Source organism: Candidatus Nitrospira neomarina, from assembly GCF_032051675.1.
Classification (GTDB): domain Bacteria; phylum Nitrospirota; class Nitrospiria; order Nitrospirales; family UBA8639; genus Nitrospira_E; species Nitrospira_E neomarina.
On the sequence record NZ_CP116968.1, the window covers coordinates 115,343 to 173,013 of the forward strand.

Here is a 57,671-nt window from a genome sequence, read left to right on the forward strand (position 1 = left end):
GCAAAACCTCCTCCAGGCCGACATCAACCAGGAGGCGGTTGAAAAAGCCTACATCAGCTACCTGGATCAATTTGCTGAACTGGCCAAGCTCAAAATCGTGGGCAGTTATTTGCATCGCGAATTAGAGGGTGATCCCAATTCGGGCGATGAAACCCTGTACCTGATTGGGCGGACCGATACCCAGCCACGCATGTACTATCTGCGCAAACACATGAAAACCGGGCAAGGAGAACGCTGGCTCCCCTGGGAAAAAATTGACGTGGCGATCAACTCGGACTTTGCCACGCCCGTCTACGCCTTTGGCAAGCTGCTGCTCTTTTGGACCGAATTCTCCAAATTAAAGGAATCTCAGGATTTAAGACTCAGCGATCCTTATCTTCTTTCATTTCCTGTGGATTATCTGCTGGAAAGAAGTCTTAAGGAGCCAGGCCTTTACTCCGCCAAAAAATTGGAAAAGGAACTTTCAACAGAACAAATAACCAAGTTAAAGGGACCTGGACCTGATTGGACCATCGATAGTGAGTACTATCTGTTCGATAATCGCATTGTGGGGCGGGTGCAGAAAAATGTGGATGTCTATAAAACGGTCGTGAAATACTCGTATTACAACTTTGGAAAAACCTGGATCTCGCCCCAGACCCATCTGGAAACCCAACTGTCCGAGGAGGAGCGCAAGCAAATCAAGTGGCAAAAGCTCTATGTGCAACGAGCATTCAAGTTTAATCTTCCCTCGACCACGGTTGAGCCGGAACCGATACCAGAACCGATACCGGATCCTAATCAAAAGTTTTTGCAGATTGATGAAAATACAAAACTGTTCCTTACTCTACCCCCCTTTGATATGAAACAGCTCACCTGGTCGTTCTGGGTAAAATTTGTCAAGGAAGAGAAAGAGGTGAAATATAAAGGGTCTATTGCCAAAGATCCGAAGGAACCCCTAAAAGAGCGCACACCCATCTCTCAGGAGAATATCAATGATCCAGCTTTCCGAGAGACGCACAATCTAGATGCTCAAGCCCAATTGCTGACCCTGCTGAATTATGACAATGGCAGCTTCCAGATGACGGCAACCAACTATTACACTGCGATTCCAGGTGCCCAAATCCGAGAAAATGATGTCAGTACTGCTGTGAACCTTACCGAGAAAGCGCTTAAGCTGAGTCAGGAGAATAAGTTTAGAGAGGCTGCTAAAGAATTAGCCAAGATTCCAAAAACACCGATTGCAGAGATCCCCACCGATGCAATCGGTAAAATAGCCTCTGCGATTAAGGCACAGGAGGATGCCATTGCCTCCCGGACCGAAGCGATGACTGCTCGGAACGAAGCCACTAATGCACGGGCAGCCGCAGAGGCTGCAGATGCTGACAAGAAAAAACTTCTGGAGGCCACGGCGACCCAAAAGGAAAACCAGGCGGCCAAAAAAGAAGCTGAAGCGACTCAAAAGGAGCAAGATGTTTCGACCCGACAGAGAGATGCCGTGGCGGCAATTCAAGCTGCCCATACAGCCTCGACTAATCAGCTCCGGATTGAGGTGGAAGAACCTAAATGGGAGTCGAAGACCCTGAAGTTGAGTGTGCGATTTGGCGATGCCAATGAAGAACTCACCACAACCGCGGCCTGGAATGTCTGGCGACACGTAGCCGTAACCCTGGAAAAAACGGTTGATGGATATCAGGTCAAACTGATTCAGCATGGGCAAGATGGCGCAGAAGTTGTAGAGAAGACTACACATCTAAAGAGTAAGCAATTGGCTCAGGGGGAACTTCTGGAAATTGGAAGACAAACCGTTGCCAGCGAGATCTTCACCACCCATATGGCTGAATTTCGACTGTGGAATCAGCTCAAAGACACAGCAACGATTCAAGAAGAGTTGTTTCTGCGCAAAGCCGAGGAAGATGGGTTGTTCAGTCTGCCCCTGAATTCCCAGGTCCCAGAGTCTCACATGACGCTCGTCGAATCCGAGGAGTTAACGTTTACGATTCCCATTGCCTTCCAGGGCGCATTATCAGAGCATCTTTCAGAGCGGGAGCGCATAATTATTTTCTATGGCGATACCATCAAGAGCATCCGCAATAATCTTCTGGAAGAACAAGGCTTTAAACTAGAATTAAAGCAACCTACGAGCAAAAACTATGATGTTGGCCTCCGAAGTCATCAGCCAACCAACGCTCCTCGCGAAGCTAATCTGAGTTTGATGACGACCGATGGCCTGTTTGTGAATGATTTTGCCACCCTAGATCACAGTGCCATCCTTAAGTCCACTAATACCGGTCGCTTGATTATCCAGAAATTACAAAGTCAGGAGGTCTCTTTTCTTGACGTCCACAATCGCCCGGGTTGGTACATTCTGGATACCGGGGATGAACAATTTTTGATCAAGGCCATCTTTTTAGATAAAAAAAACAAAGAACTACCGGTGCTTACCGCTGCAGAACTGATGCAGGTCCGGTATGACAATGCCAAGAACACGTCAAATATTAAAGCCCAAAATATTTCGGTTTCCTTTGACTTACAAGAGACCCAGGCCCCGGTTGTGTCTGCTGTCAACAAAGTCGAATTTCAGTTTGAGCGGTTGAGTACGTATGCGATTCATCAACTCAGTCAGAACCTGTTTACGGGTGGAATCGATAAATTCCTCAGTCCGGCTTCGCAACGGGCGAAAGAGCTTGATTTCTGGCAGATCTATCGCCCCGATCCAGATCTTGTTCCTGAAGAACGCAATCAGATTCCGGCTGTGATTGATTTCCAGGGCAGTTACCGACTCTACTATGAAGAGATGTTTTTCCATATCCCCTTCCTGATTGCCAACCAACTCAATGCCAATCAGCAATTTGCGGACGCGCAAAAATGGTATCACTACATTTTCAATCCCACAATCGCTACCCCCAACGACTCACCCCCTAATCCGAACGATCGGTACTGGCAGTACCTGCCGTATCGGAACCGGACGTCCAAGAGCTTGCAGGCGGTGTTGACCCAGGAGGAATCTCTGACGGTCTATCGGGAAGATCCATTTGACCCCCATGCGATTGCAGCCCTGCGCCTCACCTCCTATCAGAAATCGATCGTCATGAAATATATCGATAATCTCCTGGATTGGGGCGATTCGCTATTCACCCAGGATACCCGCGAGTCGATCAACGAAGCCACGATGCTCTACATCTTGGCGTTTAATCTGCTGGGCCCTAGACCCAAAGCTAAGACCGTGAAGCGCATGGATGCAATCGGCACCTACAACGATTTTGTCCAAGACCGCAACGCGGCGATCGAATTTTTAACTGACGTGGAAAAAATACCGGTGCCGACGGACAGCGACGATGCCATTGGCCGCAGTCCCCACAGTCAACTGATTACCCACTTCTGTGTTCCTGAAAATGAGAAATTTATAGGGTATTGGGATCAGGTCGAAGATCGCCTTTACAAAATCCGCCATAGTTTGAATATTGAAGGCATCTTCCGGCAACTGGCCCTGTTCCAGCCGCCCATTAACCCCGCGGCTCTAGTGCAGGCCGTTGCTGGCGGTGGAGGGATAGCCGGTGCCTTGGCCGATCTCAGTGTTGCTGTCCCCCACTACCGGTACGCTCAGGTGTTGCAACAGGCCAAGGAGGTCACCTCAATGGTCAGCGACTTCGGTTCAGCCCTACTCTCGGCGCTTGAAGCCAAAGAAGAAGGACAACTCACCCTGTTGCAACACATCCATGAGCGCAATCTGCTCAACCTCATGACCACCGTCAAGGAATATGAACTCAGTGAGGCGAAGGAAGAGATAGAGGCGCTAAACATTACCCGCCAAAATATTGAGGGCCGTCAAGAGCGCTATCGAGCTTTGGTGGAAGATGGGACCGCAGGGCTCTCCCTCAATGCTGCAGAAGGGTTTGCAATGACCTCTAAGAATATTGTCAAAGCACTGAAGGTTGGTAAGGGCATTACTGACGTATTGGCAAAAATGGTGAAGGTCACTCCTGATATTCAACTTGGAGCTAGTGGTTTCGGGGGAAGCCCTCTTGCTACTACCACCCTGACAGGAGATAACCTGGCTGCTGTGTTGGAAGCCCAGGGAGCCATTGTGGATGTAGTCGCCGATGGTTTGGACATTGCGGCTGAAATGTCTCAGGACATCGGGGCGTACCAGCGCCGATTGGCGGAGTGGAAACAGGAGGGGAAAACAGCCGAGTTTGATTTGCAGGCAATTGAGAAACAAATGGCCATTGCCGGCATTCGCTTGCAGCGGATGGAATTTGAGCAGACCATTCACGAAAAAGAACTCCAGCAAAAACAGGAGGTGGCTGACTTTTTCCGCATTAAGTTCACCAATGGCGAGCTGCGCAACTGGATGGTGGGCAGATTGTCCGGGCTATACTTTCAGGCTTACAAACTCGCCTACGACCTGGCCAAAGGTGCCGAGAAAGCCCTCCAATTTGAGCTGCCCTCCACCCAGACCTTCATTACCCCGGGTCACTGGGACAGCCTCAAGAAGGGGTTACTGGCGGGAGAATCCTTGACGCTGGAACTCAACCGGATGGATAAGGTCCGTCTAGATCAAGACAGCCGCTTCCAGGAAATCGAGAAAACCATTTCGATGAAGCGGACCTTCCCTGAAGCCTTTGGAGTTCTCAAACAGACGGGGGGGTGTGAACTTTCCCTGAGCGAGCGATTGTTCAACCTCGACTTTCCAGGACACTATTGTCGCCTGATCAAAACCATGGCCATCTCCGTCAAGACCGCTGGCGAGATTGATGCCTTCGATGGCGTGCATGCCTCGCTAAGTCAGACCAGTAACAGAACCCTGTTGGTCCCCGACAGCAATGCTGTCAGCTATCTGATGGGCATTAGTGATGACCCGCAGGACACCAGCACCCTGCGGGTCAACTGGCGCACCAACCAGCAGATTGCCATCTCCAAACCATCGGAAGACCTGGGTATGTTCAATCTGAACTTCTTTTTGGATGACCGCTACTTCCCCTTCGAGGGCACGGGCGCTGTCTCCACATGGCGGTTTGATATGCCGCTGGAGAATAATCCTTCGCTGGTTAAAGACGGCAAGCCCCCCCAGTTGCGAATCACCGATGTGATTATCCACCTGCGATACACTTCAAAGGTTGATCAGGGCACCTTCAAACAAGCGGTGCAGGACTTGTTATAGGAGTGAACCCTAATCAGTGAGGGGCGGGGTAAAGACTGGAACCGCTGCGAGATCAAGTAACGTGACAAAGTAGTGACAGTGGCATGCGTAGCGATGGCACGGTTATGGAAAGTTTTCCATAACCGTGCTTATTTCTCACGTCTGTGGTCTGAGTGTCCGGAACGGACACGCGCTGCAGGTATTTCAATCTGTTCTGGCCGCAGGTTACGGGGTGAACCCTGGAGCGAGACGACTGTACAGCGTGCCACAAAATACCTATGAAATCCTTATCGGGCGTTGAGGCGAGATGAATACAGCTCACAAAAGTAAAGTAAGGTGATGATGGGATTTATCCTCCGAGCCGCCGCCGTGTGTCTTGTGCTGGCCGGCAGCGCCCAAGCGGCCGACTTGGCCGCCATCGATGCCGACGCCATGTCGGGCGATCCGGAGCGCATCCGCAAGTCTATCCACGCCTACGAGTTGCTTGAATCGGATGATGCCGACGTGCTCTGGCGCTTGATCCGCGCCTATTACAACTACTACGACGAGTTCACCGAACGTGACCGCTCCACGCAGGAGTGGGCCGCTAACCGAGGCTATGCATTGGCGGAGAGGGCCCTACCCAAGTTTCCCCATAAGGCTGAAGTCGTGTATTACGGCGCTACCATCGGCTTGGCCTACGCCGAAGTTCACCGTTTCAAGGCCCCTTTCCTCATCGGCGATCTGTTCAAGACGCTCGAAGAAGCGTGGCGTTTGGATCCCGCCATCGACGGCGGTGGACCCGACCGAAGGCTCGCTTTCCTGTACGCCTTACCCTGGCCACTCGGCAAATGGGACAAAGAAAAAGTCGTAGAGCATCTGCAGAAAGCCGTGGTGTTTGCGCCGGAAAGGGCATCGAATCGGCTCGGTTTGGCCAAGGCGCTTGCAGACCTCAAACGCTACGACGAGGGGTGGCCCCATGTGCAATTCATGCGCGCGGGCAACTTCTGGGCGGCCTCCGATCATTGGAAGACGATTTACTTGCGACGCACCGAAGAGGTCGCCGCCGAATATCCCCAGAACCGGAAGTAGACAGACCGCTTGGGCAGGCGAATCGCGACCTGTTTGTGTATGCACTGTGCGGAGGCCAAGGGCAATGATTGATGAGTTAGTGGCGGATCGTATGAACTATCCGGAGAGGGACGAATGTCGAGGAGCACACCAAAATGATCTATGAACGCCTACGCGTATTCGTCAGCTCAAGAATGCAGGAGCTGGCGCTGGAACGCGCGGCTATAAAGGCCGCACTTGATGAGCTCAATATAGACGGGTGGGTGTTCGAGGAGGACGCCGGGGCGCGGGCGCAGGCGATTCAGCAGAGCTACAAGGAAGAAATCGACAGCGCTGACCTGTACATCGGACTTTTCTGGCGGGACTACGGTGACTACACCATCGACGAATTCGAGTACGCCGCCCAACGCAACAAAGACCGTCTGATTTACGAAAAGCGTGCGGGCATCGATAATCAGCGCGATCCGAAATTACAAGCGTTTCTGGATCAAATCGGCAAGGTCGAGACGGGACTCACTGCCCGGTGGTTCAACACGCCTGAGGAATTGCAGGAGGGGGTCAAACAAGATGCCGCGCGTTGGCAGACCCGAAAGATCCGGGAGCTGAGAGAGCTCAACGTCAGTTACCAACCCAGCCCTCTGGATGCAGGCGAACAACGGGATTTAAAGATCCTGCTGGGCAAGGTCAAGCACTTTTGGGTTGAAGGAGTCCTGGAACAGACGATCCGACGTGCCGGCCTGCTCGAACTCGGCAAAGACACCCAACCGCAGGCGGTGGGAAATCCCTGGGAGGCCGTGCTCGAGTTTCCCTTCGAAGGCACCCGGGCCGTCGCTCCGGGAAAAAGCATTTCGGATGTATTTGACGACGTGGAGCGCTCCGTCCTCATTCTGGGTCAGCCGGGTTCTGGCAAGACGACGACCCTGCTCACGTTGGTCCGTGAACTCGTGACACGCGCCGAAAGAAATCCCGCCCAGCCCATTCCGGTGGTGTTTCATCTGTCCTCATGGGTCGACCCGAAGCAGTTGTTGGATACCTGGTTGGTGGATGAACTGAGCGACAAGTATCAGATCCCCAAGAAAATCGGCAAAGATTGGCTGGAGCACCAGCGGTTGCTCCTGCTTCTGGACGGTTTGGATGAGGTCATGGGTGAGCATCGTGCCGCGTGTGTTGAAGCCATCAACCGGTATGGCAAGGAGACCGGGCTGCCCGGCATGGTCGTGTGCTGTCGCCTGGAACAGTACGAAGAGTTGACGGTCAAGCTGACGCTGAACGGGGCCATTTGCCTGCGGCCGCTGACCGACGCACAAATCGACACGTACGTCGAGGAAGCGGGCGCCGAGCTGGCCGGACTGCGAAACGCAATCCGACAAGACAGCGTCCTCCAGGAACTCGCCCGCTCCCCGCTGATGCTCAACGTGATGTGTCTGGCCTATCGGGGCTACGGGGTGGAGAACCTGGCAGGGCGTGAGACCCCAGAGGATCGGACCAAGCATCTCTTTACAACCTACATCGATCTGATGTTCAAAAAACGGGGTAAGGCCGCGCTTGCCTATCCACAGGAGCGGACCCTCGGCTGGTTATCCTGGATCGCCAGGAAATTGTCAGAACGTAACCAGGCAATGTTTCTGATCGAAGATCTGCAACCGGGCTGGCTGACAAACGGCGCCCAGCGCTGGATGTACCTCGCGGGGTTCAGCCTCGTGGTGGGTCTTCTGTTGGGCTTCGTAAACATTGCGTATTACGGAGCCGGGTACTACGGCCGCTTCGACGCTTCGACACAAAAGTTATTCCTTCAGCCCGGGGAGTGGATTGCCTGGTTGACGGCGCTGCCGCTTTGGTTGCTGTTTTTCGGATGGATCGAAGGCCTTGGCTCCAGTTCGGGCCGCCCTCTTCTGGAACGTGTGGCGCCCGGCATCCAGCGCGCCGGGGTGAAGGGCCTCATAAGCGCGGGCCTTTGGTCGCTGGTCGCCTGGGCAGCAGTAGCGATCCTATGTTTTTTGAGGGAGCTCCCATTCGACTTGGTGTTGCTACAACATCTGCTCTGGAATGGTGTGGCATTGGCCTTGCTGGCAGGTGCCATGGGGCGCAATCGAAGCATCTACTACAGCATCAACACAGTTGAATCTCTTCGTTGGTCACTCGGGAATGCTTGGCAGGGCGCGCTACTCGGGCTCCTTGGTGGCTTACTCGTCGGATCCGCTTTGCCTTTCATTTCATCATTGGGGGATCGGTGGTGGATCCCCTTTCTTGGCTTCGCGATCGTAGGCCTAGGAATCGGGGGAATTCTGGGCGGTCTCAAGCCCCATGTCCTACAGACAAAGACGGTGCCGAACCAGGGAATCAGGCTCTCACTCAGAATGGCCGTCCTCGTGGCCCTGAACGCCGTGTGGCTCGTTGCGATCGCGGTGGGAATCGCGGCGGCTGGCGGTTTTGTCTATCATCCCGCGTTTCGTGTGGGTGACTACTACGTGCCAGGTTTGGGTTATTTCACGGCCACGGTTACGACCCTCTTCCTCTGGTTCGGCGGACTGGATGTGATCAAGCACTATGTCCTGAGGGCCGTCCTGAGCGCGAGCGGGCAGACACCATGGAATCTTGCGCGCTTTCTCGAGCAAGCCCGCGGCCTCAACTTGATGCAAAGGGTTGGCAGCGCCTACATCTTCGTGCACCGGCGATTGCTCGAGCACCTGGCGGCCTCCGGGCAAGCCAGGTAACGGCGCGAGAGAGAGGGACGAGGCAGCTGTAGTAGACTGGAGAGCCAAGCTTGAGTCGATTCCCGAATGTTCTGGGGCATGTTGTTAGCCTTCGACGAAATGTGGATCGCTGAAGGGAGCATGGTGTAACCCAATCGCCCCAGAGAGACCCCGCGATGCCAACCAGATATGCGCCGTGCTCAGCAAGCCGGGACCCGTTCTCGGCGCACCGTTCTCCCGTCTTCCGGGTGATTGCCAACCCCAATGGCGAAACCGAGCACCTCAGTAAATCACACCCCCGCGAGCTGAGTCACTGCCACTCAGGTTTTTTGAACCCAAAAATCAGCATTTGCCTGATTGTCAGCCCTCGGCCAAGGCGCTAGCCTGATCCGCGTCCTATTGATCAATTCCAGCAGTAGCCTCCGAGATGATCCCCAGGATTGGTTTCCTGGCGGCGATAACCCTTTCTGGCAGAAAGGCCGTATGCCGACGTTTAACAAAGACCTCTTCATCAGCTATGCGCACATCGACAACCAGCCACTGACACCCGGGGATAAGGGCTGGATCACGCGGTTCCATGCGTCGCTGGAGGCTCTCCTGAGCATGAAACTCGGCCAGACTGCCAGGATCTGGAGAGACGACCATCTGCAAACCAACGATGTGTTTGCCGATGAGATCGTCGATCAATTCGCACAGACCGCTGTGCTCGTTTCTGTGCTGACGCCCCGCTATCTCAATTCGGAATGGTGCACCAGGGAGGTCGCTGAATTCTGCAAAAGGGCGGAACAGCGTGGCGGAGTTACGGTCGAGAACAAATCGAGGATTTTCAAGGTGCTGAAGACGCCGGTCGACACGCAGGAGTCGTTGCCGTCTGCGATGAAAGGTGCCCTCGGGATTGAGTTCTACACCACTAAAGACGAGGTACCGTTGGAACTGGACGCGGCCTTCGGTGAGGAGTACGCACAGGCTTATAACCTGAAGGTCAACAAGTTGGCCTATGAGGTCGCACAACTGCTGAAGAAATTGGCGACCGACACTGGCGACAACGCTCAAGATGCACAGGTCTCGGCCAAGGCGACCGTGTATTTAGCCGAATGCAGTTATGACCGCAAGGAAATCAGGGAAATCCTGGAAGGCGATTTACAATGCCATGGTTATACGGTCCTGCCGGACCGGCAATTGCCGCGGGATGAGGCCGATTATATCGCAGCCGTGCAAAGTTTGCTGGAGCGCTGCACGCTTTCCATCCATCTCATCGGCGATAACTATGGTGCCGTGCCCGATGGTCCCCGCCAGAAGTCGGTGGGTGTACTGCAAAATGAGTTCGCTGTTGAGCGCAGCAAGAGCGATGCTTTGCAGCGCGTGATCTGGCTGCCCGAAGGAACAACCTCAGAGCAGGCGCAACAACAGGCATTTATCAAGGCGCTGCATGACGACGCCGATGTCCAGTTCGGGGCGGACCTGATTATCGGGGACGTCGAGACCCTGAAAACCTCGATTCACGCCACCTTGAAAAAACTCGAAAAGCCTGAACCTAAACAACTTGAGGCGCAGACCGCCAGCGGGGACGGCACCAAGCTGATCTACCTGATCTGTAGCGAAAAGGATCGCAAGGCTACAGTGCCCGTGCGCAAATTTCTCCGGGAGCAGGGTTTCGAAGTCGCCACCCCGGTTTTCCAGGGCGACGCGAGCGTGGTGCGCGAAGCCAACCGGCAGTCCATGAGCCACTGTGACGCCGTCATGCTCTTTTACGGTACCGGCGACGAGGGATGGAAGCACACTCAAGACAATGAGTTAAAAAAAATGCCGGGCTACCGCGACGAAAAACCCTTGCTGGCCAGCTACACCTACCTGGCCGAGCCGAAGACGGCGGATAAAGAAGACCTCATCGAGATGGAAGATATGAAAAAGCCCACCATTGATGGCCTCGAGGGCTTCTCGCCGGTGGCGATGGCCGAATTCATGCAGGTCATGAACGCAGCCGGCAAAACCTCATGAGCGCCTCGACGACTACTCTGCATACCAATCCCTTCCCGGGCCTGCGGCCGTTCCACGAAGACGAGGTCCACCTGTTCTTCGGCCGGGAAAGCCAAGTCGACGCCATGGTCGACAAGCTGGCAGCTACCCGTTTTCTCGCCGTGGTCGGCACCTCTGGCAGCGGCAAATCCTCGCTCGTCAACTGCGGGCTGCGCCCGGCCCTGCACGGGGGCTTGATGGCCCGCGCCGGCACGGCCTGGCGCATGGCACAGTTCCGGCCCGGCAGTGACCCGCTGCGTGAGATGTCCCGCGCGCTGGCCAAGGACGGCGTCTTGTTTCGCGACTATCAGGCCGGCGGCTTATCGCTGGCCGACATCGTCGACACCACCTTGCGCATGAGCAAGCTGGGGCTGATAGACATTGTCGAGCAGGCGCGGTTGGGAGAGGGCGTCAACCTCCTGGTGGTGGTGGACCAGTTTGAAGAGCTCTTTCGTTACCGGCAACTGGGGGCTGGCGGCGATGAGAAGGACTCTGACATCAGCGAACAAGCCACCGCGTTTGTGAACCTGCTGCTGGAGGCAGGGAATCAAACACAGCACCCGATCTACGTCGTCCTGACCATGCGTTCGGACTTTTTGGGCGACTGCGCGCAGTTTCCCGGCCTGGCCGAGGCCATCAACGCCGGGCAATATCTGGTGCCGCGCATGACCCGGGACGAACGCCGTGCAGCGATCAGCGGGCCGGTCGGCGTGGGCGGGGCAAAGATCTCGCCGGTGTTGCTGACGCGCCTGGTCAACGACGTTGGCGACAACCCCGATCAGCTCTCGATCCTGCAGCACGCCCTAAACCGAACTTGGGCCCACCGGGAAAACGGGGGCAGTGGCGACGGGCCGCTAGATCTGACGCATTATGAAGCCATCGGCAGCATGGCCCATGCGTTGGATCAGCATGCGGAAAAGGCCTATGCCGAACTGGGCACCGAACGACAGCAGCAAATCTGCGAAAAACTCTTCAAAGCGCTGACCGATACAGCGACGGACCCGCGAGGAGTCCGGCGTCCGACGACCCTGGCCACTCTATGCGCCCTGGCCGAGGCGACGGAAGCGGAGGTCACAGCGGTGATCGACGTGTATCGCAAGCCGAGCCGGTCCTTCCTGATGCCGCCGGCCGGGGACGCGCTTGAGGCGCATACGGTGATCGACATCTCGCACGAGAGCTTGATGCGGGTGTGGCAGCGGCTCATTAGGTGGGCGGATGAGGAAGCCCAATCGGCCGCCACTTATCGCCGCTTGGAAGATACCGCCAAGCGATGGCAGGTCAACGATGAAGCTTACTTGCAGTCTCCGGGACTGGACTACGTTCTCAAGTGGCGCGACGACGAACAGCCGACAGCCACCTGGACCCGGCGATACGGCACGGATTTCGAATTGTCCATGCGGTATCTCGAAAAAAGCTGTGATGAGAAAAAAAGATTGGATGCCGAGGCGGAAGCCCAGCGCAACGAATTGATTGGCGAGCGAGCGCGGGCGGATGCACAAGCGCAGACGGTCGCGCGTTTTCGAAAGTTATTTGCCGTGATCAGAGTTTTAGCGTTGCTCTTTGCTTCTGTCGCGGTGGGCGCGATCATCTTGGCTCTTTATTTGCGTGATGCGACGGAAAAAACGGTTAAGGCACAGACCCGTGTGGAAGCAAACGCCCTTCTACTCGAAGATGCGAAGCAGCAAACGGCGGAGGCGGAGACCCGCGCGGAAGCAAAAGCCCTCCTACTTGAAGATGCGAAGCAGCAAATAGCAGATACCCGTGTAGAGCTGGAAAAAAGCTGAGCATCAGCAGCGCAGGCCGAAAAAAGCTTTAGAAAAAGCTATGAACAATACGAAAATGGAAGACAACTAGAATCACAATCGCGACATCAGTTGCGGCTTTTCGATCAAAGCAAAAGGCAATTGGTTTTTCGTCCACATTGTAACGGGAGATGGTTACATGAAAATTCTTAGCGCTTTCACCATGATATTAGTTCTGACCATTCCTGGAATCATGCACGCGCAACAGAAAGATAAGACGCCCGTGTCCTTTCAGTTGATGGACTTCGAGGGGAATAAAACAACCCTGAAGGAACTGCTCGAGATCAAGGATTTTTCAAAACCGGGCGTTTTGGTTTTGATGACCGAGGAGCCTGATGACCAAGTGTTATCTCTTGTCAGGACGCTTGCTCGCGTTGTCAACAAGAACAAAGAGGAAAAAGGAACGCGTGGTGCGGCCATTTTTCTTTGGAAGGACGAGAAAGCGATCGCAGTTGTAAAAAAGAAGCTGACAGGCGTTAAAGGTATTCTGAAGAGCGGCAATGCTGGCGAAGTCCCTGATATTTACAAAATCTCGGATGCTGATCCGGTGAATGTGGTGAAGGTGGTGGGGTGGAAGAATTCGGAAGTTAAATTTGACGAAGAGAAGACGGCTACAGAACTCAGTAGCGAGGATACCTTAACAGACATTCTTGTACTGTTTCTTGATCTACTTAAATGATTGACGTCTGGCTGCCGTGGTGGCCGCTACAGCTAACACTTGTCCTGGCAAAGAAAAGGGGACTTCAAGCTGCTACGGTGATCCACAGGGTGGCTCTCACGTTTGGTGCGTTTTTTCATAGCTTAAGGCAGAACCGAGTTCAGCCCAGGCGTGTAGGCTGGGAAGTACTCTAAATGGAACCGCAAACGACTCGCGCCCAGCGCGCATAAAAAAGAAAGGTGGAAGAAATGAAGAAAAAAGATCTGAAGGCGCATTTGTTCGGACCTGGACCGAAGCGGATTCTCGCCCTCGATGGCGGAGGCATCCGGGGCATTCTGACCCTGCAGCTCCTCAAGGAGATCGAGGCACTCGTCCGCAAGCGCACGGGTGACGACTCGGCGGTGCTCGCCGACTACTTCGATCTAATCGGCGGAACCTCGACCGGTGCCATCATCGCCGCCGCTCTCGCCCTCGGCTGGAAAGTCGAGCGCCTCGAGAAGCTCTATCGCGAGCTCGGGAACTCGATCTTCGAGTCGAGCTTCTTTCGCAAGGGTTTGATGCGGCCCAAGTTCTCGGCCAAGCCGGTGAAGGAGGCCCTGGAGCGCGAGTACGGCGATATCCGGCTCGGCGGACCCGAGCTTAAGACGGGTCTTGCCGTGGTGGCCAAGCGTCTCGACACCGGAAGCCCCTGGGTGATGCACAACAACCCCAAGGGGCGCTTTTTCAATCCAATGCCTGGCAGCAACTCTACGCCGAACAAAGACTACCTGCTGCGCGACGTGGTGCGGTCGAGCACGGCGGCGCCCACCTACTTCGAGCCCGAGAAGATTCGGGTGGCCGACGACGTGGAAGGCGCCTTTGTCGACGGCGGGGTCAGTCCGCACAACAACCCCGCGCTACAGCTCCTGATGCTCGCCACGCTCAAGGGCCATGGGCTGTGCTGGCCCACCGGCGCCGACCAGCTCCTGCTCGTCTCGCTCGGAACGGGCTCGAAGACGCTCGCGCTCGATCCAAAGGTGGTCATGGACATGAAGGCGGCGGAACTCGGTGTACGCGGGCTCGCCTCGCTGATGGAAGACGCCTGCGCGCTCAACGAGCTGTTGTTGCAATGGATGTCGTCGAGCCAGACCGCGCGAGAGATCGACGGCGAGATCGGGGATCTGAGCGGCGATATTCTCGGCGGAGGCCAGCCGCTGCTGACCTACCTGCGCTACGACGTTCGATTCGACGATGAATGGCTCAAGGACAAGCTGAACCCCGAGCAGCTCATGACGATCGCAGACATGGACCGCCCCGAGAACATGGACAAGCTGGTGGAGATCGGCGAGGCCGCCGCGGATCGAATCAAGGACGAGCACTTCGGGCGAGGCTTCGACCTCGCATAGCTCGCGGTCGCCTCACTAAGAGATGTCGTTTCATCAGGAAATCGTTATGACGAAAATCTCAAGAACGTCGACAGCGCCCAAGTTGCCCGCACAAGCCGGCAAGGGCGGGGAACGGCAGCTCACCTGCTTCGTCGTCACCGGCTTCGGCAACAAGACCGACTACTCGACGGGGCGCGTCCTGAGCCTCGACAAGACCTACGAGCAGCTCATCCATCCGGCTTGCGACGCGGTCAATGTGAACTGTTTTCGGGCGATCGACGCCAACCTCACGGGCAGCATCGATTCGATCATGTACCGCTGGATCTACGAGGCGGATATCGTCATCGCCGATCTCTCGACCTTGAACGCCAATGTGTTCTACGAACTCGGGGTGCGGCATGCTCAGCGGCCGAATACCACGATCATCATCGCCGAATCGGTGCTGATGCAGAGAATTCCCTTCGATCTGAGTTCGTTCGTCATCCACCAATATGAACACGGTGGTGAGGAGATCAGCCCTAAAGAACAGGAGCGGTTCGTCAACCATCTGTCCGACGTCCTGAAAAAGATCATCGCGGTCGAGCAACGCAGGCGGGAGGCGGCGCCGCAAGCCAGGCGTGAGTCCGACAGTCCGGTTTTCAAGTTCCTCATCGGCATGACGCCACCGGCCTACGACGCAGAGTCCTACGTGGAGCCGCCCGCCTTCATACCTCCGGCGCAGCGCGAAAAGAAAAAGGTCAAAGAAGGGGAGTCCCTGGCCAGTGTCATCGATGCGGCAGAAGCGGCCAAGAAGAAGAACAACTTCCCGGAGGCGGTCCGCCTGTTCGGGAGGGCCATTGCGATGCAGACCGAGGGTCAGCCTGACAAGAAACCGGATGTGTTCCTCGCGCAGCGGCTGGCGCTGGTGACCTACAAGGCAGGCGAGAATCGGGATGCGGATGGCCATATTGACAAGAACACGGCCATCGCGGCGTTGAACGAAGCCGAAGACATTCTGGCGAAATATTGCGCGCCGAAGATCTCTACGGATCCGGAGACGTTGGGACTGTCGGGGGCGATTAGCAAACGTCTCTTCGAGGTGACTGGCGATCTGGAGTACCTGGATCGGTCGATTTGTTTTTACGAGCGCGGCTTTTACGTGAAGCAGGATTACTATAACGGCATCAACGTGGCCTACATGTATACCCAACGGGCGAATCTGCTGTCAGACAGGTTCGACGCGATTGTCAGCTACGGCCACGCCAACATGATCCGTCAACACGTGGTCGAGATCTGTCAGGCGCTGATCGAAGACGAGAAGGCCTTCGCGAGCCGCGGCGATAAGCAGTGGGTCTACACGACCCTCGCCGAAGCCTATCAGGGATTAGGTCGGACTGCGGACGAGCAACGACTCGAGCCCAAGATCGACCGCGAGGCGAGCAAATTCGCCAAAGCCACCTATCAGGAACAACAAGCCAAGCTCTCGGCGGCGATGGACGAGTTCGAGCGCCGGGTGCGTCCCGCCGAGCTCAACACAAAATCTGCCACAGGCGGCGCGCAGCCGATGACCCAGGCCGTCCAGGCGGAGCCGTCCGGAGGGCAAGTTACGACGAGGCAGCAATTCCGCCCTCCCGTCTCGTCAGCCCGCAACCCCATCATGGTCGATGCCGACATCGTGCGAGGAAAACCGATCAAGTCGATCGAGGTCAATTGCAAGATTGAATACCAGTAAACGGGGCGCGAAGGGAATTCGCTATGGCCATGGCAGAAGCCGAATACCTCGAGCAGCGGCTCGACGATCAGATCAATTGGTATGGCAGGAAAAGCGCCGCCAACCAGACGGCATACAAGGGTCTTAGATTGATCGAGATCATCGCGGCCGCCGCCATTCCGTTGCTTGCGGGGTATAGCCAAACATCAGGGTATGTCGGTATGACCATCGGAGTTCTCGGCCTGATCGTCGCCGTCCTCGCGGGCATCGTGAGCCTGTACCGCTTTCAGGAAAACTGGAACGAATATCGCGCGGTCGCCGAGTCGCTCAAACAGGAGAAGTTCTTATACCTCGCCCGGGCCGAGCCATACCGCGGCGATCAGCCCTTTGAATTGTTGGTGCAACGCGTCGAGACAATCCTCAAAAGTGAAACAACAGGTTGGGCACAGGCCATGCGGGCTGCCGGCGCAGCGGACAAAGCCGCACGTGAGCGCCAAACCAACCTGACAGAGTAACCTGTGGGCGAACGCTGTCAGGCGACTAGGGTGAACGCCGTGTAAAGCCCGCGTTCGGGACCGTACCGGTTTTGAGTCGGATTTCATGGAAACCCCCGCCGCATTTTGAATAACTGTACCGCGGCGCGCGGGATGAGTTGGGAACCGCGGACGGCGAATCTACATTTTAAGGGGGAAGATCATGAACGCAGCGCTGATTATGTTCGGGATCGAGGCGGGGGTAAAACTGGGCACCAAACTGAACGACGTCCTCGTGGACGCGACGGTCGAGAAACCCATGCTGTTGCCCGTCGGCGAGCTCTTCGGAAGCGTGAGAGAGAATGATGCGATCGAATTTTTTGACGAGCACACCGAACTCACCGAACGCGGGCAGCCATACCACGGGCTCTCCCGCGCGGACAAGCTCAAGGCCTACCTAACGCTGAAGCAGATCGACGACCGGGCCGTGGGATCGGGCAGCGTCTCCAAGGAGGCGATAGAGATTGTCTCCAACCTGCAGAAGCTTCAGCAGTACAAGCAGGGCCTCGGTTCCAAGCCGGCCCTGCAGCGGGTGGTCGGCACACTCGTCGAAATCGGAATCGACTATTTCGTCACGCATCCCGAGGCGATCGGCGCGAAGTCCAATGAGCGCAAGATTCTCCAGGCTTTCATTAAGAGTCTCGACGAGGTCAATTTCGCCGAGGGTACGCACACCGAGATTGTCGCTGACGTGGTGGTGTTCGCGCTCGACACGCTGAAGGTGAACACATCTTTGATCATGGATGACGCACGGCTACAGGCGCTCGTCGGGGGTGTCACGAACTCCCTTCTCATGGACATCCAGGCTGCAGGATCCAGGGGAGCGATAACGCGACGGGAGAATTTCGTGCGCCGGATCGGCTCCAGCATCTTGAAAGGCGGGGCTCTGGCTTTCAGCCAGAACATTGACCTGTTCCTCCCGAAGGAAAACTCGGAAGCCAAGCAGCTGGTCAGCTCCACCCTCACACAACTACTCGACGGGACACATGGCAAGGAAGACCTCTTTACCAACGAGTCCCTGGAGCTTCTTTTCCACAGCGCCCTAAGGGCCGTGGCGGAAAACCCCAAGGTATTCTCGGATGATGCGGTTTTGCAGGAACTGATCAGCCGCACCGTCACGGCCATGACGGATACGACGGGCAGGAAGGTGTTTTCCTCGGAAACGGTCACAGCGGTGCTGAACCAAGCGCTATTGGTCGGCGCCGAGAACATCGAGACGCTCATCGATCCGGCCAATCCTCAGAAGCAGCTGCTGGCGAACGCCACCCGGGCTGTCGCGCAGAGTTTGAGCGGCTCGCTTGCCGGGGGAGGGACGGTGAAGGACCTGCTCTCGCATCAGCAGCTTGTCTCGCTCATGGGTGTCGTGTTCAAGGAGATCGCAAAAAATCCTGAGCAGCTCCTCGGAAACGCGTCACTCGGGGACCGCAAGGCCGCTCTCGCACAGATCATCGGCTCGGTGGCGCGCGCGCTCGGCGACGAACCCCGACGATTTGTGAACGGCAAAGGCTTCGTGCTGCTCGTCGAGACCGTGATGCAGACGGCTGCGAAGAACGCCGACAAGCTACTGAACCTCGATACCACGAGCACCCGCGACAATGTGCTCTTCGCGGTTATCCAGCAAACGGTCGACGCGATACTTGATAAGGGAGATCCCCGGGAGCTCCTGAACCGGGAGGTGTTCCTCCACTTGGCCGGGCAGATCCTTCCCGTCGTGTCCGCGAACCTCGCCGGACTCGAGGAGGCGCCTGAGGCCGTCCGTGACGCGGTCGGCACCGCGCTCGGCCTCGCGCAGGGTGACTTGAAAGGGCGCATCAACGGAGAGAACCTTCCAACCTTGGTTGTCGGGCTCCTCACTGAGGTTCTATGGAACGAGCTCGATCTCACCGAGGCCACCGCCGTGCTTCAGTCCGCCACCCGCGCCCTCAAGGCCGCTTAACCTTACAAAGGAGCCGGATATGCAACACAAGATCTTTCAAGCGGTCTTTCACGCTGCATTATTGGTGACGCTCGCATTCGCATCTGCCTGCACCACGCTCGATTACCGGAGCGTTCAGGGTGAATTCGCCGATGCCGTCGCGGCCGACAACGCCTGGTCGGTCTCGCCTCTGGGGGGCAACGCGGCGGATGGGCTCTACGGGAGCATTCATACCGAGCTGACCGACATGTACATCGCAGGACTCGACGCCCGGCTGCGGCCGAACGCCTGGTTGCTGCGTGCGGTGTCCGCCTGGCGTCTTGGAGACTTCTCCGACGCCCGGACCTCGGCGGTCGCGGGCATCGACAAGCTGTCAGAAGTGCAGCGAGGGTCGCGCGACCACGTGATGCTGGCCATGCTCGACGGGCTCATCATCGACTCCGATTTGCTCATCAAGTTTCGGGACCGCGGCAATCGCGTCACAATAAATGACTACCAGTCAATTTTCTCGCCGGACTTTGACACGGGTTTGAAGGCGCTGGACGATGGCTTTGCGCAAGCGGGGCCGGCGACCCCTCCAGAGATGGGCTGGTACTACCACTATCACCGCTGGAGGTTGTTACAAAACTGGCGCACCGTCGTCAATAGCATCAACGACCAGGACCGGGCGACTGCTAGAGCGGACTCCGAAGGCAAGGTCGGCCAGGATCTGCGCCAGGCCATGGAGGAGGAGAAGGGAAAGATCCCCGACAACCATCCCTTGCATCTGCTGATCTTCGCACACGAGAAGAGCTGATCGGGTCACGATCATGTCGAGAGACAATGCTGCGCACGGTGCTCCTGGTGAAGATCGCCAGGGCGCCCGATTGCGGATGCCTGAGAGAACAGGAGAATGCACCCGATGACAGAACGAGAGACGCTGAAGTACTTGATCGACGACGGCACGGTCGCCACGACCCTGCGCAAAGGCTCCTCGGCACGGCACGCCATTGCCGCGCTCCAGACCCTTCTCCACTGGCTGGGGTTCGACCGCCAGCTGAAATGGGAGAAATTCGGCGCCGACGGCGACTACGGCAAGGCGACCACCGCCGCCGTCGCCGAGTTCGCCAAGCGTAATGGTAGCAGGGCGAACGGTGCGCGGGTTACAAGCGCTCTCGCCGAGAAGATTCTGGTCCGCTATGACTCGCTGGAAGAGCTGAAGCAGCTTGCCGAGGACGTCGAGAAAAACAGGATCGAGAGGTACTACAAGAAAGGAGGAAGGGATCGGGTCCGGATCGCCACCCTCCAGACCCTACTGCAGGAGCTGGGCTTCGCCGGGGAGTTGAACTGGAAGAGGTTCGGCGCCGATGGAGATTATGGGGTCTCAACCGCCGCCGCAGTAGCCGCCTTCGGAAAACAGGAAGGCGTCGAAGGGGACGGGAAGGTGCTGCCGATGCCCCTGGCCGAGCGCATCGTAGCCAGGTTCAACCCATTGTACGGCGAGAGCTGGCATGACCCGGCGCACAAGGCGACCCCGGCGCCGGGATCTCTCAGTGTCAAATCCATTAAAAGGAACAACAACCGCCAGTACCTCATGGTCTCCGACGGCGTTCACCAGAAGCAGTTCAGCAAGTTCCGGCTCGGCCTGTTTACGACCGGCAATCAGACGCCCGCCGCCTTCGTGGAGACGCACGCGAACAAACTGCTTGCTCTCAAGGTGACTCAGTCGGAGATCAACGTGATGATTGCGGTGGCCGAGAACGAAGGGAACCTGGACGCCATCAACACCTGGGATAACGCGTTCCTGTCATTCGGCCTGTTCCAGTGGACCGCAGGACAGGGCAGCGCCAAGGGGGAACTACCGGCGCTGCTGGCGCGTATCAAGGACGAGGACCGCGACCTGTTCGACAAGTACTGCGGCCAGCACGGCCTCGATGTGGTGGGGGTCACACCCGGGCCGGTGTACGGCTACTTCTCGCTCCGTGGAACCACGATCAAGACGCCGGAGACCAAGGAGCAGCTACGGCAAGCGCCCTGGGCGTTCTATTTTTGGCTCGCAGGGCAGGACGCGGCCGTCCAGGCAATGGAGATCAAGCACGCCCTGGGCAGGCTAGACCAATTTTATAGCACCGAAGGCTACACGGTCGACGACAAGTACCTGGTGTCCGAACTGGTGACCTCGGAATACGGCGTTGGCCTGATCCTCGACAACCACGTCAACCGGCCGGCCTACGTCAAAGCTTGCCTGGCGAAGTCACTCGCGCAGACCGGGCTGCGCAATCCCGGGGGATGGGGCACCGAGGAGGAGCGCACGCTCATTGACGCCTACCTCCAGATCCGGTTGACCCACGGCCGGTCCCCGATGACCGACGCCGAGAAACGCGCCCGGGTGACGAAGAAGTATTTGACGGCTGGCATCATCTCCGACCGCCGAGGTTCCTTCAAGCGCTCTTCCTCCTCCGGATCAATTCCTTGAGTGTGCAACTACAGATGCCCCTTAATCCTGACCGATTGCAGTGCGATGCGCCTGGCTTGGATTGACGTTTCCACCTGGTTAAGATTGGGAGCGCGGCGCTCCTACAAAACTCTCGCACCGTCGTCAACAGCACCAACCAACAAGACCAAGCGATCGCTAGCGAGGACGCCGAAGGCAAGGTCGGGTAGGGTCTGCGCCAAGCCATGGACCAGGAGAAAAAAGAGATCCCCGATAACAACCCCCTGCATCAATTGATTCTCGCACTCGAGAAGAGCTGATCGGGCGATATTGTCTACTTAAGCCGAATTGGGGAATTAATCTACGTGTGTAGCAAAGAACCTCATTCCTGATAAATCAGTGGTTTATTGTCCGGTGCGTTGTCTGCTCAGCGTTGGATTTTCATTAATTTGACATTGCCGATCCTTTTTGCACTGATGTCCCGTCGGCCGGGATTTCACCCTGAGTGTCCTTCAACTGCAATCAAATATTTCCCATTGGACAAGAACGTGACTGAGCTCCCTCCCAAGCAGACAGACTCCCCGAAAAGGTCCCGTCGGATTAGCGGGTTTACGGCCACGTGTGTGCTGGTCAGCAGTGTGATCGGAACCGGGATTTTTACCACGACGGGTTTTATGGCCCGGGACCTTGGAGATCCGTGGATGATTCTTCTGGTATGGGGAGCGGGCGCGTTGCTGGCTCTCATGGGGGCGATGTGTTACAGCGAGTTGGGTGCCGCATTCCCTTTTGTCGGGGGAGACTATGTGTATCTTCGGGAAGCCTACCATCCCTTTTTCGCATTCCTGAGTGGGTGGGCTTCATTTACCGTGGGCTTTGGAGCCGCCATTGCCGCAGGCGCCATGGGATTTGCCTCCTATGTGGTCCAACTCGCCCCGACTGAACCGTATTCCATTTTCCTGATCAAGGGATTTGCCCTGGCCTTGATTTGGAGTCTGACTGCGGTTCATGTGGCAGGCGTTGGCCCGGGCGGTGTGCTTCAGCAGCTCCTCACGGCCTTAAAGATTGGAGCAATTCTGCTTCTCATCGTTGGAGCCTTCACGGTAGGTCATGGTGATTGGCAACATTTGGTTATGACCCCGCGAAAGCCGGATGTCGGACTGGGAACACTGGTGGTGTCCTTTATTTTTGTGACCTATGCCTATTCGGGATGGAATGCCGCAGGGTACATTGCAGGAGAAATACTCAATCCGACCCGTTCTATTCCCCGAACGATGATAGGCGGGACTCTGCTAGTGGGCACGGTCTATGTGGTGCTGAACCTGGTATATTTCTACGCGTTACCGATTCAAGCTTTGGCCGCACCTCCGCTCATGCCGGTGGCGGAAAAAGTCGCGGTAGGAATGTTCGGTCAGGCGGCGGCTCAATTTGTCACCATCATGTTGTGCATTTCCATCGCCGGTGCGGTGAGCGCCATGATATGGACCGGGCCACGGGTCTACTATGCCATGGCCAGAGACGGGTTTCTGCCTGGCTTTTTTTCAGATACGGAACAGCATCATGGCACCCCGGTTCGTTCCATTGTGCTCCAAAGTCTGTGGGTGACGGTATTAGTGCTTTCAGGAACCTTTGAGCAGTTGGTGATTTACAGCGGAATGGTGATCACCGCCTTCACAGCGTTGACAGTCGGGGCCGTCATTATTCTTCGTCAACGTCGTCCGCAACTCGTTCGTCCCTACCGGGTTCCCTTCTATCCTGTCTTGCCCGTAGGCTATATTCTGGTTGCCGGAGTGATCATGCTTTTTCTTAGTGTGGAAAAACCGGTTGAAACCCTTTGGGCCTGTCTGACCCTGAGTGCTGGTATTCCCCTCTATTTCCTGATGAGAAAGCATAATGGAGGATCTGGGGCCACATGAACATAGCAATCACACCGAGGAGAAAAATACATTCACTTGCCTTCTTTGTGATACTTGGTGGAGTATGGTTTATTCTGTCCGGATGTGGAAATGGAAATCAGGCTATGACCCAACAAAATAATCACTCACGACAGGTTGAACGGGATTCGATGGTGGATACCCAAATCGTGGCGGGGGGTGTCACCGATCCAACCGTTGTCGCGGCCATGCGCCGGGTTCCACGGCACCGGTTTATGCCTGAGTCACATGCTGAAGATGCCTATGGAGATTTTCCACTCTCTATCGGGTATGGGCAGACGATTTCTCAGCCTTTCATTGTCGCGTATATGACGCAAACCCTGAAGTTGAAGCCTGAGGAGAAGGTCTTGGAAATAGGCACGGGTTCCGGGTATCAGGCCGCCATTCTGGCTGAATTAGTTTCAAAAGTGTTTACGATAGAAATCGTCGAACCACTCGCTGTGGAGGCAAAAAAGACGCTGGCAGAACTTGGATATGACAATGTGATTGTACGGGCTGGTGATGGCTATCAAGGATGGCCGGACGAAAGCCCGTTTGATGCGATCATTCTGACGGCAGCGCCGAACCATATTCCCGAACCACTCTTAGAGCAACTGGCAATCGGTGGACGTCTCATTGTTCCCGTCGGAGACTACCCTCAACGTCTTCTCTTGATCCGTCGCACCGAGGAGGGATATCAGGAAACCGAATTGTTACCGGTGGTGTTTGTGCCCATGACGGGCGAAGCCTTAACGAATCCTCCCGCAACCGAGCCTTGACGGACTTCACTTCCGTTGACCACCTTCTTTACTCATAGATGACAAATCCGCCCGCAGGAAGAGTGAGCACGACGGCTTTACCATTTCTCGACTCAACCGTCGTTTCCTGACCGATCTGTCCCGCATTCGTTGAATAGAGACACGTAAGTGTTTGGCCGGTGTGATGCAGTCCGTCATCAATCGTCACCCAGGCGCTTCGGGGAGCAGCATAGTCGGTATTCATCGCCAGGAGAATTTCCCGGTCATTGAAGATTCTGGACCAGGGAATTACTGAACGAATCTGCCCACCCAGCATGCGCGGCAGCCCGAAGTCGATCCCATTTCCGGAAATTTCTCTCAGATATTGTCGACCCCGCCGTAACGCAAGCTTGTTGCGTCGAAGGCCTAGTAGGATCGAGAGTTGCCGGTACGCCGGACTTTCTTCATTGAAGAAATGCCGTTGATGGCTTTGAAAGGCGCCGAATTCTCCTCCGAACATACATTCGCGAATGTATTGATCACTCTGCCCGCGCCCGTCAAAATACTGTTCGCTGCCATAGTACATGCAGGGGATGCCCATCGTGAGGGCGTTCAGCGCAAGGACATTCAAGAGTCCGTCCGGCCCGGCAGGATCAGCACAAAACCGGGCTTTGTTTTCTCCCTTTCGTACTTGATCATGATCATCAAACAGGGTCACCACCCGGTTGCGAAACCAGACGTGGGATTCTTTCTGAACCAGGATGGAATTCCGGAATAACTGGAAATACTCCTCCGGATTGCGATAGCCCTTCACGAGGTATTCCATTTTGTCCGGGATGTCGTCGACGCCAAGTGCGGCATCCAGGCCGGTGGTTTCGAGTGTTTGAAATGCGCGGGTTCTGCCTCCGGTAATTTCGCCAATGAGGTAAAAGTTTTCTTTGCCGATGGATTGGGTGAATTCATGGATCACCGAGGCGAAGTACCGGCTGGCTCCCAGGTCCATATGTTTGACGGTATCAACCCGATACCCGTCGACGTCCGCAAAGGCAATCCAGAATTTGTACACCTCGGCCAGAGCCTTAAGGGCATCCGACGGCTGATACTGATCGACGTCGCCCGAACCGAGTTTGATATTTTTCAGGTCAAAGAAATCCCCCTCAAGGAATTCCGGTGAAAAATCCCAATTGTTGATATGGCCTTTTCGGGTAAAGGCCTGAGGGTCTTGGAATTCCTGTGGCCAGATGGCACCGTGCGGCCAGGCGGCAGGATGGCTTGTGATGTCGAGTTGTTGGAAGGGGAGAGTCGGTTCTCCGAATTGATCATGGAACCCTTGCACGTCATATTGATTGCCATCCCAGCGGGGGTCGTTGAAGATCTGCCCGTTATGTTCGGTCCGATAGCGGTTGGGATTGTAGCGAAATACATCTCCCGTGTGGTTGAGGATAATATCCAGAATAACGTAGATTCCGTGAGCGTGAGCGGTCCGGACAAGGGTTCTCAGGTCTTCTCGTTGACCAAAATGCGGATCGACACCCAAAAAGTTTTGAATGCCATATCCATGATACGTGTCTTTAAATTTCACCTGTTTGAAAATGGGACTGATCCAAATGGCGGTCACGCCGAGACGTTCAAGGTATCCCAGCTTGGTCGTCAATCCGGATAAATTCCCTCCGCAAAACTTCTGTCCCGCTGCCTTCCAATGAGATGCATTCGCATTGCCCGCATCAGTTGGCTGAAAGAGGGGAGTCGAGCCACGCCGGACGACGGTCCCGTCATTGCTTCTGTAGCCTTTTTCATGTCCGTCCGAAAAACGGTCGAGCATTAAAAAATATAAAACCTGATCCTCCCAGGCGGCGGGAGAAGGAAAAAACTTTCGGTCACTGAGTGAGGGCAGATCCACCTCTTGAAGATTCTTTTCTGTCATGAAAGACTCCTTTTTTTAGATCTTCAGAAAATCGTGTGGGCGAACCCTCAATCCGGTTCTCAATCCCCCTCCTTTGTAAGGAGGGGGCAGGGGAGGTAGAAACACCATATCGCAACTGTTGACCAAATTTTCCTATTGCCAGCAAGATGCCTAAAGATCCGAGACTCTACCTCACCTTAGTCCTCCCCTTACAAAGGGGAGGAATGACCGGAAGCGTTTTTGGTCGCAAATACGTGACAGAATGGCTGACTCACACAAAACCCAGAAGAGCATCTTCTTTTATTCACGATGGTTATGGCCAATCATGGCTGAAATATGGCCCGAATTCCCGTGTCGCCTGTCGGATAGTTTTGGTCATTCACCAAACCGAAACCCTCGATAATGGAAAAATTTTTCTCAGGGCGGGGTTCTTGATTCACCATCAGGCAATGACCCAAACGGCAAAGCCCTGACCTTTTTTGGCCAGCTCTTCGCCCACATGGTGATGAAATATTTCTTTGAAGCTGGAGTACGTTTCCCGTCCAACGACGATGGTTCCGCAATGCTGTTTGTGAGCTGTCCCGATCAATTCACCAACAATATCCGGCCGGTGGATGGATTGAGAAAACACGACGCTGACCATGGCGGGTAGTACCCCAATCCGATACAGAATCGTCTTGGCGTTATCTAAGATTGGTTCGGCATCCTTTTTTGCCTTCTCGATCCATTGAGCCTGCTCTTTTTTTAAAGTCTCATCCAGCTTTTGTTCGGTTGCCGGATCTTCAGCGCCCCCGAATTCCAAAAATTCGGGAGGAATCGGAGGGAGGATATGAAAGAGCACGACATGAAAATCTTCCTGGTCCCCAATCATTTCAGCCACGTAGGAGACGCTTCGAATGGAAGAATCGGAACCGTCGACACCGACGAGTAATGTTTTATCCCTTACCATAGATTACTTCCTTCATGTGACGTGAATGTCGCACCCCCCTAACCAGGATCGTTGGCGGCTTTTGTTCATCCGAAGGGTATTCTAAGAAATCACCTGCTGGACTGAGCGAGCTGAATGCCTTCACCACATTATTCCCTTAACGAGGTCTTCCTCAACGCCTCCCGGTTTTGGCTACGACTGGGGACGATTGTTTGACCAGAAATAAGTTGTCCACCAAGACACTGTCGCCTTAGACCTGGGCAAACAGGATTCTGAGTATTGAGAAAACCGGTTCAATTCTACACGGGTTAGCCTATGAGGTGAAGGGCTGCACAATATTGTAAGAGCGTAGACCATTCACATGCGGATATCCTCGTGAGATCTGGAGTGCTACAGTTCATGCGCAGAGGTTGGGAAGGAAAAGGAGCAAACGCTTCACAGTCTTTGCTCAAGACACAAATGGGGTTGTGTGGGGATCACTCAATTCTTGAATAGATTGGGTGTGTCGGGTTTCTTTAAGTGGCTACGGTACCTACAAATTTGAGTTCAGCGCGATGGAATTGATTGTATGAGTACAGTCGGCATTAAAGAGCTGAAGAACCGTCTCACCCACTACTTACGCCTGACCTAAAAAGGGGAGGAAATGATCGTGACCGATAGGGGAAAACCTGTTGCGGTGATTCACCAAATCAACTCAGATCAATGGGTCCTGACCCGGGAAGGACGGCCGGCCCAATTAGCTGCACAGGGTAAAATCTGCTTCAGCAATTGGTCGGCGAGCCCTCCCTATTGGTGTCTTCCGATAGTCAGCTGCTTCAGGCGGCCACAGCCGAGAACTTAACTGTCCGTCATATTGCTCTCTAGGCATTTACTGATCAGCCCGGTTTGTGAGCTTTTAATCTTGCAAAACCTCCGGGTCACGAAATAACCCCATTCCCATCACAGTTTCGAAAATGTTCCTGGTTTCTTTATATGGCATCTTTGAATAAAGAGCTTTTCTTGGACCTGAAAAGAATCCTGTGAGCTGGAAATTACTGTATTGGATCCTTGGGCTTATTGTTCTCCTGCCATTCTTCAATTTTCTACTGGGCGTGCATCCGCCGAGATTTCAAACGGATGATGACCCCAAGCGCTACGGGTTGGACTACGAGTCGGTTTCATTCCCCACCTCCGATGGGTTAACCCTGAGAGGGTGGTTTATTCCCGCAGCCTCTGCATCACGGGAATCATTGCGCCAAGGAGGGATGGCATGGAATACGTGCGGGACTGTTCTGGTGGGCCATGGCTATCCTTTTGATAAAGCCAATATCCTTCGGCACGCGCTCTTCCTGCATCCCCGCTTTCATCTTCTCCTGTTTGACTTCCGGTATTTCGGTGAGAGTGATGGTGCCTATACCACGGCCGGTCTATTAGAAACCCGTGATGTCCAGGCCGCCGTTGAGTATGTTAAAAGTCGGAACGATGTGAATCCGAAATCAATCGGGGCCCTGGGATTTTCCATGAGCGCGTCAGCTTTCATCATGGCGCAGCATCCCGATGTCAAAGCCATTGTGGCCGATAGTCCCTATGCCACCCTGGAAGGACTCATTGCCCGGCAGTTTTTTTTCTTTCCGGGATTCACAAAATGGCCGCTTGTCGCACTGACAAAATTCTATTCCCGGCTCTTCCTGGGTGTACGAGTCAATGATGCGGCCCCGGCCGAAGTCGTGCGGAATCTCAACACCCCTTTGCTGGTCATCCATGGGGATGCCGATTCGCAGGTCCCTCTTGAGCATTCGCGGACCATTTACGCCAACGCCGATCCCGAAAAGACAGCGCTCTGGATTGTCCCAGGGGCCGACCATGGCTTTGCCCACGGGCTTGAGGGTCCTCGATATGAGTTGCGGGTGAGAGAATTTTTTGAGCAGCATTTGTGCCCCGCTGCACATACCTAAAGGGTGTGTAGCGCGGGTGTATTGCGTGATATCCTGGCTTCTCCGCTCATTCCTCCCCCGTCACTTCCTGTCATCCCGACAGTTGTTATCGGGAATCCATCTTGGTTTGTTCCCTTCAATATCTGTTGGAACATGGGGTATGTGTTGAGCCAACTGTAGTGTCCAAGTGGTTGCGGTAATACGGAGGACGTCTCGGCTGGCAGGCTAAATCTCTGGGCACTGAAGCAGCCCTAAGGTTGCGGTATCTCTTAGCTCACAAGAGGCAACCAGGGTCTTTCCCGGTCAGCATTTTTGGGCCTCCTCGTGTGAATCGTAAGCATGGGAAAAGGCCACTTCATACAGTCCAGGCCATTTTTAAATTTCCTCCTCCCGAGGTAAGTTCCCCATTACCTGAAGAAGGGCAGTGTGATAAAATCCGAAGTGATGCCATAAGGAGGAGACCCCATGTCGAATGTAGAATCCTTCAAAATTGAACTTGAGCAGGAAGATGACGGGCGATGGATTGGTGAGATTGCCGCCCTGCCGGGGGTGATCGCCTACGGGACAACCAGGGAAAACGCATTGGTATCCGTACAGGCCTTGGCTTTGCGTGTGTTAGCTGACCGATTAGATCACGGCGAGGTAGTGCCGGACGAATTGATGAACGTCTCTTTTGTTGGCGCATGAGTCAATGGGCATCGACGTCAGGAAAACGGGTGCTGGCGGCACTCCTCAAGCTCGGGTGGCGCATCAAACGTCAAACCGGGTCCCATAAAATACTCACACGGGAAGGATGGCCAAACGTCGTGTTTGCCTTTCATGATGGCGAAACACTAGGACCAAAAATGTTGGCTCGAATTGCCAAAGCCACCGGGCTGCATCCTGAGGATCTCTAGCTTCATCATCGAAAGCCTCAAGTTCAGACGGTTCCTTCCAAAAACAAAACGACTCCTCAAAGCGGCATAACCCGACGAATCCCTCTTTTTTCCCCTTCGTGATTTTCAACACGTTTCATCTGCTGGAGTATGGGGCATGAGTTGAGCCAACTGTAATGTCCAAGTGGTTTTTGGTATTGCCGGGTTTCGCCACGGCCACCATGGTTTTGGGTCCTTTTGCCGAAACAAAAGGACCTCGGCTGCCGGGACGAACACCGGCACAAAAAGACATCAAGAATGCACACGGTTCATTTTTTGATTCAGGTCATCCTTCCCATGAGAATGGATCCGGGAACCGATCCGTTTGGGACCAACGAGACCAATGAAAGGTGATGAACCGCGGTATGGGGCACGATTCCTTAAACAGCACGAGTCGCTCTGTGTAGCAAAATGTCTCTGGCGAGTGGTGATCGGCGGAAAAGAGGACACCAAACCAGTCCTCTATATGGCACGAGAGAGCTGAAATGAGGGGGCCTTCAGATTCCTCAAATCCCACCCATCCCACCAATCCTTTGGTGCACAAGATCTGTTGAATTTTGTCCTAACCCATGTGCAACAAAGACCCAAAATTCCTCACTTGGGAATCCTATTGTCTGTTCAACCAGGCGTGTGCAGTGAGATCATCCGGCTTGTGAATAATTATCTTGTTGATTGTAAAGCCATTAATTCATTTGGCCTTATTGTTGCTTCAACCTGCTCCGAGAGAGGGAAGCAGTATTGAGACGTGCCCAGCACTGGAAGAGGGGGAAATAAATGCTGACCATTGTAGCCAAAAATTTTCCATCCCATTCATGAAGGGGAATCGTATTAAATTTTGCCAAAGCTCGTCTAAAGCTCGTGTAAGGAGATTTTAAGATGAAAGAAAAACGTGAGACGGAAAATTTTATGAATACCCCATCAGCACACAAAGGGTATACGGTCTCTCGCTCCTATCTTGCAGAAGTTTTTCTGGACAAGCTGTGGGAACAAAATTATCGATCTGAAAAACTTTCCAAAGCTGATCGTGATTCACAGGCTGATTCCCGAATTCCAGGAAAAAATTCCTGAGTGTCATCTGGAGAAGGATGCTCAAACATTCATGTAGGATTTGGTGCCGAACCCTAGGCTTGGGCGAACGTTCCTGTCCGGCAGAAATCCAGGATTCGAAGCCGGCCATGATCAGCCGCGAAGCGTTCGCTTTTTCAGCGGGAGGGATGGGCAATATGTCGAAGAAGTATTGAAGGCTATGTGGTGAGAGGCGGAAGAAATCTTCGTGTTTTTTGAGAAACGGGGAGGTGTGATGATGAACATGACGCTCAGTGTAATCAAAGCGGATATCGGTTCTATCGGAGGACACATATGCCCGTCCAAGCGCCTATTGGAAACTGTTCAATCATGGGTGGAGTCCAATGGCCGAAATCTTATTCAGGATCGGTACATCAGTTTTACTGGGGACGACATTGCCATTGTCATGACGCACACGAGGGGAGTCGGCAATGAGGACATTCACAAGATGGCATGGGAGGCTTTTCTTGCCGGGACGCAGGTCGCGAAGGAACAAGGACTCTATGGGGCGGGACAGGATTTGCTGAAAGACGCGTTTTCGGGCAACGTGCGCGGGATGGGGCCGGCAGTGGCCGAGATGACTTTTGAGGAGCGGCCCAATGAACCATTTTTGTTTTTTGCTGCCGATAAGACAGATCCCGGTGCGTATAACCTCCCCCTTTACCTGGCATTTGCGGACCCGATGAACACGCCGGGCCTCATGCTCGCGCCATCCATGTCGGAGGGGTTTAAGTTTGTCATTATGGATGTCAACTGTACTGATGGGGATCGCATCATTGAGTTGAACACCCCGGAAGATTTATACGATGTGGCCGCCTTGTTGCGTAATCCGGAGCGGTATGTCGTGGAGTCGATTTGGACCCGGGCCACAGGCGAACAGGCCGTCGCCGTCTCGACGTCACGATTGCACAACATTGCCGGGCGCTATACCGGGAAGGATGATCCCGTTATGCTCGTGCGTGTGCAAAAAAACTTCCCGGCGACGGGAGAGGTTCTAGCCCCATATGCCATCGGCCCATTCGTGGCAGGCGGGATGCGGGGATCTCATAATATGCCCTTTATGCCCGTTCCCCTCAATTCCAGCATTAGTTATTTCGATGGTCCTCCCGTCGTCAGTTGCGCCGCCTTTGCCATGCAGAAAGGCAAACTGACGGAACCGGCGGATGCCTTCGCTCATCCATTTTGGGACCATGTGCGAACCCGCGTTTCGGAAAAATCCATCGACATGCGCCGCCAAGGATTTTTTGGGCCGGCCATGCTCCCGATGGCCGAATTGGAATACACCGGCATCGTGGAGAAGCTCAAAAGACTCGATGGCAAGTTTGCTATCAGAAACTAATGGCTCACTTTTGCCAATGGTAAGAGAACGTTGTTCGGATGCCTCATCCATAACGGGAGGCTGTCTTCATACGTGTAATCCTGGAGTATATTACCGCTCTGATTCAGAAAGAGTGGTTTTTTCAGGTTATTGGCCTCTCAATGCGAACATGGTGGTCATTGGGAGCTGCTCCGGGTGAATCCTGGCCCCTTCGTCGTTGTAGTCCCAAATTCCTAGCAATCACGGATATGGACATTTGAAATGACAACCGATGTTGAGTGGGGATGTTGGTGGGTGTTCTCACCTGAATGAATCTACGCAAACGGAAAAATCTGCTTTCTCTCTCTCATACCTCTCAAAAGCCAACCGGACAGCAGTGCGCCTGGTATTTGAAGAAACGAGGATGGCCTCCTGTCCTCTTATGCGTCGCGTTTGTCCTTGTGGCGGTGCTTGGGCTGTCCGGGAAACCGGCTGTTGTTCCGGAGCAGGCTGAGAGTGATCTTGAAGTGTTTGTTCGCCAGGGATGCCTGCATTGCGAAAAGGCGAAAAGCTACCTGACCCGACTGAAGCAACAATATCCCCGGCTCACCGTAACCCTTCGCGATATAGGGGAAGATCCCCAGGCGTTTCTTCGATTAAAAACATTAGCCGCGAAATTCGGCCTTTCGCAATTGGGAGTCCCGGCCTTCTATGCGCGAGGAGTGCTGCTCATCGGTTTTGAGTCTGCGGAGACAACCGGGAAGCAACTGGAAGAACTCTTAGGGCGACCACCCCCGGAGGCAGGAACGTCTTCTGATGATGCCTGTCCGGTTGAACCCGATAGGCCCTGTCCCCCGGTATCCACGCAAAATAATGTTGGGGGGAAGAGTATTCAGGTTCCTTTTTTGGGTGACCGGACTCTTCCAGAACTCGGCCTACCGCTTTTTACCGTCTTTCTTGGTCTTCTTGATGGATTCAATCCCTGTGCGATGTGGGTGCTACTGTTTTTACTGGCGTTGTTGGCCAACCTCCGGGATCGACGCAAGATGTTTCTTCTGGCGGGAACATTCGTCCTGGTCAGCGGAATGGTGTATTTTGCGTTCATGGCGGCCTGGCTGAATATCTTCCTGCTCATCGGGTATGTGCGCATCATTCAGATTATGATGGGCGGACTGGCCGTCGGAATCGGCCTGGTGAACGTCAAAGAATTTGTAGCGTTTGGACAAGGCCTCTCCCTTGCCATTCCCGATTCAGCCAAACCCGGACTGTATGCACGAGTCCGGAAAATTTTAGCGGCGGAACATATGAGCCAGGCCATGATCGGCATTTTGGTATTGGCCATTTTGGTGAACATGATCGAGTTCGTCTGTACGGCCGGGTTTCCGGCCCTGTTCACTCACGTGTTGAGCCAACAGGGTCTCACCACGTTGGAATATTTTGGGTATATAGGTCTCTACAATCTGGCCTATGTTGCCGATGACGCGGTGTTGGTGACCATCGCCGTGGTCACCCTAAGCCATCGTAAATTACAAGAACGAGAGGGCCGATGGCTGAAGTTGATCAGCGGATTGGTGATGCTGAACCTGGGATTACTATTGCTGTTCGCTCCAACCCAATTATTTTAACGTGAGCCTGTCCGAAGCCAAAGGTTTCAGCGCACTTGTGATTCCTAAGTAAGAGTTCTACAGTAAGAGCGTTCCCACAAGTGAACAAAGATTCTCCCACGAATGTCCGTATGACATTGCAAACAGAAAAGGGTCTCAAAACGTTCCCTGGAGAGTTTGTGGAGGGTCCGTGTTGGCTAAACACGAACACGATCTCTTGTATGGGCAGCAGATAGAGCAACTCTATGCCCTTGCACCGGTTGGGATTATTGCCTCTCTGGTTAATGGCTCCATTCTGACTGTTATCCAATGGAACGTAATCTCCCATGGCCTGTTACTGACCTGGTTTGCCGGCCTGTTCCTGCTCAACGGGGCATGGACCCTGCTCTGGTATCAATTTACAAACGCATCTCGACATCCGCAAGATTCCCATCGCTGGGGGCGGAGATTTCTAGGCGGGACCCTTGCCTCCGGCATTCTTTGGGGGACAACCGGTGTCGTACTCTTTCCTGAAAGCTCCATTCCGCATCAGATTTTTTTGGCATTTGTGGTAGGAGGCATGATTGCCGGGGCGACCGCAGTCTATGCGCCCTTGCAAGGGGCTTTTTATGCCTATGTTCTCCCGGCCATGACCCCGCTCATCGTTCATTTCTCTCTCCTGGAGGATGAACGGCATATGGCCATGGGAGGCATGTGTCTCCTTTTCGTGACCATGATGTGTGTCACCGTACGACACAACCATTCCGTCACGATGGCTTCAATGACCTTGAACCTCGAATTGGGCAAGTCCAACCAAGCCCTGCAACGCGAAATCGGTCAGCGTGAACAAGCAGAGGTGGCTCTTCGGGAAAGCCGGGAACAGTTACTTTCGATTGTGCAATCAACCGACGAGGGGATCATCTCGTTGAATAGTCAGGGGAAGGTCATGTTGTGGAATACAGGAGCGGAAGCCTTGTTTGGGTTTTCGATGGAGGAGATGAAAGGTCAGACGTTAGAGTGCATTATTCCCGAACGGTTTCGTCTGGCTCATCAACAGGGAATCTTGCGGGCCTCGCGAGCGGGGAGAAAGACCGTTGAAGGAGAAATGTTTGAGCTGATGGGACTTCGACGGGACGGCAGCGAATTCCCTCTTGAACTGTCTCTGGGATATTGGCACAAGCACGGAGAGATCTTTTTTACGGGTATTGTCCGGGATATCACGGCACGCAAGGAGGCAGAACGGGCCCTCAAGCACAGAGAGCGGGAACTCGAGCAGAGCCAGGAAGAGCTCCGGGCTCTTGGTGCACAACTCATTTCTGCTCAGGAAGATGAGCGCCGCCGTCTCTCTCGTGAATTGCACGATGATATGAATCAACGCTTAGCCATGCTCTCCCTCGAGATAGACTCTATTCAGAGGTCTCTGCCGGAGTCGGATCCGATGCAGAAGGCTCTTCACCACCTGAATGATCAAGTGTCTAGGCTTTCCGATAGCGTCCTGCATCTGGCCTATCAGCTTCATCCGTCGATTTTGGATGACCTGGGGTTAGTCGTGGCACTCCAGTCTTCTATTAAAGAATTTTCTCAATGGGAGAACATTGCGGTCATGTTTCAACCCCGGGATGTCCCTCAGCTCCTGCCTCAGGATATTGCGTCATGTGTGTATCGGTTGACGCAGGAATGTTTACGAAATGTGGCGAAGCATGCGGAGGCGTCGCAAGTGTCTGTGGAAGTGAGAGGGGTAGAGAGTGGCCTCCAACTTGTCATTACGGATAACGGTAAAGGATTCATCCCTGAGTCTGGCTTGCGAGGCACTCGCGGGTTAGGGCTGATTGGAATGAAAGAACGAATTCGTGTGGTGCAAGGCACCTTTGAGGTCAAGGCCACCCAGGGTAAAGGCACCACCGTTACTGCCTGGATTCCACTCTCCCCAACAAGTTAACTCCAATTGAGAAACTTTGTCTTTCCTTCCAACAAATCTCTCCCTTCATTCAAGCCTATCTTTAAAATGGCTGAAATCTTTTGGCAAAAAATATTCATCTTTACTCCTGAGAGAAACACGACAGCAAGGGTTGTGCTCAAAGGATACAACATTCAGGACTCAGGGTTTTTCGGAGAATTTTGAAAATAGATAACATCTCAGATGTAGCATTTCGCGCCACTGTCCCCAATGTGGAAGAAATATCATTTTTGGTAGGGTATTGAGAGGTGATTTTAAGAAAAACATCCCCAGTCCGGGGTTCTAATATGGTTTTTCAAGAAATCACCATACGGGAGAAAAGTTTATGGCGCTGTTCATATTTCCAGGCATTCCCATTGCCGTTGGTTTGCCCTAGAGAAAGGACGCAAGACCCGGCTTTGGTTCCCAAAGCCTTTTGGTAATCTTCTCACGCAACTTTTCCGGTTACCTATGACTGGAACACCTCAAGATAGAGAGCCTCATGTCCTCATCATGGATGATTCCATCATTCGTTGTGAAGGGTCATGGATCATACCTCATCTCACAATGCTGAATACGATACTGACGGAAATCCAGTGGCCGCTGGTGAGAGATCTGGTTTGGGATGTGGTGAATATTCGGGCCATGGATACGGGTGGTGCGATTGTGCTGTATCGGACGATTATGGAGCTTCGTTCCAAAGGACACCAAGTCTCGGTTGAAGGCCTCCGTCCGGAGTTTGAGGAACTGATGCAATTAGTCTCGAGCCATTGGGATCGAGTTCATCCCGCATTGCCTGGGAAAGAGCATAAACAGAAAAATTTCATATGGTGGGTGTCCCGGCATGCCGGACATATGGTGAACGCGCTCGCGTTTGTCGGAGAGGCGACGGTTCATATTTTCCGCTCACTCCGACGACCTTCATTAATCCGATGGAGGGCGTTGTTCCATAGCCTGGACCGGGATGGTTATCATGCGTTGCCGATTACCGGGTTACTCGCTTTTCTTATGGGTGTGGTGATTGCGTATCAGGGTGCCGAACAATTGCGTCAGTTTGGAGCCAATATTTTTGTGGTGGATCTCGTCGGCATCTCATTGTTTCGTGAAATTTCTCCCTTGATCGTGGCCATTCTGATTGCCGGGCGTTCGGGATCAGCCTATGCCGCTCAGATTGGAACGATGAAGGTGACGGAAGAGTTGGATGCCGTCAGGACCCTGGGACTTTCGCCCATGCAATTGCTGGTACTTCCGCGGGTCTTTGCGCTCGTCATCGCGGTTCCCCTTTTGACGGTGTATGCGGATATTCTGGGAGTCATCGGAGGGGCATTGGTGGCTTCCAGTCAGCTGAATGTCAGCGGAGTGGAGTTTGTAAGTCGATTTGAAGAATCCGTGGCGCTCCGGCACTTTTTCATTGGGATTGGGAAAGCCCCCTGTTTCGCCGTGATCATCGCCATGGTCGGCTGTTATCAGGGGCTTCAGATCAGGGGTAATGTCGATGATGTGGGAAAGAGAACCACGATTGGGGTGGTTCAAAGTATTTTTCTGGTTATCGTGTTTGATGCGGTGTGTAGCATTGTCTTTAGTTGGTGGAATATTTAACGATGGCATCAGAAGCTATTCATCACGCAAATCCTGTTATTGAAGTGAGCCACGTGTGTACCCGGTTTGGTGACGCCGTTGTTCATGAGGATGTCAATTTAACGATTATGTCTGGGGAAATCTTTGCCATCGCCGGTGGCAATGGTTCAGGGAAATCCACACTTCTCCGGGAAATCATTGGATTACATACACCGGCCGAGGGGACGATTCGTCTTTTCGGACAAAACGTGTCAGGGATGGGAGAGCGGGGGGCACAGAATGTGTACCGGCGTTTGGGGGTCATGTTTCAGCAGGGCGGTTTATTCAGTTCGCTGACGTTGGCGGAAAATGTGGCCGTGCCGTTAAGAGAGCATACGGATGTTTCAGCGGAATTGATTCGCGACATTGTGGCCGTGAAAATTGCCACGGTGGAATTGCCTATGGACAGTGCCGATAAATTCCCCAGTGAATTAAGTGGGGGTATGCGGCGACGAGCGGCCTTGGCACGGGCGATTGTCATGGATCCGGAACTCCTTTTTTTAGATGAACCCACTGCCGGTTTAGATCCCATCATTGCGGCCGGATTTGATGCCTTGGTCCTGCAGTTGAAAGCGGTACTAGGATTAACGGTGGTGATGGTCACGCATGACCTTGATTCTCTCTGGCGCATCGCCGATCGTGTCGCCGTGCTCGGGAACGGCACCATCCTGGGGGTAGGCACGATGCACGAACTAGCGGAATCACGCGACCAGATTATTCATGAATATTTCCATGGTCCCCGGGGAAGGGCGGCCCAGAGTCAATATGAGGTTTCATGATGGAACCGCGAGGGAATTACGTCATTGTCGGAGTGTTCGTCTTTGTGCTGGGTGCAATTGCGGTGGGAATGGTGTTGTGGTTGGGGAAATCAGATTACCGCGGTGCATATGACCAGTACCATGCCTACATGCGGCAATCCGTGTCCGGGTTAAGCGTCGACTCGACGGTGAAATATCGGGGCGTGAATGTGGGGCGAGTGAAAGAGATTGCATTGAATCCGGATAATACCGAGGAGGTGCGTTTGACGCTTGATATTCTTCGGGGCACACCTATCAAGACCGATACGGTTGCGACGTTGGAGACGCAAGGATTAACCGGATTGGCGACGATGAATTTGGAAGGAGGAAGTCGCGAGGCACCGAGATTGGAACCCGAGCCGGGTCAAGCCTATCCGGTCATTCAGACGAAACCCTCGCTCTTCTTTCGTTTGGATATGGCCATTTCGCGTCTCCTCTCAGAGCAGGGGCTTTCCAAGCTTTTGAGTAGCCTGCATGGGTTGAGTAAAAGCACTGCGGCTTTCATGAATGAGGAAAACCGGTTAAAGATGGAAGGTATTCTGAATGACCTTGCCAGGGTGTCTCACATCTTGAGTCGGCATCAGGAAACCATCGTCCAGGGAATCGACCGGGCGGCTGAAGCTGCCGAGAATCTGGCCATCCTGACCTCTACCGTGAACCAGGACATGCCAAGACTGGTCGCGCGAATTCACCAGAGTGTCACAGCGGTCAAGACGGTGGCGGAAGAATTGGCCCGAACCGGAAAGACGTTGGAGTCCATCGTTGAGGAAAGCCAGCCGGAGATTCAGCAATTCACGCGCGAAACCTTGGGTGAAACAGGGCAATTAGTCATCGAACTCCGGCAGCTGACAAACACGTTGCAACGAGTGGCTCATCAAATCGAGCAGGAACCCGATTCGCTGATTTATGGTCGACCATCTCAACCCAGAGGTCCCGGTGAGTAAAGACATGACAGCCATGTTCCTGCTGGCGGCCATCATCCTTTCGACAGCACTTTCCGCTTGTGCCCTTTCTCGAGGGACGGATGAGCCGGTGCGGTCATATGTCCTGGAAAGAGTGGAGGGTGGGGAAGGCCGGGGAACGGATAGATCCCGTCCATCGAATTTGCCAAGTCTTCTTGTTTCGCTCCCTCAACCTGCCCCGGGATATGAATCGCAACGAATGGCCTATGAACAGGTTCCCTATGAAATTCGCTATTTTGCCACCAGCCAATGGGTGGATTCCCCCGCTCGAATGCTGGCCCCGTTAATCATGAATGCACTCGACGGCAGTGGGGAATGGGGTGCGGTGATTCAGCTGCCTTCCGTGCTTCGAGGGGACTATCGCTTGGACCTCTCCCAGGTGGCGTTGGTTCAGGAATTCACACAACAGCCGAGTCGAATTCGATTGGCACTGCGGGCACAACTGGTGACCGTTTTTGACCCGCGCGTCATTGGAACGAGGAGTTTCGAATTTTATGAAGTGGCGCCCAGCGAAGATGCTTATGGCGGCGTGCAAGCTGCTCAGAAAGCGATTGGGAGGTTGTTGGTTGAGCTGAAACACTGGTTGCAGGTCTGTCTCCAAACAGGTCAACCGCACTGCTAAGTCTGCATCTTCCGGGATGGGACAGAGGGGGCTGCCTCCACTGATTTCAAAGAACCGTTTCCTTCATACAATTTATCGAACAACACTGTCAGCGGTGTACGTGAAACGCATCGTATGTCATTGAGTGAAGTTCTCAAGAAGGCTGAACAGAAGAAGACTGCTCTTTCTTTTCGGGAGCAGCACTCACATTGCTGCTATTTCTGGAGCCTGGGTTTTAAAAGTGTCAGCGCTCGCGGGAGGATTATCTGGATGTTGCCTCCCCTGGTCCACGGCGTTCTGATTTCCAAACACGGTTAAATACCATTGGTGGTAATGTCTCATCTCCCACCGACATCCTTTAATTCGGGGGAGCAACCCTTTCCCTTTAATTACATTTTGGACCTCACGGGTTACCTCTGAACGGCATGCATGGAAACTTCCACCCTTGTCTAATGTTTGCGTGATTGGCGGTTTTTTTGGGAACGCAAATTGAATATTATTTTTTGAGAAAAGGGGGCATGGGCTTCAAAAAGCATCTATTTAACGGTTAGTTTTGGGAAATTTGTAGTTGAGCCCTTATTAATTGTGGGATTTTGCCCCAAGGGATTTTTTATAAGTGTTCCCATTATGGACAGAAGGAAAAGACAAACAGCGATTTATTTTGCTCCGGAGAGTGAGTAGGGATAGTTTCGCCTGGAGAAAATTTAAGTAGTTAATTCTGTCGCCACGGGTTGTCGCAAAATGGATAGGCGGAAACATTCGACGTTCCTATGATCGGAGAACTCTCTTTCAAGTAAGAGTTAGGGCAGAAGATTGTCGAAAAAATCACAGAGTGAAAAATGCCTGAACAAGAAATGACTCAACCTATTGATTATGTCCAAATGATTGCGAAGTGCGCTCCCGTCATGATGTGGATGGCCGGAACGGACAAACAATTTAATTACTTTAACAAGGCATGGCTTGAATGTACCGGCCGCACGCTGGAACAGGAAATGGGAAATGGCTGGTCAGAGGGGGTCCATCCAGATGACCTCAAGCAATGTCAGGAGACCTATACCACAGCCTTTGACGCCCGCCAAGATTTTAAAATGTCCTTCCGACTCCGTTGTCACGATGGGGCATATCGTTGGATCATGGACACGGGTGCTCCCCTGTTTACTCCCGACGAAATATTTGCCGGTTACATCGGATCCTGTGTAGACATCTCAGAAGTTGCAAAGGCGAAGCAGATCTTACATGAAGTTACTTGCCGGATCTTCCAAGCACAGGAAGAGGAACGGCAGCGGATTGCCAGAGAATTGCATGATGATTTCAGTCAGCGGTTAGCCCTCATGGCGGTCGAATTACAATTACTCACAAGGAAGGGGGCAGACGGTCAGGAGGACCTTGAGCACGCCGCCCGACCGTTGACAGAACAGATCAAAAGGCTCTCATCCGATCTGTACCATCTCTCCCACCATTTTTATCCCACGAAATTGGAGAAGTTGGGATTACTCCCAACCGTGAAGGGATATGTTCGAGAATTGAAAACGCTGTGCTCTTTTTCGGTAAAGGTGTTTGAAAGCAATTTTCCAAAGGTCTTGCCGAAACACATCGATCTCGGCCTGTTTCGAATCATTCAAGAAGCCTTGTGGAATGCTAAAAAATATAGCCAGGTTTCTCAAGCGTTTTTAGAGTTACGAGGCACAACACACAAGGTCTACGTAAAGATTACCGATTGGGGGGTAGGCTTTAAAGAGCATACCATAAAGGAAATGGTCGGTCTCGGGCTTCTCAGTATGGAAGAACGGGCTCGAATCTTGGGAGGAAGCATCACGGTCAAATCCAAGCCAGACAAAGGGACGCAAATTACGGTAGAGATCCCCCTCCCTGGGACGGATTATTACCAAAAATAATTCATTCATTGTCAATTCAAGTTACCCGATCTTCGAAAGGGAAACGCCATGCTCCTTCATCGAATCCTCCTGGCGGATGATCATGCATTGCTGTTGGACGCTTTTTCCAAATTGCTCGAACCTGACTTCACGGTTGTGGGCAAGTTGCAGAATGGCCGTAGTGTGCTGCACGAAGCACGGAAGCTCCGGCCGGACATCATTTTACTGGATATGCACATGCCCTTATTGAATGGGCTTGAGGCGGGTCGGCAAATTAAAAAATTGATGCCGGAAATTCAACTCGTGTATTTGACCGTGGATGAAGACCCCGAATTGGTGAATGAAGCCATACAGGCTGGAGCCTCCGGGTATCTCATCAAAAATTCCGCTGCCTCTGAATTATTCCATGCGCTACGGGAAGTGGTGCAGGGTCGAGTGTATATTACGCCTCTCCTGAAGCAAGCCATGGAGAAAAAATTCGTTCAGGGGACCGGAAAAAGACTGATGACCCAGAAGCTCACTTCGCGACAGCGGGAGGTCCTACAACTGCTGGGGGAAGGCCATTCCATGAAACAAATCGGTTCGATCCTTCACGTCACTCCCCGAACCGTCGCTTTTCACAAATACCGCATGATGGAAGACCTTCGAATGAAATCCGGTGCCGAACTCATCCATCTGGCCATGCAAGAAGGTCTTCTTGCAAAATAACCTCCATCCTCCTCCACCGGTTTGTGTGCACCTGTTAAAAGTAACAGTTCCTTCTCGTCTGCACCTGCCTATACTTCCACCATCGCAAACATTTAAATGGTCACTCGCATGGTGATCGGCCATTGACATGTTTCCTCAACACTGCGTGACGACACTGCATCTGTGAAAACCTTTTATGAAATGAACCGTGTATGGAGCGCATATCCATTTTGCTAGCGGACGATACCGTGGAAATGCAATCCTTCGTTCAACGCATTCTCAACCCTGCATACACCTTGGTGGAATCAGTGACGGACGGACAGGCTGTCTTAGAACGGGTTCCGGTTCTAAAGCCTGCGGTGGTCCTTCTTGATATCTCCATGCCCGGAATGGATGGCTTCACCTGTGCCCGCCGCCTCAAACAAATAGCTGGTAAGACAAAAATCATATTCCTGACCGTTGAGGATGATCAGGAAATTCTTCATGAAGCCCAAGCCATCGGTTATCAGGGATATGTCCTGAAAGCTTGTTTAGCGACGGACTTGAATATGGCCATTCATGAAGCTCTGGAAAATCGATGTTTTACCTCCTCTTCCGAAGGCCTGAACGACAATTCGTAAATGGAGTCCGGCTTTAAATATTATTCTCAAATACTCCTGCTTCTCATCCCTCTGTTGCATGTGTTCAACGCCGGACCGAAGAACCAAAACGCGTTGAGGCCCTCAACAGCCAGTATGAATGACACAGGTAATGAATGCCGGATTGGTGGTTTTTTTTGCTGAACGGCTTTACCTCCGTTATTCTGGCGGGGTGCCAGGTTAATACATGAGTGGCACTCCAGGACCACTCGTCCCATGATCCTTCAATGTGCCTTTTCTTTCTCAACCCGCCCGGGCATCCAAAAACACTGTCATTTTTGACAGTAGGAAGGTATGACGCCCTGGGCTATAAAAGACTTTGGTTCTTTAATTCGATATTCATCATATTTCCACTTCTAATAGGATAAAGGAGGGTGGGTATGAAATGTTTTCAACCGTTCAAAATTCTGCTGGCCTTGGCTTTCATTTTGGCTATGGTTTTACCCGTTGGGGCACAGGACAAACCGAACATCGTCATCATCTGGGGGGATGACATCGGGCGAAGTAATATCAGCGCCTACACGAAAGGCATGATGGGTTATCAGACGCCCAATATTGACCGTGTAGCCCATGAAGGCATGATTTTTACGGACTATTACGCGGAGCAGAGTTGCACGGCCGGCCGTTCGGCCTTCATTACCGGGCAGAGTGTCTTCCGCACCGGGCTGAGTAAAGTGGGATTACCGGGGGCCGACCTCGGTATGCGAAAGGAAGATCCCACGATTGCCGAACTCCTGAAACCGCTGGGCTACGCCACCGGCCAGTTCGGCAAAAATCACCTGGGCGACAAGGATGAGATGCTTCCCAGCAACCATGGCTTTGATGAGTTTTACGGCAATCTCTATCATCTAAATGCCGAGGAGGAGCCGGAGCTGCCTGACTATCCGAAGGCCTCGGACTTCCCTAATTTCAAAAAGAAATACGGTCCACGCGGTGTGATCCACAGTTTTTCCGATGGCAGGATTACCGATACCGGACCATTGACGAAGAAGCGCATGGAAACCATTGACGACGACATTGCGGCTCGAGCCAATGAATTCATCGAGAAACAGCACAAGGCGGGTAAGCCGATGTTCGTGTGGGTGAATTTCACGCACATGCATTTCCGGACCCATCCGAAGTCGGAAAGTGTGGGGCAGGCCGGTCGCTGGCAGAGTCCCTATCATGACACCATGATCGACCATGACAAAAACGTCGGCCAGGTTCTCAACAAGCTTGATGAACTGGGCATCGCCGACAACACAATTGTGATGTACGGAACCGACAATGGACCGCACATGAACTCGTGGCCTGATAGCGGCATGACCCCTTTCAGGAATGAAAAGAACTCCAACTGGGAAGGCGCCTACCGCGTTCCTGCCATGGTGCGGTGGCCGGGTAAGATCAAGGCCGGTTCGATCTCCAATGAGGTTATGTCGCACATGGACTGGATGCCTACGCTGCTTGCGGCCGCCGGAGATCCTGACATCAAGGGGAAACTCCTGAAAGGCCATAAAGCGGGTGAAAAGAATTTCAAAGTCCATCTCGATGGCTATAACTTTCTGCCGTTTCTCACCGGGCAGGAAAAGAAAGGCCCACGTCAGGAATACTTTTATTTCTCCGATGATGGGAACTTGACCGGACTCCGTTACGATAACTGGAAGGTGGTCTTCGCTGAGCAAAGGCAACGGGGTACCCTGCAGATTTGGTTTGAACCTTTTACTCAACTGCGTGCGCCCAAACTCTTCAATCTACGGATGGATCCGTATGAACGGGCGGACGTGACCTCAAACACCTATTGGGATTGGCTGATTGATCATGTGTTCTTATTCGTCCCGGCACAGGCCATTGTGGGCGAGTTCCTGCAGACCTTCCAGGAATTTCCGCCACGACAAAAGGCGGCCAGTTTCACGGTCGACCGGGTGCTGGAGAGTTTACAGACGCCCGCGCAGGGGAGATAACTTCGGTAGGATTCCGGTTTAGAAAAGACCGCGCTTGGCCATGCGCCGGGCGCGGTCTTTTTCGTTCCAAACCCGAAGGACACAGTTTTTTTAAAACGAAATCCCAATAATACAAGAGGGAATCATCATGCTTAGGAAAATTCCGAAAGTTCGATTGTGGTTTATTGGATTGCTGTATTTCTGTTTGGCCGTATCCGCTGACTATGCCTATGCGAAAGATCCACTGCCGTCTTGGAATGAGGGAACCAGCAGGCAAGCGATCATTCATTTCGTTGAGCGAACGACCACGGAAGGTAAGCCTGAATTCGTGCCGGTGGATCAACGCATGGCGGTGTTTGATAACGATGGTACCTTGTGGTCTGAGCAACCTGCCTATTTCCAACTGCTCTTTGCCATCGATCGCATCAAAGAATTAGCCCCAACGCATCCTGAATGGCAGACCCAGATGCCCTTCAAGGCGGTCCTGGAAAATGATATGGCGGCACTCGCCGCTTCCGGTGAAAAAGGGTTGATACAACTCGTCATGGCTTCGCACGCGGGAATGATGACGACGGAGTTCGAACAGATCGTCACAGACTGGCTGGGTATGGCCAGGCATCCCCGCTTCAAGCGGCCGTATACGGATCTCGTCTTCCAGCCGATGCTTGAGTTGCTAATGTATCTTCGGGCCCATGACTTCAAGACCTATATTGTGTCCGGGGGCGGGATTGAATTCATGCGGCCCTGGACGGAAAACATTTATGGCATCCCCCGCGAGCAGGTTATTGGAAGCAGTATCAAGGTGAAGTTGGAGTTACGTAATGGGAACCCAGTGCTTGTTCGTCTCCCTGAAATTGACTTCATCGACGACAAAGCAGGCAAGCCAGTGGGCATTCACAAGTTCATCGGCCGCCGGCCTATCGCGGCGTTCGGCAACTCCGATGGCGATTTGCAAATGCTCCAATGGACGGCAGCAGGGAAAGGGCCACGGTTCATGCTGTTGGTCCACCATACGGATGCCGAGCGGGAGTGGGTGTATGACCGAAAGTCTAAAATTGGTCATCTTGACAAAGCCTTAGATGAAGCTCAGAAGCGTGGGTGGACAGTTGTGGACATGAAGAAGGACTGGAAAGTCATTTACCCTTTCCAGAAATATTAAGCCAATTCATAAATTTCAACCCCAATGTGTGGATGGTTTCTGTGAAGCGGATGAAAACTGGTAACGGACCCTAATTTTTTCGGGGATGCGGCTATGGCTAGTGCCAACCTTAGAGTTTGCGGGAGATTATCACCATTATGATTACCGAACATATCCAACTTATTTTATTGGTGTCGGGTGTGGCGACCATGGGTGCCAGTGTGCAATTTTTGGCTCCTCGCCTGATTCTTAAGCTGCTGTATGAGGTGGAACCTTCCGAACCCACAATCCTTCTCCTGGCCAAGCATTGGGGATTGCTGATCTTTTTGGTTGGCGCGTTGTTGGTGTATAGCGCCTATGATTCAAGTACGCGTGATCCTGTCCTTGTCGTGGCCACTCTGGAAAAAATAGTCTTTGCGGGTTTCATCTTTCTTGGTCCCGTCAAAAAAACATCCGTCGGAACATTCGTGGCGGCTGGCGACACGTCTTTTGTGGTGTTGTACCTGTTGTATTTCCTGGGATTCTAGAAAATAGGATAGAGCCCTGAATGACTCTATTTTGCTCCCTTCGCCCGTCGACTTTGGAATGACAAGGCACAACAATTCCGCTCTGATGGTCGCGCTTCGCACAGACCATGAAAAAATCTGCCTGAAATTTTATGCCTCACCTGTCAATTTTGACAGTGTCACGGTTACCAAGAACGCTCATAAAATAGAGTTCGGATGGTGTTACGGTTGGAGGGAGGAGCTGTGTGGTGTTCCGTATTGTGACAAGAGGTAAATACCTTCAGGAATTGAATCGGGCTCTGACCCGGGCAGCCGGAATGCTCATTCTCTTACTGGCTATCTTCTGCGCCCCGCTCGAGGCTATGGCTGCAGCCGATGAATCCGAAGATCAGGGTTGGCAATTCATCGTGACACCATATGTTTGGGTGGTGGGCCTCGAAGGAGATTTGACGATTAAAGGCCGAACGGCCGATGTCGATGCGAGTTTTCTCGATATCATTCGAAACTCCGATTCCATCTTCGGATTTTTGGGAAATTTTGAGGTACGCAAGGGACGATGGGGAGCGTTTGTCGACGGCACATATTTAGACTTGGAATCTGATACGGTCCGCTTTGGCCCGGTTTCTTCGGATGCGAAGGTCAAAGTTGCTCTCATTTCATTCGGAGCCAGTTACCGCCTTGCAGAATGGTCATTGGCGGATGCTCCTGGTGGTGATCCTTCCTATGCGGGACAGAAGATGGTGGTGGATTTCTACGCAGGCGGGCGCTATACGTCGCTGGACGGTACGCTTGATGCCAATATTAATCTGACGCCCGGACCTTTGAATCTCTCCGCTGGACGAAAATTTAAGGGGTCCCCGGACTGGGTTGATCCGATATTTGGCCTCCGAACCACCACTGAGGTGTTTCCAAAAATAAAGCTACTTCTCGCAGGCGATATCGGCGGCTTTGGCGCCGGTTCGGATTTTACCTGGCATGCGGATGGTTTGTTGGGCTATGACTTTTCATTGTTCTCGAAAAAGTCAACGGTCTGGGCCGGGTACCGGGCACTGTATCAGGATTACGAGACTGGATCAGGCCGGAACAGGTTTGAATGGAAGATGACCATGCACGGTCCCGTGACCGGATTGAGCATTCATTTTTAAATGAGATCTGGCATAGGACGGCTAAGACGAGCATGGAAAGGGCCTTTCCCTTGTCGTTCATTTTTTTAAAAAATAAAAAAATGAGAGAAGCATGAACATGCAGAAACTTTTGACACTCTTGATAGTTACTTCGTTGATGGTGGCGGTGGCTGTCGGATGTGCCAAAACCAAACAGGCCGGTGGCTATGGAAAAGCGGAGCCTTCCGGGTACCTCGGGGATTAATCGATGCTGAAAGAAGGTGAAAAGGGGCAAGCGACGCTGGTGTACATAAAAGAGGATCCGGCAAAATGGAAATCCTTCGATAAAATTTTGCTCAAGCCTGTCCAAGTGTGGCGAGGTGAAGAATCAAATGCCAAGGACATGGATAAAGAAGATGCGGAATTGCTAGGCCGGTATCTTTGGTCAAAACTCAATGAAGAGTTGCAAAAGGACTACCAGATGGTAGACAAGCCTGGTCCGGGTGTCCTTGTATTCGAAATGGCAATCACGGAAACCGGAAAGTCTATGCCTATACTGGATCTAGCCACCAATCTGTATCCCGGGGCGCTGGTGCTTTCACAAGGTAAGCGCCTGGCCCTTGGAACGAACTCCTTTGTGGGTGAAGCTTCTGTCGAAGCGAAGGGGACCGACGCCCAGGACGGTACTTTAATGTTTGCTGCCGTGGATCGGCGTGGGGGGGGGGAAATATCTCACGAAAAATCGATTTGACCGTTGGGATGATGTGGAAGAGGCCTTCTCCTACTGGGCCAAAAAAGCCCGCTGGCGTCTCTGTAAGCAGCGGGATGGTGCCAACTGTGAAGAGCCATCGGAGTAAACATGACAATTGGCTGCTCTGAAGCCATTTTGCTCCCAAGCGGTAACCGATAATGCATGGAGTTTCCCAATGGACTTGATCCTATGGTTGGTCTTTGAACGATCACAAACGTGTTTCCGACCTTAAGGTTAGTCCTCGCAGGTGTCGGGGGCGGTTCGAGTTATACATGGCATGGGAATGTAGGAGCATTGGTAAATATCATTATCTATCTACAGCGGGGTGTGACGAGAAGATATGGAGTAAAGTTTTTATTCAAGGATTTTTGTTTGTGTTTGTCATGGGGTTACTCAGCGTGTGTGGCGCCACGCGTCAGGCCCGATCGGTTGAGCAGGCCTGCTTTCAGGTGATGCGTATTCGCAGATGCGGGAAGGCGAAGATGATGAAGCTCTCATGGGACATCCCATACCTTCATCGCCTGCCATGAATGCGATCTCCTCCATCGTGTTCACTCGTTGCGCGTTGTGGAGCCATATTATGCAGGCTTTTGCACTAACGACGTAGAATCCCAACAAATTTTTTTCATACTCGCGGAGGATTTAGCACGTGCGGCACCGCCTTCGAGTTCACGACACTCTACGACTCCCAATAAGGCTTCTGCATTCCCAATTAACAAAAGTGATACACCGTTTCTTACAAAAATAAGAAAAATAGTGCTCAGGATTATGATTCGGAAAACCTTGAAAGGGTTTTGATGTATCAGACGCTCGCGATCCTGGCGGTATTTATTCTTATTTACAGTTCCGTCGCCGGCGGCATGGAGCGTACGCCGATCAGTGGCCCGATAATTTTTACGGCCTTTGGGGTGCTTGTCGGGCCGGTAGGGTTGGGCCTCTTGGCTCTGGAAGTGACGGCCGAAACTATTCGGATGCTTGCGGAATTGACCTTGGCACTGGTCTTGTTCACCGATGCCGCCGCGGCTGATCTGGCCACGCTACGCACAACATGGCGGTTGCCCGTGCGCCTGCTGTTATTGGGTTTACCTCTCACCATATTGGTTGGTTTCGGGGTGGGGAAAATGTTCTTTCCTGACATGTCCGGTTTCGAAGTGGCGCTGCTGGCGACGCTGCTCGCCCCGACGGATGCCGCCCTCGGCAAGGGTGTGGTGACCAACCAGGCTGTCCCCAAAAACGTTCGGCAAAGTCTCAGCGTCGAGAGTGGTCTCAACGATGGGATCTGCGTCCCGATCCTCCTGGTGTTCCTCGCGCTCGCCATTGAGCAGCATGGGGATAAAAGTACGGGTTCTCTGGTGTTCAGCTTCCTTGTCAAGGAAATCGGCATTGGCGTCGTCGTCGGGCTTGTCCTGACCGGTGGGGCTGTCAGCCTGCTACGCTTCTGTCATCGCCGCCAGTGGATTTCCGACATCTGGATTCAGTTACCGGTCATCAGCCTGGCCATCGGATGCTTCGCGATGGCGCAGCTATTCGGCGGGAGTGGATTCATTGCCGCGTTCGTGGGAGGACTGCTGTTCGGTGTTCGACTCAAGGAGTACCGTAAAGAGCTGCTACGCGCCGTGGAAGGTGAGGGTGAGACCTTTGCACTGCTGACCTGGGTGATCTTCGGCACGGCAGTGGTCGGCAAGGCCTTCCAGTATTTTAGCTGGCCTATTCTCCTGTATGCCGTGCTGAGCCTGACCCTTATTCGCATGGTGCCGGTCTTTGTCTCACTCACCGGTCTCGGAGTGAGTCTCGAGGGCAGATTGTTTATGGGCTGGTTTGGTCCGCGGGGACTGGCGAGCATTGTGTTCGGCGTCATCGTGTTAAATGCCCATCTGCCAAACAGCCGCGTGATAGCCCACGTGGTGGTCTGGACGGTGATTCTCAGCATTCTTCTCCATGGCGTTACCGCCAATATCTGGGCCCGGGGATACGGTCAGCGCTGGCAATTAGCGCAGGGTGGTAAGAGCGGGGAAAGCTGACGTTAAATAAGGAAGGAGGCAAGTGGTTTATCCCCGATTATATAAACGACATGAAGAGAGATAAGAACATGAACATTCCCAATGGCACCCGCAATTCTGAACATATCATGGTTTTCCATATGCTCCGCCCCTGCGATGGCTAGAAAAACGTCCTAATTGTTAACCCCACACGCAGGAGATCCGACAGCCCTTTTCTGGGCGGTCTTTGAAAACTTAATAAAAATCCTGTTTTGCAGGCCTAGCCCGGGCAGGTCTCTTGACCTCAACTTTTCACCATGGTTAGGATGACAACTTTCCGGGTCCTCTACGATGATGTTGTGTTCTCATTCTGTCACTGGTTGTCATCCACTCGCCCCCAAGGTGCTGACTCTATCTCGCTCAAATGCCTCTTCCATGATTCACCAACACCAATAAACGACAAGTCACATTCACACCCAGCATCAGGTTGATGGCCTTCTCCATTCACTGGAATGGTGTGAGGCGGTGAGTGCCCTCCTACTCTCTCCCATTGACAGGATGTCACCAAACGCGATTATGCAGATACCCAAAAGTTCCTACCAATGGTTGTCATGGCTTCGTATCTTTTTGGTGGTCGGCGTTCTGGCCCTTGGGGCCGTGGCCGTTTCCCTGCTTGAAAATCAAACTGTGGAATCTGCCGGTAGAAGCCTGACTCAGGTCGCGGCCGATATTGCCTATAAGTTGGACCTGCTCCTGTTTGAGCGGTATGGGGATATTCAAACCATGGCCCAATCAGGTGTCTTTCATGGCCAGGACGTCCAGGCGATGAACAATTATTTTGATTTGCTTCAGGAAGCCTACCCTGTCTATCGATGGTTAGCGGTTACCGATGAGCAGGGTAGGATCATTGCCGCCTCCGACCGGTCCAGTATTGGGGGAGACCAGAGTCATAAGCCCTGGTTTCAAGCTGTGCGGGATAGGGGCGGTATTCATATTCAAAATGCCGAGCCCTCCCCTGAAGTCGGCGGGGTGATGGCCGTAGCCTTCTCGGCTCCGATTCTTGGCTCTCCAGAAGAGTTTTTGGGTGCCGTGACCGCACGGGTCGGGCTCCCTGATCTCCAACAGGTTTTCGACCGGACCGTCATTCCTATTCAGATGCCTGAAGGCCCTTCTGCGATGGGTGAGTGGCATTTGCTGGACAAGGATGGCAACCTCCTTGCCGATTCGGTTCTACACGAAGAGGGAAAAGTTAATCTGGGAGACCTCGGAGTGCAGTCCGCTCTGGTGAGTGCTTCGGGCCCGCCCGGCTATGTGGAAGAATGGCATAAACGACGAGGGGTCCCAATCCTGAGAGGGTATGCCCGCACCAAGGGCATGGGCGAATTTCCGAGTCTGCATTGGACGGTCCTCGTCAACCTGGATCGCAGTGTGATTCTGGCACCCCTGCACCGGATCGTCTGGAATTTGGGTCTTGTCGGAAGTATTATCTTTTTCCCCTTGATTGGGCTGTTATATTGGCTCTCCTATCTCTTGAAACAGGAATCGGGTCAGGCTCAAGCCGAGGCGGCTCGTGCCTTGACAGCCGAACAAGATTCTCGCGCGGCGCGGGATCAGCTGGCGGATGTGCTTGACCATGCACCCGATCCCATCTTTTTTTCCGACACAGAGGGGAACATCACGAGGTTTAGTCGTGGGGCCGAGAGAGTATTGGGATATCCCGCCGAAGCCATCGTTTCGAAGCCCGTAACAGAACTGCTTCTGGAACCGGATCAATGGAAGCCAATCCTGGATGAATTACACAACAAAGGGGAGGTGGTTGGTCGTGAGGTGGAATTCCGGAATCCCGATGGCCAACCGGTGATCATCAGTCTCACGCTTTCAGTTCTTCGGAACGCAGGCGGGGAACCGGTCGGGACGGTTGGCTTGTGTAAAGACGTCACCGCCGGAAAGCGAACCGAAGAATCTCTTCGAATCAGCAATCAGGAACTGGAGCATTTTGTCTATGCCATTTCCCATGACCTACAAGCCCCCCTCCGGGGCATGCAGGGATTTGCGGTCCTGCTGTTAAAACGAGCAAAGGAGCGGCTGGATCAGAAGGAACGGCATTACCTGGAGCGGATTCAGAAAGGCGCTGAGCGCATGGAGGAACTCATCCGGGATCTGTTAGATTATTCCCGCATCGAACGCATTTCCCATCCATGGGAACTCGTGCCCATGGAGCAAATCATTCATCAGGTGCGTCTGGATATGGAAGACCGTATCCGTCATACCCACGCGGACTTCAAGGTCGAGAGTTCATTCCCATGGGTGTATGGAGACCGGGTTCGGCTGGCACAACTCTGGGCCAATCTGGTGTCTAACGCCCTGAAATATGCCAAATCGGGGGAGCCGCCGGTCATCCATATCGGATGTCAGGAGGATGGCCAACACTTCACTTTCTTTATCCGGGACAACGGGATTGGAATCCCTCCTGAATTTCACGGGAAAATTTTTGGTATCTTCAACCGGCTGCATACACACGAACAGATTGAAGGCACGGGTATAGGGCTGGCCATTGTGAAACGCATTGTGGATTTCCACAGAGGAAAAATTTGGGTAGAGTCCGAGGAGGGAAAAGGGAGTATGTTCTTTTTCACGCTTCCCAAAACGTCTGGAGGATACGGGAAAAAAGGACGGCCAGTATCTCCCTCACCAGAAAAAAGCGTCGAGGCCATTGACGGTCGCGAGACAGAATACTCATTGAGAACATCGAGTTCCATCCCGTTGTCGGGGGAGGAGAAATAAATGAATGTCAATCCGGTTGAGATTTTGCTTATTGAAGACAATGAAGACGACATCGAACTCACGAGGGAAGCCTTGGATGCGGGAAAGATTGCCAATACCCTCACCGTCATTCGTGATGGGCAGGAGGCGATTAAGCACCTGTTTGAGAATGTGCAAACGCCACTCACGCCGGACCGATATCCAAAATTGATCCTCTTGGATTTGCGATTGCCCAAAGTGGATGGCATCGAAGTGTTAAAGCGGATCAAAGAGGAACCTGTGCTCTGTCGTGTTCCCGTGGTGGTGCTGACCACTTCGAAACGGGACGAGGATATTGTTCGATCCTATGATCTGGGAGTGAATTCCTACATTCAAAAACCCGTGTATTTTGATAAATTTGTCGAGACCATCAAAACCCTGGAACTCTATTGGGTCTTGACGAATATCCCGCCTCCCTATTTGTAGTTGTTGTGTCCTCCGAAGAATCTCGAAATTTTCCCTCAAGTGTGGAAGCGTTGGAACATTCTATGGTGTGGACTCTCGTGTGTGAGGAGTAAGCTTTTGGTCGGTCGGAGGGCGGAGACAGGGGATGCTGTTGCTCAAATATGAACCTGGAGGAAAAGAGGTCGGTTGGGATGCTTGATAAAAACCCGCAACGATTTTTGATCATTGACGACGATCCCGATGATGTAGAGCTGGCCAGTGAAGCTCTTTGGCAGAGGTGGCCCGACAGTATTATCGAAGGAGCCGCAACAGCGGAAGCAGGATTGGAAAAAGTCAGAGCTTCCTGCTGGTCATTGATTCTTTTAGATTACAAGCTTCCCGGAAAAAACGGACTGGAGGTACTCAAGGAGTTAAAACTTCTTTCTCCCGAGACCAGCATCATCCTCCTCACGGGACATGGCGATGAAGCGACAGCGGTTCAGGTGATGCTGGCCGGTGCCGATTATTATCATCGAAAATCTACAGACTTCCTGGTTGACCTTCCCGTCGTGGTTGGTGAGGTGCTGGAAAAGCGTCATTTGCGCCTCATGGTGAAGCATACGGATGAGCGCTATCATCGTCTCATTGCCAACATCACCGACATCGTATTCGAATTGGATGCCGGGGGCTGCTTTCAATATGTGAGCCCCGCGGTATTCCACATACTTGGCTATTCCCCCGAAGATATGAAGGGATTCCCAGTCTCATACTATCTCCATCCCGAGGATCTTTCTCGTTATGCCCACTGGTTCAAAGAGGAGGGCATGAAAAGCCCGGGGCCCGCAGAATTCAACGCCCGTTTCATGCCCAAAGCCGGCGACGCCCGCGAGATCGAGATGAAAGCGACCGTCATTTATGATCAGCACAATCAGATTTCCGATATCGTGGGTATCGCACGGGATGTCACGGAACGTAAAAAGGCGGAAGCCTCACTGGCGCGACTCCACTATCAGTATGAACTTTTGTTGAACTCAGTTCACGATGGGATTTTTGGGGTTGATCTGGAGGGAAAGGCCACCTTGGTGAATCCGGCCGCCGCGCACATGCTTGGGTATTCGAGGGGCGAATTGCAAGGAAAAGCTACGCATCCCATTTTTCACCATCACAAAGTTGATGGCGCTCCCTTCCCGGTTGAGGACTGTATTATCTATCAGGCCTTTCGGGACGGGAAGGTCCATCATGTATCGGAAGATGTATTCTGGAAAAAGGATGGGACGCATTTCTGGGTGGAATATACCAGCAATCCTATCTGCGAAAACGGCAGCATCGTGGGCGCCGTGGCCACATTCCGGGACATCACGGAACGCAAAAAATCAGAGGAGCGTTTAAAGAAATCTCATGAACAATTACGCGATCTGGCTGCGCATCTGCAAACGGTCAGGGAAGAGGAGCGAACACTGGTCGCTCGTGAAATTCACGATGAAATGGGTTCAGCGCTCACGTGCTTGAAAATGGACCTGGCCTGGATGGCCAAGAGAATCCCGCCGACTGATACCAGTGTGGGCTCAAAGCTTTCAACAAAAATGCGTTCGATGTCAACGCTCCTGGATGGTATGGTCCAATTGGTGCAGAAAATTGCGACAGAATTGCGCCCGGGAGTATTGGACGAGCTTGGCCTGGGGCCGGCCATTGAATGGCAAGCGAAGGAATTTCGGTCCCGGACCGGAGTCATCTGCGCATTGGATATTCATCCTGAGAGTCTGGTCGTCAGCGGTGATCGCGCCACAACGATCTTTCGAATCCTTCAGGAGATCTTGACCAATGTAACCCGTCATGCCAAGGCCACCAGGATCAGCATCCAGATGAGGAAGTCTGGGGGGCACCTGGAATTGAAAGTTGCGGATAATGGTTGCGGCATTACTCCCCTGCAGATTTCCAGCCCTAAATCCCTGGGCCTGGTCGGCATGCGTGAGCGCGCTCTTCTTTGGGGTGGTGAGATGTCAATCATCGGTGACCCGGAGAAAGGCACAACGGCCATCCTACGGTTGCCGCTTCATTCTGAAGCGTAAACAGCATGGACGATATGGAGATCCACCCGTTGATCGTCCCTTATTCATGAATGTGGGTGACAGGTTTTGAGGAACGATATGGTAAAAATTCTGGTTGCCGACGATCACGCCGTGGTTCGTCAAGGTGTCAAGCAAATTATCACCGACGATTTCGACCACGCGATCATAGGTGAAGCCTCCAATATCCATGAGGTGCTTGACCTCGTGGGGAAACGAAAATGGGATATTGTGATCCTGGACATGACCATGCCAGGCCGAAGCGGCCTGGATGCGCTCAAGGATCTGAAACAACTTCACCCTAAACTGCCGGTCCTGGTTTTAAGTATGCATCCGGAAGATCAATTCGCGGTGCGCGTGTTAAAGGCGGGTGCAGCAGGTTATCTGACGAAGGATAGTGCCGCAGAGGAATTGGTCACCGCGATTCAGAAAGTGTTGCAGGGCGGAAAGTATATCAGTTCCTCCCTCGCTGAAGTTTTAGCCATGTCTCTATCAGATGACCTCGGAAGCCCACCCCACCTCACCCTGTCAGACCGGGAATATCAGATCCTCAGCTTGATTGCCTCAGGTAAGACTGCCCGGGATATTGCCGAGGAACTGTCCCTTGGTGCGAGCACCATCAGTACGTACCGCTCACGTATCCTTCAGAAGCTGAAAATGAAGAATAATGCGGAATTAACCCGGTACGCCTTTCAGCATCAGTTAGTCCCGTAATTCGACGGTCAGGCAGGGATTTTTGTTCCTGAGGGCATCGCCTCCGTCATTCCCGTCTCTGTAGTACAAACCACGACAACGCAATCGTAAAAAATATGATTGGAAAATCATCGTATTGGTGATTGTGGCGCTTTTGTCACGTTGCTATACCTCTATCCACAGTAGGAAGACGATGAAGGAGTAAATCATGCAAGGATCGTGTCTCCGATGTGGGGGATGGATGATCGAGACCTTTGTTGAAGGTGAAGCGGTGTGTCGGGATGATCCGGGGGGTATTTGGAAATGTGTGAATTGCGGCGAGGTGATTGATTCGCAGATTCTCGCTAATCGCCAGACCGGGAGTCACAGGCAAAGCGAAATCTCTCTACGGAGGCATGGTTCTGCCACTCTCAGTCGAGTCAGTTGATCAATCTATGGAAAAGACGTGTGTGTCAGGCGCACCAGGAAGTTGTCGGGTTTGTAACGGTGCCGTCTGGTGCCAGACGAGGAGGATGTCGTGAAGGATTCACAAAGACAGCATGACGGGGTCTGGTCGATTGTGTTGGCGGGAGGTAATGGGGAACGGCTTAAGCCTGCAATCTCTCAATGGTTTGGCAATCAACACCCGAAGCAATATTGCACGTTTGTGGGGACACGTTCCATGTTGCAACACACCATAGACCGTGCCGATCGCTTGGGGGCATCAGACCGTCGGGTGACGGTGATCGCACAGGCCCATCAACATCTGGCGTGGGAACAAATGGAAAACCGATCATCCGGCACCGTCATCAGTCAACCCCTCAATCGTGATACCGGTCCCGGGATCTTTCTCCCGCTCACCCATGTCCGTGCGCGTGACGCGAAAGCTACGGTGGTGATTTATCCGTCGGATCATTTTGTGTGTCCCGAGGGGCGATTTTTGGACATCGTAGGGCGAGCTGTTTCGGCAACGGAATGGTTAACGGACCGGCTTGTGATGCTCGGGGTTCCACCTGACCGGCCGGAAACGGATTATGGGTGTATTGAACTGGGAAAGGAGCTTGGGTGGGCCTCCGGTCACCAGATCCGGGGTGTGAAATCATTTATAGAAAAACCCTCTTCTTTCGTCACTCTGACCAAAAGCCGGTCAGGCATGTGCTGGAACACGCTGGTGTTTGCCGCCAAAGTGGAAACGCTGTGGAAGTTGGGATGGCAGTGTATTCCTGAAATGATGCCGTTATTTGAAAGGTTGGGCCACGCGATTGGCACCTCATATGAAGGAACCGTGTTGGAATCGATCTATGGCGTGATGCCTGCCTGGAATTTCTCTTCACTCCTGCTTTCCCGTGCGACAGCCAATCTTGCCGTGCTCCAAATGGCCGGGGTGTCATGGAGTGATTGGGGAAGTCCGGAACGGATTGCAGAGGATATTCATCGATTTGGGCTGCAGCCGACTTTTTCTTTGGAAAATGAGAGCCAAATGAGGAAATCTCGACGGTTAGATATTCAGCCGGCCAACGCCTTCCAACCCTGATGAAGTGATTGGTCAACATGAATCAACAGGAAAGATCGACGATTTGGCTCTGAGGCTCAATTAGAAAACGTCCCTGTTTTCAAGAGAAGGAAATCTGATGAATCAACTGGGTTCACTAGAAACAGGCAACTCCGTAACAATGAAAGAAGAGGCGCTGCCTGATAATCAGCAGCAATCAAGAGAATATTCTCATGCCATT

46 protein-coding genes (2 of these 46 running past the window's edge) are annotated in these 57,671 nt (G+C 53.2%); 43 read left to right on the forward strand and 3 right to left on the reverse strand.

What is annotated here, in order from left to right:
- From PQG83_RS00505 to PQG83_RS00560, 12 genes are all read left to right on the forward strand, one after another.
- Positions 1 to 5,143: the 3' end of a Tc toxin subunit A-related protein gene (locus tag PQG83_RS00505; RefSeq protein ID WP_312745479.1), read on the forward strand. 8,519 nt of this gene lie to the left of the window's left edge; 5,143 of the gene's 13,662 nt are visible here — the last part of the coding sequence; its start codon lies off the left edge, out of view; the stop codon is at positions 5,141 to 5,143.
- Between the two features lie 318 nt (positions 5,144 to 5,461).
- Positions 5,462 to 6,193 (forward strand): hypothetical protein, encoded by a 732-nt coding sequence (locus PQG83_RS00510; protein ID WP_312745482.1) that lies wholly within the window; start codon positions 5,462 to 5,464, stop codon positions 6,191 to 6,193.
- 134 nt (positions 6,194 to 6,327) lie between these two features.
- On the forward strand, positions 6,328 to 8,886 hold the full coding sequence (locus PQG83_RS00515) for a DUF4062 domain-containing protein (RefSeq protein ID WP_312745484.1): 2,559 nt from the start codon (positions 6,328 to 6,330) through the stop codon (positions 8,884 to 8,886).
- A 462-nt stretch (positions 8,887 to 9,348) separates the two neighbouring features.
- Entirely contained in the window at positions 9,349 to 10,863 is a 1,515-nt protein-coding gene (locus tag PQG83_RS00520; RefSeq protein WP_312745487.1) for a TIR domain-containing protein, read from the forward strand.
- The gene (locus PQG83_RS00525; RefSeq protein ID WP_312745490.1) at positions 10,860 to 12,665 is read left to right on the forward strand and encodes an nSTAND1 domain-containing NTPase; all 1,806 of its coding nucleotides are present in this window, start codon (positions 10,860 to 10,862) and stop codon (positions 12,663 to 12,665) included. The genes PQG83_RS00520 and PQG83_RS00525 overlap by 4 nt, the downstream gene beginning before the upstream one ends.
- A gap of 157 nt (positions 12,666 to 12,822) precedes the next feature.
- Positions 12,823 to 13,362 (forward strand): hypothetical protein, encoded by a 540-nt coding sequence (locus PQG83_RS00530; protein ID WP_312745494.1) that lies wholly within the window; start codon positions 12,823 to 12,825, stop codon positions 13,360 to 13,362.
- Positions 13,363 to 13,589: 227 nt separating this feature from the next.
- Entirely contained in the window at positions 13,590 to 14,726 is a 1,137-nt protein-coding gene (locus PQG83_RS00535; protein ID WP_312745496.1) for a patatin-like phospholipase family protein, read from the forward strand.
- A gap of 46 nt (positions 14,727 to 14,772) precedes the next feature.
- A complete protein-coding gene (locus PQG83_RS00540) occupies positions 14,773 to 16,416 on the forward strand; it encodes a tetratricopeptide repeat-containing protein (protein WP_312745499.1) in 1,644 nt (547 codons plus the stop codon).
- Between the two features lie 23 nt (positions 16,417 to 16,439).
- Positions 16,440 to 16,910: a DUF4231 domain-containing protein gene (locus PQG83_RS00545; protein WP_312745501.1), complete on the forward strand. Its 471-nt coding sequence runs from the start codon at positions 16,440 to 16,442 to the stop codon at positions 16,908 to 16,910.
- Between the two features lie 181 nt (positions 16,911 to 17,091).
- Complete coding sequence (locus PQG83_RS00550) at positions 17,092 to 18,864, forward strand: hypothetical protein (RefSeq protein ID WP_312745504.1); 1,773 nt, start codon at positions 17,092 to 17,094, stop codon at positions 18,862 to 18,864.
- 19 nt (positions 18,865 to 18,883) lie between these two features.
- A complete protein-coding gene (locus tag PQG83_RS00555) occupies positions 18,884 to 19,639 on the forward strand; it encodes a hypothetical protein (protein WP_312745507.1) in 756 nt (251 codons plus the stop codon).
- A 105-nt stretch (positions 19,640 to 19,744) separates the two neighbouring features.
- Positions 19,745 to 21,298 (forward strand): peptidoglycan-binding domain-containing protein, encoded by a 1,554-nt coding sequence (locus PQG83_RS00560; RefSeq protein ID WP_312745510.1) that lies wholly within the window; start codon positions 19,745 to 19,747, stop codon positions 21,296 to 21,298.
- A gap of 101 nt (positions 21,299 to 21,399) precedes the next feature.
- Here PQG83_RS00560 and PQG83_RS00565 read toward each other — a convergent pair whose 3' ends face one another.
- Positions 21,400 to 21,546, reverse strand: a complete 147-nt coding sequence (locus tag PQG83_RS00565) for a hypothetical protein (RefSeq protein WP_312745513.1) — start codon at positions 21,544 to 21,546, stop codon at positions 21,400 to 21,402.
- Positions 21,547 to 21,804: 258 nt separating this feature from the next.
- On the opposite strand from PQG83_RS00565, the gene PQG83_RS00570 reads away from it, so the two are divergent.
- The gene (locus tag PQG83_RS00570; RefSeq protein ID WP_312745515.1) at positions 21,805 to 23,169 is read left to right on the forward strand and encodes an APC family permease; all 1,365 of its coding nucleotides are present in this window, start codon (positions 21,805 to 21,807) and stop codon (positions 23,167 to 23,169) included.
- A 104-nt stretch (positions 23,170 to 23,273) separates the two neighbouring features.
- Positions 23,274 to 23,945 carry a protein-L-isoaspartate(D-aspartate) O-methyltransferase gene (locus PQG83_RS00575; RefSeq protein WP_312745516.1) on the forward strand — a complete coding sequence of 224 codons (672 nt, stop codon included), beginning with the start codon at positions 23,274 to 23,276 and terminating at the stop codon, positions 23,943 to 23,945.
- A gap of 28 nt (positions 23,946 to 23,973) precedes the next feature.
- On the opposite strand, the gene PQG83_RS00580 is transcribed toward PQG83_RS00575, so the two are convergent.
- Positions 23,974 to 25,827 (reverse strand): alpha-amylase family glycosyl hydrolase, encoded by a 1,854-nt coding sequence (locus tag PQG83_RS00580; RefSeq protein WP_312745519.1) that lies wholly within the window; start codon positions 25,825 to 25,827, stop codon positions 23,974 to 23,976.
- 421 nt (positions 25,828 to 26,248) lie between these two features.
- The gene (locus PQG83_RS00585; RefSeq protein WP_312745522.1) at positions 26,249 to 26,755 is read right to left on the reverse strand and encodes a universal stress protein; all 507 of its coding nucleotides are present in this window, start codon (positions 26,753 to 26,755) and stop codon (positions 26,249 to 26,251) included.
- Between the two features lie 998 nt (positions 26,756 to 27,753).
- Between PQG83_RS00585 and PQG83_RS00590 the strand changes: the two genes are divergently transcribed.
- The 29 genes from PQG83_RS00590 to PQG83_RS00730 all read left to right on the forward strand — a co-directional run.
- Positions 27,754 to 28,668: an alpha/beta hydrolase gene (locus tag PQG83_RS00590; protein ID WP_312745524.1), complete on the forward strand. Its 915-nt coding sequence runs from the start codon at positions 27,754 to 27,756 to the stop codon at positions 28,666 to 28,668.
- A 444-nt stretch (positions 28,669 to 29,112) separates the two neighbouring features.
- Positions 29,113 to 29,334 carry a type II toxin-antitoxin system HicB family antitoxin gene (locus PQG83_RS00595; RefSeq protein ID WP_312745526.1) on the forward strand — a complete coding sequence of 74 codons (222 nt, stop codon included), beginning with the start codon at positions 29,113 to 29,115 and terminating at the stop codon, positions 29,332 to 29,334.
- Positions 29,331 to 29,543, forward strand: coding sequence for a type II toxin-antitoxin system HicA family toxin (locus PQG83_RS00600; protein ID WP_312745529.1), 213 nt, complete (start codon positions 29,331 to 29,333; stop codon positions 29,541 to 29,543). The genes PQG83_RS00595 and PQG83_RS00600 overlap by 4 nt, the downstream gene beginning before the upstream one ends.
- A gap of 361 nt (positions 29,544 to 29,904) precedes the next feature.
- Entirely contained in the window at positions 29,905 to 30,045 is a 141-nt protein-coding gene (locus PQG83_RS00605; protein ID WP_312745531.1) for a hypothetical protein, read from the forward strand.
- Between the two features lie 392 nt (positions 30,046 to 30,437).
- On the forward strand, positions 30,438 to 30,629 hold the full coding sequence (locus PQG83_RS00610; protein WP_312745534.1) for a hypothetical protein: 192 nt from the start codon (positions 30,438 to 30,440) through the stop codon (positions 30,627 to 30,629).
- A 235-nt stretch (positions 30,630 to 30,864) separates the two neighbouring features.
- Positions 30,865 to 31,965: a fructose-1,6-bisphosphate aldolase/phosphatase gene (gene fbp, locus PQG83_RS00615; RefSeq protein ID WP_376753620.1), complete on the forward strand. Its 1,101-nt coding sequence runs from the start codon at positions 30,865 to 30,867 to the stop codon at positions 31,963 to 31,965.
- Between the two features lie 287 nt (positions 31,966 to 32,252).
- Positions 32,253 to 33,548 carry a glutaredoxin family protein gene (locus PQG83_RS00620; RefSeq protein ID WP_312745540.1) on the forward strand — a complete coding sequence of 432 codons (1,296 nt, stop codon included), beginning with the start codon at positions 32,253 to 32,255 and terminating at the stop codon, positions 33,546 to 33,548.
- Between the two features lie 169 nt (positions 33,549 to 33,717).
- Positions 33,718 to 35,445 carry a sensor histidine kinase gene (locus PQG83_RS00625; protein WP_312745542.1) on the forward strand — a complete coding sequence of 576 codons (1,728 nt, stop codon included), beginning with the start codon at positions 33,718 to 33,720 and terminating at the stop codon, positions 35,443 to 35,445.
- Between the two features lie 510 nt (positions 35,446 to 35,955).
- Positions 35,956 to 37,041 carry an MlaE family ABC transporter permease gene (locus PQG83_RS00630; protein WP_312745544.1) on the forward strand — a complete coding sequence of 362 codons (1,086 nt, stop codon included), beginning with the start codon at positions 35,956 to 35,958 and terminating at the stop codon, positions 37,039 to 37,041.
- Positions 37,042 to 37,043: 2 nt separating this feature from the next.
- Positions 37,044 to 37,838 carry an ABC transporter ATP-binding protein gene (locus PQG83_RS00635; protein ID WP_312745546.1) on the forward strand — a complete coding sequence of 265 codons (795 nt, stop codon included), beginning with the start codon at positions 37,044 to 37,046 and terminating at the stop codon, positions 37,836 to 37,838.
- On the forward strand, positions 37,835 to 38,800 hold the full coding sequence (locus PQG83_RS00640) for an MlaD family protein (RefSeq protein ID WP_312745548.1): 966 nt from the start codon (positions 37,835 to 37,837) through the stop codon (positions 38,798 to 38,800). Before PQG83_RS00635 ends, PQG83_RS00640 begins: the two co-directional genes overlap by 4 nt.
- A 4-nt stretch (positions 38,801 to 38,804) precedes the next feature.
- Entirely contained in the window at positions 38,805 to 39,440 is a 636-nt protein-coding gene (locus PQG83_RS00645; RefSeq protein WP_312745551.1) for an ABC-type transport auxiliary lipoprotein family protein, read from the forward strand.
- Between the two features lie 818 nt (positions 39,441 to 40,258).
- Positions 40,259 to 41,314 (forward strand): PAS domain-containing sensor histidine kinase, encoded by a 1,056-nt coding sequence (locus PQG83_RS00650; RefSeq protein ID WP_312745554.1) that lies wholly within the window; start codon positions 40,259 to 40,261, stop codon positions 41,312 to 41,314.
- Between the two features lie 48 nt (positions 41,315 to 41,362).
- A complete protein-coding gene (locus tag PQG83_RS00655; RefSeq protein ID WP_312745557.1) occupies positions 41,363 to 42,001 on the forward strand; it encodes a response regulator in 639 nt (212 codons plus the stop codon).
- A gap of 191 nt (positions 42,002 to 42,192) precedes the next feature.
- Complete coding sequence (locus PQG83_RS00660) at positions 42,193 to 42,600, forward strand: response regulator (RefSeq protein ID WP_312745559.1); 408 nt, start codon at positions 42,193 to 42,195, stop codon at positions 42,598 to 42,600.
- Positions 42,601 to 43,052: 452 nt separating this feature from the next.
- Entirely contained in the window at positions 43,053 to 44,558 is a 1,506-nt protein-coding gene (locus PQG83_RS00665) for an arylsulfatase (RefSeq protein WP_376753621.1), read from the forward strand.
- 127 nt (positions 44,559 to 44,685) lie between these two features.
- Entirely contained in the window at positions 44,686 to 45,696 is a 1,011-nt protein-coding gene (locus PQG83_RS00670) for an HAD family hydrolase (RefSeq protein WP_312745565.1), read from the forward strand.
- Between the two features lie 137 nt (positions 45,697 to 45,833).
- On the forward strand, positions 45,834 to 46,202 hold the full coding sequence (locus PQG83_RS00675; RefSeq protein WP_312745568.1) for a hypothetical protein: 369 nt from the start codon (positions 45,834 to 45,836) through the stop codon (positions 46,200 to 46,202).
- A gap of 224 nt (positions 46,203 to 46,426) precedes the next feature.
- Positions 46,427 to 47,326, forward strand: a complete 900-nt coding sequence (locus PQG83_RS00680) for a hypothetical protein (protein WP_312745569.1) — start codon at positions 46,427 to 46,429, stop codon at positions 47,324 to 47,326.
- 97 nt (positions 47,327 to 47,423) lie between these two features.
- A complete protein-coding gene (locus tag PQG83_RS00685) occupies positions 47,424 to 47,549 on the forward strand; it encodes a hypothetical protein (protein ID WP_312745571.1) in 126 nt (41 codons plus the stop codon).
- A 3-nt stretch (positions 47,550 to 47,552) separates the two neighbouring features.
- A complete protein-coding gene (locus PQG83_RS00690) occupies positions 47,553 to 48,035 on the forward strand; it encodes a DUF3313 domain-containing protein (RefSeq protein ID WP_312745574.1) in 483 nt (160 codons plus the stop codon).
- Positions 48,036 to 48,832: 797 nt separating this feature from the next.
- Positions 48,833 to 50,056: a cation:proton antiporter gene (locus tag PQG83_RS00695; protein WP_312745577.1), complete on the forward strand. Its 1,224-nt coding sequence runs from the start codon at positions 48,833 to 48,835 to the stop codon at positions 50,054 to 50,056.
- 483 nt (positions 50,057 to 50,539) lie between these two features.
- The gene (locus PQG83_RS00700) at positions 50,540 to 52,798 is read left to right on the forward strand and encodes a sensor histidine kinase (RefSeq protein ID WP_312745580.1); all 2,259 of its coding nucleotides are present in this window, start codon (positions 50,540 to 50,542) and stop codon (positions 52,796 to 52,798) included.
- Positions 52,799 to 53,242 (forward strand): response regulator, encoded by a 444-nt coding sequence (locus PQG83_RS00705; RefSeq protein WP_312745583.1) that lies wholly within the window; start codon positions 52,799 to 52,801, stop codon positions 53,240 to 53,242.
- Between the two features lie 170 nt (positions 53,243 to 53,412).
- Positions 53,413 to 55,269, forward strand: coding sequence for a hybrid sensor histidine kinase/response regulator (locus tag PQG83_RS00710; RefSeq protein WP_312745586.1), 1,857 nt, complete (start codon positions 53,413 to 53,415; stop codon positions 55,267 to 55,269).
- Positions 55,270 to 55,347: 78 nt separating this feature from the next.
- Positions 55,348 to 55,980 carry a response regulator gene (locus PQG83_RS00715; RefSeq protein ID WP_312745589.1) on the forward strand — a complete coding sequence of 211 codons (633 nt, stop codon included), beginning with the start codon at positions 55,348 to 55,350 and terminating at the stop codon, positions 55,978 to 55,980.
- Between the two features lie 187 nt (positions 55,981 to 56,167).
- A complete protein-coding gene (locus PQG83_RS00720; protein ID WP_312745590.1) occupies positions 56,168 to 56,386 on the forward strand; it encodes a hypothetical protein in 219 nt (72 codons plus the stop codon).
- Between the two features lie 90 nt (positions 56,387 to 56,476).
- Entirely contained in the window at positions 56,477 to 57,472 is a 996-nt protein-coding gene (locus PQG83_RS00725; RefSeq protein ID WP_312745593.1) for a sugar phosphate nucleotidyltransferase, read from the forward strand.
- Positions 57,473 to 57,569: 97 nt separating this feature from the next.
- A protein-coding gene (locus tag PQG83_RS00730) for a hypothetical protein (RefSeq protein ID WP_312745596.1) crosses the window boundary here: on the forward strand, positions 57,570 to 57,671 show its 5' portion. Its footprint extends 72 nt past the window's final position; the window shows 102 of its 174 coding nt (coding positions 1-102); its start codon is at positions 57,570 to 57,572; its stop codon lies beyond the right edge, outside the window.

Coding starts and splice junctions, on each gene's coding strand:
- PQG83_RS00510 (WP_312745482.1), top strand. CDS start 5,462: ATGATGGGATTTATCCTCCGAGCCGCCGCCGTGTGTCTTGTGCTGGCC.
- PQG83_RS00515 (WP_312745484.1), top strand. CDS start 6,328: ATGATCTATGAACGCCTACGCGTATTCGTCAGCTCAAGAATGCAGGAG.
- PQG83_RS00520 (WP_312745487.1), top strand. CDS start 9,349: ATGCCGACGTTTAACAAAGACCTCTTCATCAGCTATGCGCACATCGAC.
- PQG83_RS00525 (WP_312745490.1), top strand. CDS start 10,860: ATGAGCGCCTCGACGACTACTCTGCATACCAATCCCTTCCCGGGCCTG.
- PQG83_RS00530 (WP_312745494.1), top strand. CDS start 12,823: ATGAAAATTCTTAGCGCTTTCACCATGATATTAGTTCTGACCATTCCT.
- PQG83_RS00535 (WP_312745496.1), top strand. CDS start 13,590: ATGAAGAAAAAAGATCTGAAGGCGCATTTGTTCGGACCTGGACCGAAG.
- PQG83_RS00540 (WP_312745499.1), top strand. CDS start 14,773: ATGACGAAAATCTCAAGAACGTCGACAGCGCCCAAGTTGCCCGCACAA.
- PQG83_RS00545 (WP_312745501.1), top strand. CDS start 16,440: ATGGCCATGGCAGAAGCCGAATACCTCGAGCAGCGGCTCGACGATCAG.
- PQG83_RS00550 (WP_312745504.1), top strand. CDS start 17,092: ATGAACGCAGCGCTGATTATGTTCGGGATCGAGGCGGGGGTAAAACTG.
- PQG83_RS00555 (WP_312745507.1), top strand. CDS start 18,884: ATGCAACACAAGATCTTTCAAGCGGTCTTTCACGCTGCATTATTGGTG.
- PQG83_RS00560 (WP_312745510.1), top strand. CDS start 19,745: ATGACAGAACGAGAGACGCTGAAGTACTTGATCGACGACGGCACGGTC.
- PQG83_RS00565 (WP_312745513.1), bottom strand. CDS start 21,546: ATGCAGGGGGTTGTTATCGGGGATCTCTTTTTTCTCCTGGTCCATGGC.
- PQG83_RS00575 (WP_312745516.1), top strand. CDS start 23,274: ATGACCCAACAAAATAATCACTCACGACAGGTTGAACGGGATTCGATG.
- PQG83_RS00580 (WP_312745519.1), bottom strand. CDS start 25,827: ATGACAGAAAAGAATCTTCAAGAGGTGGATCTGCCCTCACTCAGTGAC.
- PQG83_RS00585 (WP_312745522.1), bottom strand. CDS start 26,755: ATGGTAAGGGATAAAACATTACTCGTCGGTGTCGACGGTTCCGATTCT.
- PQG83_RS00595 (WP_312745526.1), top strand. CDS start 29,113: ATGTCGAATGTAGAATCCTTCAAAATTGAACTTGAGCAGGAAGATGAC.
- PQG83_RS00600 (WP_312745529.1), top strand. CDS start 29,331: ATGAGTCAATGGGCATCGACGTCAGGAAAACGGGTGCTGGCGGCACTC.
- PQG83_RS00605 (WP_312745531.1), top strand. CDS start 29,905: ATGAAAGGTGATGAACCGCGGTATGGGGCACGATTCCTTAAACAGCAC.
- PQG83_RS00610 (WP_312745534.1), top strand. CDS start 30,438: ATGAAAGAAAAACGTGAGACGGAAAATTTTATGAATACCCCATCAGCA.
- fbp (WP_376753620.1), top strand. CDS start 30,865: ATGAACATGACGCTCAGTGTAATCAAAGCGGATATCGGTTCTATCGGA.
- PQG83_RS00620 (WP_312745540.1), top strand. CDS start 32,253: ATGAATCTACGCAAACGGAAAAATCTGCTTTCTCTCTCTCATACCTCT.
- PQG83_RS00630 (WP_312745544.1), top strand. CDS start 35,956: ATGGATGATTCCATCATTCGTTGTGAAGGGTCATGGATCATACCTCAT.
- PQG83_RS00635 (WP_312745546.1), top strand. CDS start 37,044: ATGGCATCAGAAGCTATTCATCACGCAAATCCTGTTATTGAAGTGAGC.
- PQG83_RS00640 (WP_312745548.1), top strand. CDS start 37,835: ATGATGGAACCGCGAGGGAATTACGTCATTGTCGGAGTGTTCGTCTTT.
- PQG83_RS00645 (WP_312745551.1), top strand. CDS start 38,805: ATGACAGCCATGTTCCTGCTGGCGGCCATCATCCTTTCGACAGCACTT.
- PQG83_RS00650 (WP_312745554.1), top strand. CDS start 40,259: ATGCCTGAACAAGAAATGACTCAACCTATTGATTATGTCCAAATGATT.
- PQG83_RS00655 (WP_312745557.1), top strand. CDS start 41,363: ATGCTCCTTCATCGAATCCTCCTGGCGGATGATCATGCATTGCTGTTG.
- PQG83_RS00660 (WP_312745559.1), top strand. CDS start 42,193: ATGGAGCGCATATCCATTTTGCTAGCGGACGATACCGTGGAAATGCAA.
- PQG83_RS00665 (WP_376753621.1), top strand. CDS start 43,053: ATGGTTTTACCCGTTGGGGCACAGGACAAACCGAACATCGTCATCATC.
- PQG83_RS00670 (WP_312745565.1), top strand. CDS start 44,686: ATGCTTAGGAAAATTCCGAAAGTTCGATTGTGGTTTATTGGATTGCTG.
- PQG83_RS00675 (WP_312745568.1), top strand. CDS start 45,834: ATGATTACCGAACATATCCAACTTATTTTATTGGTGTCGGGTGTGGCG.
- PQG83_RS00685 (WP_312745571.1), top strand. CDS start 47,424: ATGCAGAAACTTTTGACACTCTTGATAGTTACTTCGTTGATGGTGGCG.
- PQG83_RS00690 (WP_312745574.1), top strand. CDS start 47,553: ATGCTGAAAGAAGGTGAAAAGGGGCAAGCGACGCTGGTGTACATAAAA.
- PQG83_RS00695 (WP_312745577.1), top strand. CDS start 48,833: ATGTATCAGACGCTCGCGATCCTGGCGGTATTTATTCTTATTTACAGT.
- PQG83_RS00705 (WP_312745583.1), top strand. CDS start 52,799: ATGAATGTCAATCCGGTTGAGATTTTGCTTATTGAAGACAATGAAGAC.
- PQG83_RS00710 (WP_312745586.1), top strand. CDS start 53,413: ATGCTTGATAAAAACCCGCAACGATTTTTGATCATTGACGACGATCCC.
- PQG83_RS00715 (WP_312745589.1), top strand. CDS start 55,348: ATGGTAAAAATTCTGGTTGCCGACGATCACGCCGTGGTTCGTCAAGGT.
- PQG83_RS00720 (WP_312745590.1), top strand. CDS start 56,168: ATGCAAGGATCGTGTCTCCGATGTGGGGGATGGATGATCGAGACCTTT.